The organism is Ohtaekwangia sp., assembly GCF_036786105.1.
Classification (GTDB): domain Bacteria; phylum Bacteroidota; class Bacteroidia; order Cytophagales; family Cyclobacteriaceae; genus Ohtaekwangia.
Genome location: NZ_DAIQRQ010000007.1, coordinates 56,075 through 113,745, shown reverse-complemented (window position 1 = coordinate 113,745; position 57,671 = coordinate 56,075). Strand labels below are relative to the sequence as shown.

48 protein-coding genes (1 of these 48 cut by a window edge) are annotated in these 57,671 nt (G+C 44.9%); 15 read left to right on the top strand and 33 right to left on the bottom strand.

The features are described from left to right. The 5 genes from V7Q33_RS05720 to V7Q33_RS05700 form a co-directional block, all read right to left on the bottom strand. Positions 1–407, bottom strand: the 5' portion of a protein-coding gene (locus V7Q33_RS05720; RefSeq protein ID WP_331980683.1) for a bifunctional 4-hydroxy-2-oxoglutarate aldolase/2-dehydro-3-deoxy-phosphogluconate aldolase. 265 nt of this gene lie to the left of the window's left edge; the window shows 407 of its 672 coding nt (coding positions 1–407); it begins with the start codon at positions 405–407; the stop codon falls past the left edge of the window. 69 nt (positions 408–476) lie between these two features. Next, on the bottom strand, positions 477–1,475 hold the full coding sequence (locus V7Q33_RS05715; protein WP_331980681.1) for a sugar kinase: 999 nt from the start codon (positions 1,473–1,475) through the stop codon (positions 477–479). Between the two features lie 192 nt (positions 1,476–1,667). Next, positions 1,668–2,489, bottom strand: coding sequence for an SDR family oxidoreductase (locus tag V7Q33_RS05710; RefSeq protein ID WP_331980679.1), 822 nt, complete (start codon positions 2,487–2,489; stop codon positions 1,668–1,670). 12 nt (positions 2,490–2,501) lie between these two features. Continuing rightward, a complete protein-coding gene (locus tag V7Q33_RS05705; RefSeq protein WP_333819180.1) occupies positions 2,502–3,551 on the bottom strand; it encodes a Gfo/Idh/MocA family oxidoreductase in 1,050 nt (349 codons plus the stop codon). A 1-nt stretch (position 3,552) separates the two neighbouring features. Then, positions 3,553–4,254, bottom strand: coding sequence for a hypothetical protein (locus V7Q33_RS05700; protein ID WP_333819179.1), 702 nt, complete (start codon positions 4,252–4,254; stop codon positions 3,553–3,555). A gap of 89 nt (positions 4,255–4,343) precedes the next feature. On the opposite strand from V7Q33_RS05700, the gene V7Q33_RS05695 reads away from it, so the two are divergent. From V7Q33_RS05695 to V7Q33_RS05685, 3 genes are all read left to right on the top strand, one after another. Then, positions 4,344–5,993 carry a UxaA family hydrolase gene (locus V7Q33_RS05695; protein ID WP_333819178.1) on the top strand — a complete coding sequence of 550 codons (1,650 nt, stop codon included), beginning with the start codon at positions 4,344–4,346 and terminating at the stop codon, positions 5,991–5,993. A 114-nt stretch (positions 5,994–6,107) separates the two neighbouring features. Continuing rightward, the gene (locus V7Q33_RS05690) at positions 6,108–8,486 is read left to right on the top strand and encodes a TonB-dependent receptor (RefSeq protein ID WP_331980671.1); all 2,379 of its coding nucleotides are present in this window, start codon (positions 6,108–6,110) and stop codon (positions 8,484–8,486) included. Positions 8,487–8,610: 124 nt separating this feature from the next. Next, entirely contained in the window at positions 8,611–9,834 is a 1,224-nt protein-coding gene (locus V7Q33_RS05685) for a PepSY-associated TM helix domain-containing protein (RefSeq protein ID WP_333819177.1), read from the top strand. A gap of 308 nt (positions 9,835–10,142) precedes the next feature. On the opposite strand, the gene V7Q33_RS05680 is transcribed toward V7Q33_RS05685, so the two are convergent. Both V7Q33_RS05680 and V7Q33_RS05675 read right to left on the bottom strand, forming a co-directional pair. Further along, positions 10,143–11,546 (bottom strand): pectate lyase family protein, encoded by a 1,404-nt coding sequence (locus V7Q33_RS05680; RefSeq protein WP_333819176.1) that lies wholly within the window; start codon positions 11,544–11,546, stop codon positions 10,143–10,145. 37 nt (positions 11,547–11,583) lie between these two features. Next, on the bottom strand, positions 11,584–11,823 hold the full coding sequence (locus V7Q33_RS05675) for a hypothetical protein (protein WP_333819175.1): 240 nt from the start codon (positions 11,821–11,823) through the stop codon (positions 11,584–11,586). 72 nt (positions 11,824–11,895) lie between these two features. Here V7Q33_RS05675 and V7Q33_RS05670 point away from each other — a divergent pair, with 72 nt between their 5' ends. The 4 genes from V7Q33_RS05670 (at position 11,896) to V7Q33_RS05655 (ending at position 16,247) form a co-directional block, all read left to right on the top strand. Next, positions 11,896–12,105, top strand: coding sequence for a hypothetical protein (locus V7Q33_RS05670; RefSeq protein WP_333819174.1), 210 nt, complete (start codon positions 11,896–11,898; stop codon positions 12,103–12,105). 32 nt (positions 12,106–12,137) lie between these two features. Beyond that, positions 12,138–13,169, top strand: a complete 1,032-nt coding sequence (locus V7Q33_RS05665) for a LacI family DNA-binding transcriptional regulator (RefSeq protein ID WP_333819173.1) — start codon at positions 12,138–12,140, stop codon at positions 13,167–13,169. Between the two features lie 189 nt (positions 13,170–13,358). Then, entirely contained in the window at positions 13,359–14,762 is a 1,404-nt protein-coding gene (uxaC, locus tag V7Q33_RS05660) for a glucuronate isomerase (RefSeq protein ID WP_331980661.1), read from the top strand. A 48-nt stretch (positions 14,763–14,810) separates the two neighbouring features. Beyond that, positions 14,811–16,247, top strand: a complete 1,437-nt coding sequence (locus V7Q33_RS05655) for a tagaturonate reductase (RefSeq protein WP_414693463.1) — start codon at positions 14,811–14,813, stop codon at positions 16,245–16,247. Between the two features lie 478 nt (positions 16,248–16,725). Here V7Q33_RS05655 and V7Q33_RS05650 read toward each other — a convergent pair whose 3' ends face one another. Further along, a complete protein-coding gene (locus V7Q33_RS05650) occupies positions 16,726–17,031 on the bottom strand; it encodes a hypothetical protein (RefSeq protein WP_333819172.1) in 306 nt (101 codons plus the stop codon). A gap of 66 nt (positions 17,032–17,097) precedes the next feature. Then, positions 17,098–18,156, bottom strand: coding sequence for an L-rhamnose/proton symporter RhaT (gene rhaT / locus V7Q33_RS05645; protein WP_333819171.1), 1,059 nt, complete (start codon positions 18,154–18,156; stop codon positions 17,098–17,100). A 435-nt stretch (positions 18,157–18,591) separates the two neighbouring features. Here rhaT and V7Q33_RS05640 point away from each other — a divergent pair, with 435 nt between their 5' ends. After that, positions 18,592–19,137: a gluconate 2-dehydrogenase subunit 3 family protein gene (locus V7Q33_RS05640; protein ID WP_333819170.1), complete on the top strand. Its 546-nt coding sequence runs from the start codon at positions 18,592–18,594 to the stop codon at positions 19,135–19,137. A gap of 5 nt (positions 19,138–19,142) precedes the next feature. Further along, complete coding sequence (locus V7Q33_RS05635) at positions 19,143–20,846, top strand: GMC family oxidoreductase (protein WP_333819169.1); 1,704 nt, start codon at positions 19,143–19,145, stop codon at positions 20,844–20,846. 69 nt (positions 20,847–20,915) lie between these two features. Here V7Q33_RS05635 and V7Q33_RS05630 read toward each other — a convergent pair whose 3' ends face one another. From V7Q33_RS05630 to V7Q33_RS05605, 6 genes are all read right to left on the bottom strand, one after another. Next, on the bottom strand, positions 20,916–22,031 hold the full coding sequence (locus tag V7Q33_RS05630) for a Fic family protein (protein ID WP_333819168.1): 1,116 nt from the start codon (positions 22,029–22,031) through the stop codon (positions 20,916–20,918). Between the two features lie 169 nt (positions 22,032–22,200). Continuing rightward, positions 22,201–24,489 (bottom strand): GH92 family glycosyl hydrolase, encoded by a 2,289-nt coding sequence (locus V7Q33_RS05625; protein ID WP_333819167.1) that lies wholly within the window; start codon positions 24,487–24,489, stop codon positions 22,201–22,203. A gap of 101 nt (positions 24,490–24,590) precedes the next feature. After that, a complete protein-coding gene (locus V7Q33_RS05620) occupies positions 24,591–26,888 on the bottom strand; it encodes a GH92 family glycosyl hydrolase (protein ID WP_333819166.1) in 2,298 nt (765 codons plus the stop codon). Positions 26,889–27,005: 117 nt separating this feature from the next. Continuing rightward, positions 27,006–27,632 (bottom strand): phosphoribosyltransferase family protein, encoded by a 627-nt coding sequence (locus V7Q33_RS05615; protein WP_333819201.1) that lies wholly within the window; start codon positions 27,630–27,632, stop codon positions 27,006–27,008. 150 nt (positions 27,633–27,782) lie between these two features. After that, positions 27,783–28,514: a VIT1/CCC1 transporter family protein gene (locus V7Q33_RS05610; RefSeq protein ID WP_333819165.1), complete on the bottom strand. Its 732-nt coding sequence runs from the start codon at positions 28,512–28,514 to the stop codon at positions 27,783–27,785. 74 nt (positions 28,515–28,588) lie between these two features. Beyond that, the gene (locus V7Q33_RS05605; RefSeq protein WP_333819164.1) at positions 28,589–31,375 is read right to left on the bottom strand and encodes a S8 family peptidase; all 2,787 of its coding nucleotides are present in this window, start codon (positions 31,373–31,375) and stop codon (positions 28,589–28,591) included. A gap of 241 nt (positions 31,376–31,616) precedes the next feature. Here V7Q33_RS05605 and V7Q33_RS05600 point away from each other — a divergent pair, with 241 nt between their 5' ends. From V7Q33_RS05600 to V7Q33_RS05585, 4 genes are all read left to right on the top strand, one after another. Further along, positions 31,617–32,309, top strand: coding sequence for a M57 family metalloprotease (locus tag V7Q33_RS05600; protein ID WP_333819163.1), 693 nt, complete (start codon positions 31,617–31,619; stop codon positions 32,307–32,309). Between the two features lie 354 nt (positions 32,310–32,663). Then, positions 32,664–33,260, top strand: a complete 597-nt coding sequence (locus tag V7Q33_RS05595) for a TetR/AcrR family transcriptional regulator (RefSeq protein WP_331980723.1) — start codon at positions 32,664–32,666, stop codon at positions 33,258–33,260. 707 nt (positions 33,261–33,967) lie between these two features. Further along, complete coding sequence (locus V7Q33_RS05590; RefSeq protein ID WP_333819162.1) at positions 33,968–34,948, top strand: lipid A deacylase LpxR family protein; 981 nt, start codon at positions 33,968–33,970, stop codon at positions 34,946–34,948. A 26-nt stretch (positions 34,949–34,974) separates the two neighbouring features. Beyond that, on the top strand, positions 34,975–35,562 hold the full coding sequence (locus V7Q33_RS05585; protein ID WP_333819161.1) for a hypothetical protein: 588 nt from the start codon (positions 34,975–34,977) through the stop codon (positions 35,560–35,562). A 1-nt stretch (position 35,563) separates the two neighbouring features. On the opposite strand, the gene V7Q33_RS05580 is transcribed toward V7Q33_RS05585, so the two are convergent. From V7Q33_RS05580 to V7Q33_RS05500, 17 genes are all read right to left on the bottom strand, one after another. Beyond that, positions 35,564–36,517, bottom strand: coding sequence for a phosphatase PAP2 family protein (locus tag V7Q33_RS05580; RefSeq protein ID WP_333819160.1), 954 nt, complete (start codon positions 36,515–36,517; stop codon positions 35,564–35,566). Next, the gene (locus V7Q33_RS05575; protein ID WP_333819159.1) at positions 36,507–37,124 is read right to left on the bottom strand and encodes a sterol desaturase family protein; all 618 of its coding nucleotides are present in this window, start codon (positions 37,122–37,124) and stop codon (positions 36,507–36,509) included. The genes V7Q33_RS05580 and V7Q33_RS05575 overlap by 11 nt, the downstream gene beginning before the upstream one ends. Positions 37,125–37,132: 8 nt before the next feature. Then, on the bottom strand, positions 37,133–37,687 hold the full coding sequence (locus tag V7Q33_RS05570; RefSeq protein ID WP_331980627.1) for a DUF4833 domain-containing protein: 555 nt from the start codon (positions 37,685–37,687) through the stop codon (positions 37,133–37,135). Positions 37,688–37,696: 9 nt separating this feature from the next. Further along, positions 37,697–38,449, bottom strand: a complete 753-nt coding sequence (locus V7Q33_RS05565) for a CDP-alcohol phosphatidyltransferase family protein (RefSeq protein ID WP_331980625.1) — start codon at positions 38,447–38,449, stop codon at positions 37,697–37,699. Positions 38,450–38,461: 12 nt separating this feature from the next. Then, positions 38,462–41,050 (bottom strand): DUF5686 and carboxypeptidase-like regulatory domain-containing protein, encoded by a 2,589-nt coding sequence (locus tag V7Q33_RS05560; RefSeq protein WP_333819158.1) that lies wholly within the window; start codon positions 41,048–41,050, stop codon positions 38,462–38,464. Next, positions 41,047–41,415, bottom strand: coding sequence for a GtrA family protein (locus tag V7Q33_RS05555; protein ID WP_331980621.1), 369 nt, complete (start codon positions 41,413–41,415; stop codon positions 41,047–41,049). The genes V7Q33_RS05560 and V7Q33_RS05555 overlap by 4 nt, the downstream gene beginning before the upstream one ends. 5 nt (positions 41,416–41,420) lie before the next feature. Continuing rightward, positions 41,421–41,867, bottom strand: a complete 447-nt coding sequence (locus tag V7Q33_RS05550; protein WP_331980619.1) for a phosphatidylglycerophosphatase A family protein — start codon at positions 41,865–41,867, stop codon at positions 41,421–41,423. Then, a complete protein-coding gene (locus V7Q33_RS05545; RefSeq protein WP_331980617.1) occupies positions 41,864–43,189 on the bottom strand; it encodes an inositol-3-phosphate synthase in 1,326 nt (441 codons plus the stop codon). Before V7Q33_RS05545 ends, V7Q33_RS05550 begins: the two co-directional genes overlap by 4 nt. Before the next feature lie 46 nt (positions 43,190–43,235). Beyond that, on the bottom strand, positions 43,236–44,222 hold the full coding sequence (locus V7Q33_RS05540; protein ID WP_331980615.1) for an NAD-dependent epimerase/dehydratase family protein: 987 nt from the start codon (positions 44,220–44,222) through the stop codon (positions 43,236–43,238). Continuing rightward, a complete protein-coding gene (locus tag V7Q33_RS05535) occupies positions 44,219–45,340 on the bottom strand; it encodes a hypothetical protein (RefSeq protein WP_331980613.1) in 1,122 nt (373 codons plus the stop codon). The genes V7Q33_RS05540 and V7Q33_RS05535 overlap by 4 nt, the downstream gene beginning before the upstream one ends. Further along, positions 45,337–46,545, bottom strand: coding sequence for a serine palmitoyltransferase (spt, locus tag V7Q33_RS05530; protein WP_331980611.1), 1,209 nt, complete (start codon positions 46,543–46,545; stop codon positions 45,337–45,339). The genes V7Q33_RS05535 and spt overlap by 4 nt, the downstream gene beginning before the upstream one ends. Before the next feature lie 929 nt (positions 46,546–47,474). After that, a complete protein-coding gene (locus V7Q33_RS05525) occupies positions 47,475–49,823 on the bottom strand; it encodes a GAF domain-containing protein (RefSeq protein ID WP_333819157.1) in 2,349 nt (782 codons plus the stop codon). A gap of 325 nt (positions 49,824–50,148) precedes the next feature. Beyond that, positions 50,149–52,812: an ABC transporter permease gene (locus V7Q33_RS05520; RefSeq protein ID WP_333819156.1), complete on the bottom strand. Its 2,664-nt coding sequence runs from the start codon at positions 52,810–52,812 to the stop codon at positions 50,149–50,151. Next, entirely contained in the window at positions 52,809–53,138 is a 330-nt protein-coding gene (locus V7Q33_RS05515) for a PadR family transcriptional regulator (protein ID WP_333819155.1), read from the bottom strand. Before V7Q33_RS05515 ends, V7Q33_RS05520 begins: the two co-directional genes overlap by 4 nt. 152 nt (positions 53,139–53,290) lie before the next feature. Further along, on the bottom strand, positions 53,291–54,466 hold the full coding sequence (locus tag V7Q33_RS05510) for an acyloxyacyl hydrolase (protein WP_333819154.1): 1,176 nt from the start codon (positions 54,464–54,466) through the stop codon (positions 53,291–53,293). A 196-nt stretch (positions 54,467–54,662) separates the two neighbouring features. Further along, positions 54,663–55,250, bottom strand: coding sequence for a dihydrofolate reductase family protein (locus V7Q33_RS05505; RefSeq protein ID WP_333819153.1), 588 nt, complete (start codon positions 55,248–55,250; stop codon positions 54,663–54,665). A gap of 138 nt (positions 55,251–55,388) precedes the next feature. Continuing rightward, positions 55,389–56,369, bottom strand: a complete 981-nt coding sequence (locus V7Q33_RS05500) for a GlxA family transcriptional regulator (RefSeq protein WP_333819152.1) — start codon at positions 56,367–56,369, stop codon at positions 55,389–55,391. A gap of 126 nt (positions 56,370–56,495) precedes the next feature. Between V7Q33_RS05500 and V7Q33_RS05495 the strand changes: the two genes are divergently transcribed. Next, a complete protein-coding gene (locus tag V7Q33_RS05495) occupies positions 56,496–56,948 on the top strand; it encodes an SRPBCC family protein (RefSeq protein WP_331980597.1) in 453 nt (150 codons plus the stop codon). Positions 56,949–56,986: 38 nt separating this feature from the next. Then, entirely contained in the window at positions 56,987–57,361 is a 375-nt protein-coding gene (locus tag V7Q33_RS05490) for a SnoaL-like domain-containing protein (RefSeq protein ID WP_333819151.1), read from the top strand. 64 nt (positions 57,362–57,425) lie between these two features. Here V7Q33_RS05490 and V7Q33_RS05485 read toward each other — a convergent pair. Beyond that, positions 57,426–57,671, bottom strand: a 246-nt coding sequence (locus V7Q33_RS05485; RefSeq protein WP_442945906.1) for a sugar phosphate isomerase/epimerase family protein, incomplete at its 5' end; no start/stop codon positions are given.

Sequence of the window (57,671 nt, the reverse complement as noted above, 5' to 3'; positions counted from 1 at the left end):
TTAATAACCTGCGCACCATGCTCTTTCGCGGTAACGATTTCCGTAAGTGTTGCACAGCCCGGCATCCAAAGTTTATTATGCGCTTTGCATACCTCGGCCATCTCTGGTTTAAGTATAGGAGATATAATAAAGTCGGCACCTGCCTCTATAAATTTCTTAGTAGTAGCACCATCCATTACGGTTCCTATACCAATCATCAGCTCCGGGTACTGTGCACGGTTCTTTATCAGGTGTGTAAATACGTCAAATGAATTTTTCTTGCGATTGGTAAATTCAAATACACGAACGCCGCCGCGATAGGCGGCTTCAATTACCAGTTGCGCTTCCCCGGCATTATCGTGCGTAAACAACGGCACAACGCCCGTCTGCTTCATGGTATCTACAATCTGCTCATTACTGAATTTCATATACAATGTCTTTAAACCTTAAACCCTAAAACGTTGAACGTTGAACGTTGAACTTTAAACCTTTACCCTCTACCTCAACAACTTCCCAACATTCTCTCCTTTCACCAGTTGCTCTACCTCTTCCGTTGTTGCCAGGTTTACATCGCCTTCTATGGAATGTTTCAATACGCTTGCCGCGATAGCAAACTCCAGGGCTTCAGCATCGGTCATACCGGCCAGTATACCATAGATGAGTCCGGCCATATAGGCATCGCCACCGCCTACGCGGTCTACAATGTGTGTAAGATCGTACGGGCGTGATTGCAACAGCTCTGTGCCATTCCACAATAAGCCTGTAAGGCGGTTGTGCGATGAGCTTACCGAATCGCGCAGCGTGGTAGAAATTTTAGTTGTTGCCGGATAGTCTTTTTTGAATGAAGCACACGCTGCTTCAAATGTATCGCCCGATATACCTACGCAGTTTTCCATATCGGTTATGCCGGCTATAATTACCTGCGTGGAGGCAATAAGCTCCGGCATAACATCGCGCGCGGTCTTTCCATATTGCCATAGATTGCGGCGGTAATTTATATCTCCGGAGATGGTAATGTTCAATTTGCGCGCAACCTGTATTGCTTCCCGGCAAACATCCGCTGCACCTTGCGATATAGCGGGCGTTATACCCGTCCAGTGGAACCAGGAAGCATCTTTCAGTACTTCTTCCCAATTGATCATGCCCGGACGAATGTGTGCAAAGGCAGAATCAAAACGATCGTATACAATGCGCGATGCACGCTGCATGGAACCATTCTCCAGGAAATATATACCCAGGCGCTCCGGGCCATAAACTATATATTGTGTATCCACACCATATCGCTGCAGTGTTTGCGTAGCCGTTTTGCCAAGATCATTCTCGGGGAAACGCGTTACGTGTGCAGCCTGTATACCAAAATGACTGAGTGACGCTGCTACATTTGCTTCCGAGCCGGCGTAAAGGGCCTTGAAACTTTCAGCCTGTGTAAAGCGAGCAAAGCCAGGCGTTGACAGCCGTAACATAATCTCTCCGAAGGTGACTACTTTTTTATTCATTCTTTTATTACGTTTAGTAGAGAGTCAGGAAGTCCGAAAATTCAGGAAGTCCGGAAGTAATAGCTGCTTCACAGCAAAGCACTCTACAATTAATCTATACTATATATCAATGTCAATTATTGCGATAACCACCACTACAGCTCTGGCTCTCCTACTTTTGGTCTTCCGGTCTTTCCGACTTCCGGACTTACTCTACACTCCGGCAAACGCGCTAAACCCACCATCTACCGGTACCACTATACCTGACACAAATCGTGAAGCATTGGAGCATAGCCACAATAATGTTCCATTCAGTTCATCGGCTTCTCCGAAGCGTGCAAACGGTGTGTTGCGAATGATCGACTCGCCACGGGCTGTGAGGCTTCCGTCTGCGTTGGTGAGTAAAGTTCTGTTTTGTTCCGTCAGGAAGAATCCCGGGGCGATAGCATTTACTCTTATTTCTGCACCAAACTTCCGGGCCATTTCTACTGCCAGCCACTGGGTAAAATTACTGATCGCGGCTTTCGCTGCCGAGTAACCCACCACGCGTGTAAGCGGACGGAACGATGTCATGGAAGATATATTTATAATTACACCTCGTTTCTTCTCTACCATTACTTCGCCAAATATCTGCGAAGGTAATATGGTGCCGGTAAGATTCAGGTCTACTACCTTCTGAAAATCATCGATGCGAAGATCGAGAAAACTTTTATCGGGCATAATGGTTGCGCCCGGCATATTGCCCCCGGCACCATTTATAAGTATATCTATGCCACCAAACTGATCAAGTATAATTTTTCGTGCACCTCTCAGGGTTTGTTCCTGCAATACATCGGCGGTTACTCCTAGCGCTATACCGCCGGCATTTTTTATTTCGGTTGCCAACGCATCGGCTGCATCTTTTCTGCGTCCAAGTATCGCTACCTTTGCGCCCGCCCGTGCCAGTGCTTTACTCATGGCGCTTCCTAAAATTCCCGTGCCTCCGGTTACAATAGCTACTTTATTATTCAAGTTGAAAAGTTCTTCTATATACATGGATAGTGATCGTTACAGGTTAATGGCTTGCTTTTTCTCGTTGCTCTCATAGCAGGCTTCTATCAGGCGAATAACATCGCGTGATTCTTCCGGCTTTACGGCAAGCGGTTTATTTTCGCGGATGGCTTCGAATACATTCTGATAAAATGCCAGATAATTACCCGGCAATGTCTCGATCGCTCCCTCGATATGAACACCCTGCAAGGTTGTATTCAACTTACCCCAATGCAGTTTATCTTCCGCACCCCAACCGGGAGCACCGGGTATTTTGCCTTCTTTCAATGCCTGTTCCTGCGGATCGATGCCATACTTCATGAACGATCCTTCCGTGCCATGTATACTATATCGCGGGCCTTGCTCACGCACGAGATAGCTTGATTTCACAATCGCGTGAAAGCCTTCGTACTGCAAGCGTATATCATAATAGTCATCTATCTTTCCGTTCGGTCGCTGCACACCGATGCGTGCATCGGCCTGCCTGGGCATACCCGCTATACACACTACCTGATCGAGCATGTGTGAACCGAGGTTGTAGAGTATACCGGTTCCTTTGCCACGCTCTTCTTTCCACGTGTTTGCTTCAACATAATTGCGGAAGCGATCGTAGTGTACTTCCAGTTCAACGACTTTACCCAGGAGCTTTGCATCCCATACTTTCTTTACCGTCATGAAGTCGCCATCCCAACGCCTGCTTTGAAAAACAGTGAGTACTTTCTTTTTGCTTTTGGCGAGCGCGATCAGTTGATCGGCTTCTGCTGCTGTTACCGTAAAAGGTTTTTCAACAACAACATGCTTGCCTGCTTCGAGGGCACGCGTTACAAAATCGGCATGTGTATCGTTGGGGGTGTTAACTACTACCAGCTCGATGGCCGGATCAGCGAAAACTTTCTCCACAGCATCGGCAATAATCACATGCGGATATCGCGTGGATGCGTGTTTACTTTTTCGCTGTACAATAGTGTGGAGTAAAAATCCGGGATGAGCAGCGGCAATCAGCGGAGCGTGAAATACTTCTCCCGACATTCCATACGAAAGCAGCGCCGTGGCAATGGGTTCCGTCATGCTATAGAGTGATCGCTTTATTTTTTAGGATAGACGTCTTTACGTGCCTGATGCCCTGAAGTGCTTTGGTAATATTGTGCTCTAATTTTACCCAATCTTTTACAGCAACATCTTGTTTTGCAAATAAAGACTCTCCCAACCTAACACATAATGCGCCCGCGTCAAACCAGCGCTTCAGATTATTTTCAGCGCGCGTAACCCCGCCTGACGGAATGAAAAAAAGATCGGGATACGCGATAGTAACTTCCCTGAGAAAATCGGGGCCAAGAATATTTCCAGGTACAACCGAAACCACAACAGCACCCAGCTCGCGGGCACGCGCTACATCATCGCACGAGGTGCATCCGGGCATCCACACTACCTGGTGATCATGACATACCTTGGCGGTGTCTTTATGTAAAAAGGGTGATGCTATAAATTGAGCACCTGCCTGAATAAAGCGACTGGCCTGCGAAGCATCGGGCACGGTTCCTACGCCAAGCAGCATGTTCATGTTGCGTGCGTGTTCGGCCAGCCACGCAAACAAACGCAATCCGCGTGCATCACGCGGATGAGCAATTTCAAACACACGGCAACCACAACGGTCCAGAATTTTCAAAATCTGCAACAGTATATCTGCATCCTGATGATTAAAAAATGGAATGACACCATTTTCTTTCAACAGCATGAGAAGTTCATCTGATGTTGTCAGGGTTTGGTGCATCTTAATTATTAATTTCGTCTCGGGATTTTATAATTATCAAAAGTATATACATTGCGCAATCGATTGCTCAAGATACGTGATTTATCCATATGTCAAACAGATTTCTGAAAATTCATCCGTCTGATAATGTTTATGTAGCATTAACAGACCTCAAAGCTGGAGAAAAGCTCACCTTGAATGGCGGTACATCGCTCACCCTGGCAGATGACGTTCCGGCCAAACACAAGTTCCTTGAAAAAGCACTTCAACCCGAAGAAGAAGTGATCATGTATGGAACGGTAGTAGGCAAAGCGCTCTCTCCCATAAAAGAAGGTGGTGTGATTGGCACACACAATATCAAACACAAAGCTGCACCATATTCAGGCCGCACCAAAAGCTATCAATGGACTCCTCCCGATGTTTCGAAGTTCAGAAACAAGACGTTCATGGGCTATCATCGTGCAGACGGACAAGTAGGAACGGCTAACTACTGGCTCGTTATACCGCTGGTATTTTGCGAGAACCGAAATGTAGAAGTGATCAGCAAAGCCTTTATCGAAGAGCTTGGCTTCAGCAAGCCCGATGCCTATAAAGATTATGTGCATGAGCTGGTGAACCTCTATAAGAATGGTAAAGCCGAGCAGATATCGTCTGTTACCTTTCAACCTGCAGCGACCAATGGACACTCGCGTGTTTTCAAAAATATAGATGGAATAAAATTCCTGACGCACCAGGGCGGTTGTGGCGGCACACGCCAGGACTCGCAGACGCTGTGTGCGTTGCTCGCAGGCTATATTCACAATCCTAACGTGGCCGGTGCAACCGTGCTAAGCCTGGGTTGCCAGAATGCAGAAGTAAAAACACTTCGTGAAAAATTACAGGCACTTGATCCGAAAGGCAGCAAGCCGGTGATCATCCTCGATCAACAACAATCGGGCACAGAAACGGAGCTACTCACGCAAGCGATACAGAAGACCTTCTTCGCCCTGATAGAGGCTGACAAGATTGAACGCAAGCCGGCTCCACTCAGCAAACTTGTTGTAGGATTGAAATGTGGTGGCTCAGACGGTTTCTCGGGTATATCGGCCAACCCGGCCATCGGTCATACATCCGATTTGCTGGTTACACTGGGCGGAAGCACTATACTTTCAGAGTTTCCTGAACTCTGCGGTGTGGAGCAGGAACTGATCAACCGCTGCGAAGATGATCAGGCTGGCGAGCTCTTTATAAAACTGATGCGCACATACTCCAATGCTGCTGAATCGGTAGGCTCAGGTTTCGACATGAACCCCTCGCCCGGGAATATTAAAGATGGTTTGATTACGGATGCTATCAAATCAGCGGGTGCTGCCAAGAAAGGCGGCATGGCACCGGTGGCAGATGTATTACAATATGCCGAATACATCAAGAAGCCGGGGCTTAACTTGTTGTGTACACCGGGTAATGATGTGGAAAGCACCACGGGTACTACCGGATCCGGCGCACAGATCATTCTCTTTACAACCGGCCTCGGTACACCTACCGGAAACCCGGTGTCGCAGGTGGTGAAGATATCGACTAACTCCAAGCTCGCAGAACGCATGCCCGACATCATCGATTATGACACAGGTGGCATTATCTCCGGCAAAAAGACAATTGAGCAGGAAGGTGAAGATATCCTTGATTTCATCATCGAAATAGCCAGTGGCCGCAAAACCGCCAAGGCTGTAGAGCTGAACCAAGACGATTTTATACCGTGGAAACGGGGAGTTTCTTTGTAAGCGAAGTTCATTTCAAACGTTTTAGGTAAGGGGATTAAAATTAATCCCCTTCTTATTTGTACTTATTCTAAATAGACTTTTACCTTTGAGTTGTTTAAAATAAGTCTAAATAACATGACAGCTCCTTTACAGAAAAAGCTCCTTACTTGCTTTCTTGTTCTTTTCAGCCTTGCAGCTTTTGCACAAACCGGTACTATAAAGGGTGTGGTGCGTACCAGTGACGGGCAACCCGCTCCTTTTGTGAACGTGGCCCTTAAAGAAATTAACAAAGGCACTACTACTTCGGAAGATGGATCTTTTACCATTAAAAATGTAAAGGCAGGGAATTATACCGTCATTACAACCTTTGTCGGTTTTCAGCCACAGGAGAAACAAGTTGAAGTAACAGCAGGCGGAATAACGCTGAGCGATTTCACCTTGTCTGAAAACTCTGAGCAACTGGAAGAAATTGTAATAAGCGACTCACGTACGCTGAATGAAAAAGTGATAGACATTGGAAAGTCAGGCATCAAACCGATGGACCTTCCGCAGAGCATTATCGTGATCGATAAAACTGTATTGGAGAATCAACAGGTGGGTCGCCTGAGCGACGTACTGGCCAACACCAGCGGTATATACCTGATGGGAACAACCGGTGGTGTGCAAGAGGAGATTGCAGGACGTGGCTTTGCTTATGGCAGCAGCAACACCTTCAAGAATGGTGTTCGCTATAACAACGCAGTGATGCCAGAAGTAACAGGGCTGGAGCGCGTAGAAATACTCAAAGGAAGTGCAGCCATTCTTTATGGTAACGTAACGGCCGGTGGTGTATTGAATCTTGTGACCAAGAAACCAAAATTTCAGAATGGCGGAGAACTGTCGTTTCGTACCGGCAGCTACGATTTTTACAAGCCATCGTTCGATGTATACGGTGCGCTGAACAACAGCAACAAAGTAGCGTATCGCCTGAACAGCAGCTATGAAAATTCAAGAAGTTTCCGCGATAACGTAAAGGCTGAGCGCATTTACTTCAACCCCTCATTCCTGATCAAGGCCGGTAAAAAAACAGAAATACTGGTAGAAGGTGATTACCTGAACGACAAGCGCACACTTGATTACGGTACGGGTTCTGTAAACTATGTAGTAGCCGATATACCACGCAGCCGTTTTCTTGGCGCGAACTGGTCGTACTATAACACCGTACAGAAAAGCGCTACCATTACGGTGAGCCACACTTTGAACGACAACTGGGCATTGAACGGCATCGTATCGTACCAAGGCTATAACAACGATCTGTTTGGAACCACACGCCCGAATGCATCTGGTAACATGGTGGCCACCGATGGAACCTGGGTAAGAGGTTTGCAACGCAGCGGCACTGATCAGGATTACTACATCGGCCAGATAAACCTTACCGGTAAACTTACTACAGGATCAATAAAGCACCAGGTATTGATTGGCGCTGATCAGGATAAATATGATAACAAAGCGTTGGCCTACGCATACACTAATCCGCTGGCATCAAACAAAAATGTATACGATACAATCAATATATATGATCTCTCGAAGTATAGGCAGCGTACCGATATTCCCACGATGACGCTGACCAGCACTACTAAAAACCCGTTGAACCGCACCGGTGTATATGTTCAGGACCTGGTAAGCATTCTGGATAATCTGAAGTTTCTGGCAGGTGTGCGCTATAGCTATATGGAATCTGAAACGGCTAATGTTAAAAGCTACGATGATGCTTTCAGTCCGCGGCTTGGAGTAGTGTATCAGCCAATGAAAGACATGTCGGTATTCGCGAGCTATGCAAACTCGTTTACCCTGAACACGGGTCTTGATATAAACAACAACCGACTGGCACCGTCATTCATTGATCAATATGAAGTAGGTGTTAAAAACGATTTATTCAAAGGTCTTCTTTCTGCGAACGTAACAGCCTATAAGATTGTGAACAGCAACCTGGCGCAATCTGTATTGGTGCAAGATATACCGGCAGATGCTATCAACAAAAGCAATCCACAGGAACTGGCAGGAGAAGTAACCAGCAAGGGTATTGAACTGGACGTTATGAGCAAACCTGTCAATGGTATATCATTTATTGCCGGTTATAGCTATAATGATACGCGCTATACCAAAAGCTCACAATATATAGACAACAGTCGCCTGCGTTACAATCCGCAGCATACAGCAAATGCCAGTGTATACTATACTTTCTCCAATCCGCTGTTGAAAAATTTCAGCGTTGGTTTTACCAGCTTCTACGTAGGCAATCGCGTAGCCGGAAGGTCAACACGCACCACGGTAGCAAACGACACGTACAAACTGATGACACTGCCAGACTATTTCCTGTTCGACCTTTCTGCAGGGTATACCTGGAACAGCCTTTCATTGCGCGCCAAAGTTTCAAACCTGTTCAACCAGTTGAGCTATAACGTACACGATGATAACAGTGTGAACCCGATTGCACCGCGCATGTTTACTGCAACACTCTCGTATAAATGGTAATTGATTCTTTCCATATTGCACTGAATAAAGCCACCGGACGCACCGGTGGCTTCTGTGCTTTAAGAGAATGCATCACTACACACCTGTATTATCGCAAGCTATATTTGACCGACTCTATATTTTCATGAAAAACTTCTGGAGAAATATTCACCTGTACCTGGCACTTGCTGCGGGCATTGTCATTATGATCTCCTGCTTTACCGGGGCTACGCTGGTCTTCGAAAAAGAATGGCAACAACTTATATACCCGGAGCGCTATACCGTTACACCGGGAGAGAAACGTGTTTCCCTTGATGAAGCCGTGGTAGCATTTCAACGCAGCCATAAAGGCACAGCTGTAACCGGCATTAAAGTATATACCGATCCTGCCCGCTCGCTGGAGCTGAATTACAGTGAAGAAAAGAAACACGATAAAAAGGAAGAAAAGAAACATGAGAATAAACACCGTGAAGGCGGCAAGAAGGAAGAAGGCAGGAAAGGCGAAGCAGGCAAAGGCGCTGGTGGCGGAAGCCAGGCTTTTGTCAATCCGTATACCGGTGAGCTGATCAGCCTTTATACCTATCGCAATACATTTTTCTTTACTATGTTTTCGCTACACCGCTGGCTGCTCGCCGGTGATGCAGGCAAGTTAATCGTGGGAATAAGCACCAGTATATTTCTCTTTATCATCATAACCGGAATTATACTCTGGTGGCCAAAAACAAGAGCAAAACTCAGGCAGCATCTTACGTTGAAGTGGGCAGGCTGGAAACGTATCAACCACGACCTTCATATTGTAATCGGTTTCTATACTTCTATCTTCCTGTTCTCATTTGCCTTTACGGGACTTGCCTGGTCGTTCGAGTGGTTTAACAATGGTATATATTGGATCACGGGCACCGAGAACAAACGGCCTGAACCGCCACTCTCTGTAGCTGCACCCGGCACACCGGCAACGTACGACCAGATATTAGCTGCCGCAAAGCTCCAAGCCCCTGCAGCGGCTTATTATACCATCAACAAACCCAAAGACTCCGCCGCTGTATATACAGTAACCGTTTTATCACTCAACCCCGTTCATGAAAAGGCATCCGATCAATATTTCTTCGATCAATATAGCGCACTTCCGCTGGGTTCAGCTTTGTACAACGACCGCAACCTCGGACAACGTGTACGTGGTATATTTTATCCTATACACGTTGGTTCCATCGGAGGGTTACCCGGCAGAATCATCGCATTCGTCTCCTGCATAGCAGGTGTAACATTTCCTATTACTGGCGTTATTCTCTGGATCAACCGGCTCAACAAGAAAAAGAAGAAAGCGAAGAAGAAAGCTGGTGCCGTGGCGAAAGAAGTGCTTGCTGTATAAATAGCTGCAAGCCTCTGGCTACTGGATGCAGGGCCGTTAATCGTTACAGGTTAATCGTTACACGTTAATTGTTACAGGTATTATTCGGATCCAAGCATCCAATGGAACGCTTTGTAATGGATAACTTATTTTTCTGTGCTTTTCTGTTCCCGATAGCCATCGGGATGTGGGAACAAAATGCATTTATTTCCCACAGAATAACACAGATCATTTAGGGTAACCGTTAATATACTCTTCCTGATAACGATTAACCTGTAACTAATAACGATTTAATCATTAACGGCTAACTTGAATCACCAAATACGGCGTCAGGGTTTATTTTGTTCGATGGTGATGGTGTTCACCAGGTCGTTGATATATACCTCTACATTATCGTAGGCCGTGCTCAGATCGTGGCCATTGGCTTGTGCTTTGGCTGGATCAAGTTTGTGTGCCTTTTTCCAATCGTCTGGTATACCATCCCCAGCGGTGTTGACAGGCGGTGCAGTGGCATTCAGTTGCGGCCAGCCGCCTACATCCCGCTGCGAATCGATGATGCCGTTGACACTCCCTTTCGATCCGGCTGCCGTATAATTTTTATTCTTCACGTTATCGATGATGCGCGCATCCACAGCATCGCGTTTCAGGGAAGCGCCACCGTATACCAGGATGCGCTCATAAGCAACCTGCGCACTCTGTGTAGTTACATTGTTGTTGATGGGAAAGGGGTCTGCCCGTTTCATGGCAGCCTTGTCAGCATCAGTAACCGTACCATCGCTGCCGTGAAACTGGTTGTAAACACCGTACGTCCAGTTGTCATCCGTAGCACGCTGGCTGCCTTCTACATAATTTCCGTGCACATAGAACTTACCCCAGATATTATATACATCTGTACCCTCTACCTTACTCTTGTCGATAGAGATAATGCGCTCCTTCTTTTTTGTAGCCGGTCCGGGGCGATAATAGCAATTGACAATGTTTACGTTCATCGCTTCACCCCCGTAGCAACTGTTGGTAGGACCCCAGTTGTAAATTACATTGTTGCGCATATCCACCAGATCAGTCAATGCAAACGCGTTGCCAGCTTCTCCTAATCTTGGATTGCGGCTATCATGATGTGCCAACAGGTTATGATGGAACGATGCATTCCTGCCGCCCCATATACCTCCATAACCATGAGCGCCTTTAACGTGCACAGAATTACGAAGGCTCTCGGCAATGATGCACCACTGCACCGTTGTATTCTCATTGGCATAAAACGAAACACACTCATCGGTTGACCAGCTCATCGAGCAGTGGTCGATCATGATGTTCTTATGAAATCTTCCACCGAGGGCATCGCCTTCCTGCTTCGCCTCATCGCCCATGCGAAAACGCATATAGCGAATAATAACATTATCGGCTTCAATGATAACGGGATAATCCTTTAAACATATACCATCGCCCGGAGCGGTTTGCCCTGCAATCGTTACATCACCATTGGTAATTTTCAGCGCAGACTTGAGCGTAATAGTACCCGATGTTTTGAACAATATATACCGTGAACCCTGCGTTTGAAGAGCGGCCCGTAAACTTCCTGCTCCCGAATCATTCAGATTGGTTACGAACAGCACTTTGCCTCCACGCCCGCCGGTAGCATAGCGCCCGAATCCTTCTGCACCCGGAAATGCATACGCATCCTCTGCTACCAATACCGGTTTATCAGACATTAGGTTGTCCGTATCAGCACGCATACAATCCGTTGGCAAAATGTAGAGCATTAACAATAAGCTATTCAACACCGTATACATATATAGTTTCACAGATCAGATGTTTAATATTAATAAGAGGTGCAACCTTGCGCGAGGTCACACCTGCCTGAAAATAATAGTCAACCAGGTGAGCCCGTGCTGCGCATCGCTTTGCTGATAAAAAGACGCGCTCTTTATATTTTACTATACCGGTGCAGACATTAGCCGGAATGTTGCTAATTGTGAACATCTCGTGACATCCGATTCTGTCAAAGCGCATGAAAAATTGTTACGGGTAATCAATCGCTTTCTAAAACTATTTTCCTTTATATTGTGCAACCGATTACACATTATGTTGCACACTTCACTACGCGCAGTACATCCTTCTCAATATGGAACCTTTACCACCGTACAGCTTCGCGAACACTTCACGGCCCCTGACGACCTGATGGGTATGGCTATATTTCCGGCATCGGCTACGAGTAATTTCGTCAACGTACAAATTATTTATGTAGATGGCGGTATATTAGCAATCCTACAGAAACCAGCCAACGAAGCCTGATGTTTGAAAGACAGAACCTAACGGGAGGCGATATGAAAAAAGAGAAAGCCACCATACACGATATAGCGCGTAAACTGAATATAACAGCCTCTACAGTATCGCGCGCGTTGAACGATCATCCGCGCATTAGCGCAGAAACAAAGAAAGCGGTTCAGAAAGCAGCACAGAAATTAAATTACCAGCCTAACAATATTGCCGCGGCATTACGCAATGGCAGGAGCAACATCATCGGTATTATTGTACCTACGGCCGATCGTACATTCTTCTCATCGGTAGTGCGTGGTATTGAAGAAATCGCCAACGCTGCGAAGTACAATGTAATGATCTGCCAGACGTACGATAACTATGAGAAGGAAGTCTCTACCGTTGAAGCATTGCTCAACGCTCGTGTAGACGGTATCATTGTATCGCATGGTAAGGAGACGCAAAACTTTGATCATTTTCTGAAAGTAAAAGAGCGCGGCATACCCATCATTCTCTTCGACCGTTTCAACGATGAACTCGAAGTGAGTAATGTTGTCATCGATGATTTTCTCGGAGCCTATAACGCAACAGAACACCTCATTCAGCAAGGATGCAAGCGCATTGCACATTTTACCAATGCGCGCAAGATCAGCATTTTTAAAGAGCGCCTTCATGGATACCGGGAGGCGTTGCTTAATAATGACTTGAAGTTTGATGAGTCGCTGGTGATTGACAGCAACCTGCAGCTTGAAGACGGACGCAGCAGTATGGAACAACTGTTAAAGCTCAGGGAAATACCCGATGGTATATTTTCGTCTAGTGCCTACGGCATACTGGGGGCCATGCAGGTATTGAAAGAAAAGGGATACCGGATTCCTGAAGATGTAGCGTTGGTAGGTTTTAGTAATGAGCCATTCACATCGTTTACAGAGCCTTCCCTTTCTACAGTAGATCAGCACAGCATGCGCATGGGCAATGCCGCTGCCGAGATCTTCCTGGAAGAAGTTGCCGCCAGGGATAAAAAATTTATTCCCCAAAAAATTGTTCTGAAGCCAGAATTGATCATCCGCCAGTCATCGCTTCGTAAAAAGCCAAATTAAATTCGAATCTTACTGTTTTCTTCTTCAGGGAAATATGAACAAAAAACGTCTTTACAGCAAGCCAGGTCCTGGTATGATATGCCGCCTGTATTGTTGTCCCTCGCAACTCAAGGCATATACGCAACCGGGAAGGCCGTTACCGCCAATTAATCACAACATAAGATTTGAGTAGCCCTAAAAGAATTTCAGATGAAAAATTTTATCACGGAAGACTTCCTCCTCACCAATGATTTTGCCAAGACCCTGTATCACAACTATGCCAAGGATCTTCCCATCATCGATTATCACTGTCACCTTTCACCACAAGATATAGCTGCTAACCGACCGTTCGAAAACATTACCAAAGTATGGCTGGAAGGCGATCACTATAAATGGCGTGCCATGCGTACACTGGGTATATCCGAAAAGTATATCACGGGCAATGGATCAGATCAGGAAAAATTTGAGCAGTGGGCGTATGCCGTACCCTATACCTTGCGCAATCCTCTTTACCACTGGACGCACCTGGAATTGAAACGCTACTTTGGCGTGGATAAATTACTAACGCCCGATACGGCAACCGAAATATATAAAGCAGCAAACGAACAATTAGCGAATTCGTCATACCACACACGCGGCTTGCTTACCAGCATGAAGGTAGAAGTGGTATGCACAACCGATGATCCTGCAGATTCGCTTGCGTATCATCAAAAAATAAAGAACGATAAATTTAAAACGACTATACTTCCGACTTTCCGTCCGGATAAATCTTTTGCTGTAGAGAACACAACTGCATATATAGCCTATCTTGAAAAATTATCAGTAGCATCCGGAGTAACGATCAACAGTTTTGATTCTCTGTTGGCAGCGCTGAAAAACAGAGTTGATTTCTTTCATGCACAAGGCTGTAAATTATCCGATCACGGTCTGGAGCAACTATACTATCCGGAGAATAAACATGCTTATAACGCAGAGGGCTTGTTCGCCCGCATACTGAAAAAAGAAACGCTCGATAAACATGAAGTACATTTCTTCAAATATAGTGTGTTGATAGAGCTTGGCAGAATGTATCACGCCAAAGGATGGACGCAGCAATATCACCTCGGTGCATTGCGCAATACCAACGAACGCATGCTACGTGAGCTTGGACCTGACACAGGCTTTGACTCGATAGGAGATTTTTCACAAAGTGTAGCGCTCTCTAAATTTCTTAATGAACTTGATAGTACAAATCAACTTGCTAAAACGATACTTTATAATTTAAATCCTGCCGACAATGAGGTGATGGGCACCATGATCGGAAACTTTAACGATGGCTCTACCAAAGGAAAGATACAGTTTGGTTCAGCGTGGTGGTTTCTCGATCAGAAGGATGGTATGGAAAAACAAATCAATACGCTTTCTAATTTGGGATTACTGAGCTGCTTCATTGGTATGCTTACCGATTCGCGAAGCTTCCTCTCCTACCCGCGTCATGAATATTTCCGCCGGATACTCTGCAACCTTATCGGTAAAGATGTGACGGCCGGTGAATTGCCCCACGATGAAAAGTGGCTCGGCAAGATCGTTTCCGATATCTGCTACCATAACGCAAAAGCCTATTTCAATTTTTGAAGATATATACCGTAAAGCATATACCTGCTAAAAAAACACTAAAGCATGATACACAAACTCAATCGCCAGACAGCATCAGTTTCACAGAACAGACCCGTAAAAGTATTGCAATTCGGCAAAGGCAATTTTCTGCGGGGATTCGCAGACTGGGTTATAGATATTCTTAATGAAAAAACTGACTTCAATGGCGCGGTTGAGATTGTACAATCGATCAGTCAGGGAAGGGATTCTGTGCTAAATGACCAGGATGGTCTCTACCATGTTATATTGAATGGTATACAACACGGTCAGGCGTTCACTGAAACAAGATTAATCACCAGTGTAATCGGCACCTTTAGTCCCTCGGAAGATTTCAAACGGTTCCTGGAAACCGCGGAAAATCCACATTTGCAGTTTATTATTTCCAACACCACTGAGGCTGGTATTGCTTTCGACTCCAATGATACTACTATAGAATCTCTTGCCCACAGCTTCCCCGGAAAAGTTACGCAATTGCTATACCATCGATTCAGGCATTTTAAAGGTGCCACTGATAAGGGACTTATCATTATACCTTGTGAGTTAATTGAAAAGAACGGCGATGTACTAAAACAAACAATACTGCAATATATAGACCTCTGGAATTTACCCGAAGCATTCAAACAATGGCTGCTTACCGCGAATACATTTTGTAATACATTGGTAGATCGTATTGTGCCGGGCTTTCCGAAAGACACTATTCGTTCTGTACAAGAACAGATTGGCTTTGAAGACAATCAGGTAGTGACAGCAGAACCTTTTCACTTGTGGGTGATCGAAGCAACGGATGCGGTGCGGGCAGCCTTCCCTGTAGAGAAAACCAACCTGCAGGTGAAGTTTGTGAAAGACCTCACACCGTATCGCACACGTAAAGTAAGAATCCTGAATGGTGCACACACTGCATTAGTACCTGTAGCATACCTCCGCGGCCTTCGCACAGTGCGCGAATCAGTAGAAGACACCTATGCCGGTGACTTCATTCGCAAAACTATATCTGAAGAAATTATCCCAACACTCGATCTCCCAAAAGAAGAGCTGCAGCAATTTGCCAACGATGTGATCGAGCGTTTTCAAAATCCCTTCATTCGTCATGAGCTGATCAGCATCGCGTTGAACTCCATTTCGAAATATAAAGTGCGCGTGCTTCCGTCAGTATTGGAGTATAACAAACGCACCGGCAAACTTCCGGAGCGCCTTCTCTTCTCGCTTGCAGCGCTTATCTGTTTCTATAAAGGCGAAGTAAACAGAGAAATTATACCGCTCAACGACACTCCCGAGATATTGGCGTTCTTCAAAAGAGCATGGGCAACCAACAACCCGGTGCAGGTTGTAAAAGCAACACTCTGCAACACTGCGCTTTGGGGGCAGGACCTGACAGTCATTCCAGGCCTGGAAGATAAAGTTCTTCACTACGTTCTGAAATACCAGGAAGAATTGAGTAAGGATATGCCAGTGAATATTCTGTAGAATCCTGACATTTCGTGATGCCTTGACTGTAGTTTAGGCTTCTTTCAATAATCTTGTAACGTCTGTAAAAGCTTTAGATATTTCATTGTATTTTAACGCTATAATATGACGATGCCATCCGTTTTTATATCGTACAATCGAGCTTCTGAAGTGGAGCAACGTTAGCCGTGAGAATCTTTACGATTGGCGCTGTGCACGGTTTTACTATGCTGTTGCCCGATCAGTCTCCTTATCCAGAGGTGTTTCAACTGAAACCCGTTGCAGGATTTTTCAGGCAGATTACTTCATACTTTTTTCAACCAGTATTCTCAGCAAAGAAGTTATTCAGGAAATCGAATTAGCATTCAGCAAACTAAATGATAAATCCAAAATACTGGTTGTCTACGATAAGCGCGTTGGCAAAAACGTAAAGGTCTCGATTATTGCACAGAAGTATATATAGATCTAACTGCTGATGTTCAAAGCGTTCTGCTGGAAATTATAGGTAAGGTAAAACAAGTTCAAAAGGGAAAGCAAAGTTCTTCCGATTGGGGCTGGATATTCTAACAGGATTGAGTCTGTTTGCGTTAGCAAATATCATTGAACCAGGTAAGGGTAAACCATCGAAAAAGAGAACCTCTCCCTCTAAAAAGACCGTTGCTAAAAGAAGTGTTGTCAAAAAAGTAAAAGTCAAAAGTAAGTGCAAAGCAGCATGATCTTCTCGAAGTTCTGTAATTCTTTCACCGGGCGGTAACACTTCCTGCCATATCACAAATATAGAGTTGAACAACTTCTTCACCTTCATATTTACCAGTGTTGGTAACCTTACAGGTAACTTTCACTTCGTCTTGGAACAACATCCAGGCTTTGTCTATAGTTCAAGGGAATTACCGTAACCCACAATCATAACGGAAATAATAATGGTTAAAATGCCGAACACAATGGTTGAAAATGTTTTACGGCTCACACCTCTCCATTCCTGTAACAGCAAGCCCCACATACTCGATACAAGGATAATAAAGGCCATGTGCAATATCCATGAGCTGGCACCATTGCCTAGTTTACTCTCGCCCATGCCGTAGAAGAAAAATTGCAGGAACCACGTTGTGCCTGCTATAGCCGCAAAGATATAGTTACCAGCCAGCGGCACTTCTGCATTAGTATAATCGCCAAACGTTTTATTGCGGGCATTCAATACAATGCACCAGGTAAAGTTTGTTGTGAGTCCGCCCCAGAGCAACACTACAAAGATTACATTATTTTGAAATAGCGGATTGCTTCCGTGCGCTACAGCAGCCTCGGCCATTGGCTTGCCGGCTTCAATTCCAAAATTGAAACATGCACTCAACACACCGGAAATAATTGCCACCAACAAGCCTTTTGAAAAATTAAATTCCTGAATGCTGTTCTTCTTCTGTTCATCGGTAAGTTCTTTCTCTTTCATTATACCGGCACGACCGCAGATAATAATTCCGAGTAAACAAACGACTACACCCAGCAATACAACTTGTCCTGCTGTGCTGTTAATCATGGCAGAAAAAGTATGACGCGTATCGTGTGTAAACAGATCGCGGTAAACCGGTGGCACCAGCGAACCGAATGCAGACGTGAGCCCGAGTATAACAGACATTCCCAGCGATAGTCCCAGATAGCGCATGCCCAATCCGAACGTAAGCCCGCCAATACCCCAGAGTAATCCCATAACGAAAGTCCAGAAGATTACTGAAGCATTCGTGTTGTGAATGATGTTCATAAAACCCGGCACGGTGAGGTATGCAGCAAGCAGGGGTATAAATAGCCATGAGAATAATCCACCTACAATCCAGTAACTCTCCCACGCCCAGCCTTTTACTTTCTTATAAGGAATGTAAAAACTGCCGGAAGCAAAACCTCCCATGAAGTGATAAACAATACCTGCTATTACGTGCATACGCTGATTTATATTTTAGCGAATATTCATTTCTGTATGGAGAAACTATCCTGAACAATGCTGGAAATAGCTGCTGGTTTCTGGCTGCTAGCCGCTAGCCTTAGGGGAGTAAGAGTGGAGCATGAAATCTCTTGGTGATTTCTATGTGTCTTCTTTGAAAATTTTCCTTTTGTGCAATTACATTAAAAATATTTCCACATCGGGACAGCTATATTCTCTCGCAAAAAAATCTCCGCAACGAAATGTGGTGACTTGAAAAAACTCATGGAGCACAAATGCCGCTTACAAGAATTTTGTGGAAGAAAAATGATCGTTTGTAGCGGGGCACTCGCTAATCGTGAACCGCTGGCACGGATCATAGAAATATGCTCGGAGGTTTTGATTTAATCCATTAGATTTATCAGTTCAAAATTGCATAAACCTACTACGACTTGTATGAATAGACGTCTGGTATTAAAACAACTGGCGATGGCAACAGCAGGAGCCATGCTCTTGCCTGCATGTGGGGTAGATCAGAAGAAAGTCTCTATTGCACTTAATCACCTGAAGGTCACCGGCGATGAAGAAGATCTGCTCGCGGATATTGCTGACACGATGATTCCGGCCACCAATACACCCGGAGCAAAAACAGTGGGCGCACATTTGTTCACGCTGGTGATGGTGGACGATTGCCTCAGTAAAGAAGAACAGGAAAAATATCTGAGCGGCCTTCGATCGTTCAATGATAAAACCAAAGAGCTCTATGGTAAATCATTTACCAAAGCTTCACCTGAAGAGCGCCTGCAACTGTTAAGCTCGCTGGAGAAGGATGGCGAGAAATTACCGGAAGACCTCAAGACTTTCTACTCGCGTTCGCGCCAGTTCATTGTGCAAGGCTATACGTCTTCACAACATTTTCTCACGGATATCAAACCGTATCAATTAATTCCGGGTCCTGACTTCAAAGGATGCACACCGGTTACTGAACAAAAACCTGCATAAACACTATGGCAAATCTTAATATAGATTCTGTTAAAGAACGCACGTACGATGCGATCGTGATTGGCTCCGGTATAAGCGGTGGCTGGTCGGCCAAAGAACTTACCGAACGCGGGTTGAAGACGCTGGTGCTGGAACGCGGTCGCGATGTAAAGCACAACGTTGATTACCCAACCACCAATATGATGCCGTGGGAATTCAAACACCGCGGACAAATTCCGCAAGAGATACAAGACGCTAACCCGGTAGTAAGTCGTTGCTATGCATTTCGCGAAGATGCCATGCACTTCTTTGTAAAAGACAACGATCATCCTTACGTACAAGAGAAACCATTCGATTGGATTCGCGGATACCAGGTGGGCGGTAAATCGTTGCTGTGGGCAAGACAAACACAACGCTGGAGTGACTTTGATTTTGAAGGCCCCAAGCGCGACAACTTTGCCGTAGACTGGCCAATCCGTTATAAAGATCTTGCTCCGTGGTATAGTCACGTTGAAAAATTTGCAGGTATATCGGGTAACAAAGATGGTATACCTGAATTACCCGATGGCGAGTTTCTTCCTCCGATAGAGCTTACCTGTGTTGAAAAACATTTCAAAGAACAGGTTAGCAAATATTATCAGAACCGCCACGTGATCATTGCGCGTTGTGCGCACATTACAGAACCACAGGAAATTCATAAGCAGCAAGGACGCGCGCAATGCCAGCACAGAACATTATGTCAGCGCGGTTGTCCGTTCGGGGGATACTTCAGCAGTAACTCATCAACATTACCGTGGGCAGCACGCACAGGTAAAATGACGTTGCGTCCAAACTCGGTGGTGCATTCTATCATTTATGATGAAACGAAAGGAAAAGCTACAGGCGTTCAGGTAATCGATGCACTCACGAAAGAATCCGTAGAGTATTATGCACCAATCATCTTTGTAAACGCGGCTGCACTGAACACCAATCTTATTCTTCTTAATTCAAAATCAAATCGTTTTCAGAACGGGCTTGGTAACGATAATGGTTTGCTGGGTAAATATGTAGCCTTCCATAATTATCGTGCACGCATCTCCGGTGAGTACGATGGCTTCCGGGATTCAACTACGAAGGGGCGCAGACCTACAAGCGGATATATACCACGTTTCAGAAATGTATACAAGCAGGAAACTGACTTCCTTCGTGGATATGCAGCAGGCTTTGATGCCGGGCGCTATAATGAAATGGGTCAGGATGGACTCGGCGCTACGCTGAAAGATAAGCTGGCACAAACCAAACTGGGCCCGTGGCGGGTAGGCTCTCACATGATGGGTGAAACTATACCAAAAGAGACAAACTATGTAGCACTTGACTCTGCCTTGAAAGATGAGTGGGGTATGCCACGTCTCAAGATCTCGATCGATTATGACGACAACGATGAAAAGATGATCAAAGATTTCCACGAGCAACTCACGGAAATGTATACCAAAGCAGGCTTCACCAACATTCAGACCTTCGACTCCAAGCAAGCTCCAGGTCTGGATATACACGAGATGGGTGGTGTACGCATGGGGCGCGATCCGAAAACATCCTTGCTCAACGAGTGGAATCAGCTTCACGCCTGCAAAAATGTATTTGTAACTGATGGTGCCTGTATGACTTCCACTTCCACGCAAAATCCTTCACTTACCTACATGGCGCTTTCTGCCCGCGCGGTTGATTATGCAGTAAAGAATGTGAAGGCTTAGCAACCTATAGCACTATAAATAAAAAATCCACCGGAAGTATTCGGTGGATTTTTTTATTCTCATTAGCGATCATCCTTCCAGTATCCGGATCAAATCTTCGTTGATATAGTAGAGTTGCGTGCCTTCTTTTTTGGGCGTTAGTATCCTGGCCTGAATAAGCTCATCCATATATTTAGTGATGGTGGTGCGCGAGCTCTTGCCAACAATATCACTCACGGTTTTTGTGCGTATATAGGGCTGACTAAAAAGCGCTTCATTCATTTCTTTATTATACCATTTAATTTGCTTACGTCCCTGCTCCAGTGTAGCCTCCATTTGTGTGATAATCTCGTGAATCAATCGATTCGTGAGCCGCGCGGTTTGTTCTACGGCATCCAGCATGTACAGCACCCAGTTCTTCCACGAGCCACGCTGCGTTACACCGCTCAGCGTGAAGTAATACTCATCTTTATGCAGAAGAATATATTTGGAAAGATATAGCACAGGCTGCGACAACAGGTCTTTGTTTACCAGATATAGTAAATTAAGAATTCGTCCGGTTCTCCCATTGCCATCCTGGAAAGGATGTATCGCTTCAAATTGATAATGCGCGATACACATCTTCAGCAACGGATCGGTGGGATACAGGCCATCATTGTTCAGGTACTCGATCAGGTTACTCATCAGGCGCTCTACAATACCTTCTCCGCGAGGCGGAGTATAGATGATATCTCCGGTTCTGAATTCACTCTGCCCCTGCCGGATCACGATCTGTGCCTGCGGAGAGCGAAGCCCGGCCGATGTATCCTTGATTTGCTGAAATATCTTGACCACCAGGTTCAGGTTCACATTCCTGTCGCTTTGCATCTGGCTGAATCCTTCCCACAGCGCCTCTCTATATTTCAACACTTCTTTGGTGGAAGGATTTGCGCGTTCTTCCTGGGCTGTATCCGAAATGGCTTTGTATAGCTCGTCTTCCGTAGTAAAGATGTTTTCAATTTCCGTAGAGGTTTTGGCTTCCTGCAGGGCAATGGTGTTGATCAACATCATGGGGTTGGGTAATCGCAGCACGTTGCTGTTTACCATGGCCAGCGCACGTGAAGCCAACACCAGCTTTTTTAAAATTTCCGGATCGTTCTCAATAGCTTCCGGTGGAGGAAGCATGGGAAGATCATTAAAGGGTTTCGTTCTGTCGTATGGAGGCATGGGAAAATGTCCAGTTTTTTACCAAAAACTGGACAGATGACAAATTTAATATCAAAAACTGGACAAGTTTCTATCAAATGTCCAGTTTTTTGCCAAAAACTGGACAGATGCCATTTTCTGTTCATTTTTTTATAATCAATTGATTATCAATAGGAAATACTAAAATTAGTTATCTTCTGGGTTTAGACCCCATATAGAATACCACTCTGCCGCCCTTTGCAATGTCATCATGAGTCAGATATCGCCTGGTTAAAAGCTGATCGTTGAGCACCACTTTCTGAACATATACATTCTTGTCGCTCTGATTTACAGCTACAATCTCGAAGGTTTTACCATTCTCCAGAGAAAGCATGGCCGATTGCACCATCGGGCTACCCAACGAATATTGATCCGACCCAGGCGCTACCGGGTAGAAACCGAGCGAAGTAAAAATATACCACGCGCTCATCTGGCCACAGTCGTCATTACCACCAAGTCCGTCAGGAGCAGGATGATACTGTCTCTTTAAAATCATGCGAACCCGCTCCTGCGTCTTCCAGGGTTGATCAGTCCAGTTATATAAATACGCCACATGGTGTGCCGGTTCATTGCCGTGCACATAGTTACCGATAATGCCATCGCGCGTTATATCTTCTGTATGTGCGAAAAATTCATCCGGTAAATTCATAGTGAAGAGTGAATCAAGATGCTGCACAAAGCGCTTCTTCCCTCCCATCACCACGATCATCTGCTCGGGGTCTTGCGGAACATACAAGCTATAATTCCAGGCATTACCTTCTATAAATCCCTGGCCATGTGTGCTCAATACATCAAACTCTTTTCTGAAAGAACCATCGCTCAGCCTGGGGCGCATATAGCCGATAGAAGCATCGTATACATTCTTCCAGTTCTGCGCACGCTTCATATACTGGGTATATATATCTTCACGATTCAGCTTTTTCGCCATCTGGGCAATCGCCCAATCATCATAGGCATATTCAAGTGTTTTTGATACCGATGAGCCGCTCTTGTCTTCCGGAACAAAACCGGATTTCATATAGTATTCCAGCCCATCATACGAACCGTGACGCGAAGTTGCTATACAGGCCTCCAGTGCGTGCATGGCATCGCCCCTGAATGTTCCTTTCACTACAGCATCAGCCACGACAGAAGCGCTGTGATAGCCGATCATACACCAGTTCTCATTGGCATGATGCGACCACACCGGCAACATCTTATGAACACTCTGATCATAATGAGCCAGCATCGACTGTATCATATCGGAGTTACGCCCGGGCTGAATAATGTTGAAGAGCGGATGCAGTGCACGATACGTATCCCACAGTGAGAATGTGGTATAGTTCGTGAAATTTGTTGCCATGTGATTGTTCTGATCGAGCCCCCGATACTGGCCGTTCGAATCCATATACGTGGTAGGGCCGAGGAATGTGTGATAGAGTGCCGTATAGAAATTCATCATCTCATCGGGGCTGGTAGTCTTGATCCTTACACGTTGCAGTTCTTTTTCCCACAAATCCTGTCCGGCCTGCTTTGCTCTTGCAAAATCCCAATGCGGTATTTCCGCCTGCATATTCTGCAACGCTCCCACTGTACTCACGGGCGACAACGCTACTTTTACTTTGATCTTCTCTCCGGCTGTTGTATTGAAATCAAAGTACATCCGGATTTGTTCTCCTGCGGCTTCCGGAAAATTTTTCGATTGATCAAATTTCCGCCAAAAGCCTTTATATACGTGGGGGTTGGAGAAGTCTTTCATCCCATATTGCTGTATAGGCTTTGAAAATGTCATGGCAAAATATACGGTGCGCGTGCGAGCCCAGCCGTTCGTCTGGCGATACCCTGTGATCAATGTATCATTTTCTACACGAACAAACGTCCATACATTCTTGTCAGTATAATTATAGATGCCATACATCAGGTCGAAGATGATGTGCGCCTGACCGCCTTCGGGAAAAGTATACTGATGAAATCCTACGCGATTGCTGGTGGTCAGCTCAGCTACTATATTTCCTTCATCCAGTTTTACCCGATAGTAGTTGGGCGATGCTGTTTCGTTGCTATGTGAGAACGATGAACGAAAGCCACTCCGGGGATTTTGCTCCGTGCCGGGATTCAGTTGCAATTTGCCAACAGTAGGCATGATCAGAAAATCTCCGAGATCAGAATGCCCGGTACCACTAAAATGTGTATGGCTGAATCCTACAATCGTTGGGTCGTCATATTGATACCCTGCACAATATTTATATACCAGTGGATTGTAATGGTTGTCTATTTCATACGGAATTGTGTCGGTCTCCGGGCTTAGCTGCACCATACCAAACGGCACGGTCGCTCCGGGATAGGTGTGCCCCATTTTGTGTGTACCGATGAGCGGATTTACATATTGAATGAGATTATCCTGCGCATTAGCAAGGGTGCAGGTGATGAGGGTGGCGGTGACGAGGAGTATATATTTCATGGTATAGGTTCTTGTTATTGGCTGCAGCTGCTGGCTACGAGCTGCTAGAGGTGTGAGTGGAGGGAGTTGGGGTGTGCTGAGCCTTTAGATTGGGTTTGAGCTTAAAGCTTTTCATCCTTGGAGAAAGAATACGGCATGTCTTCTTCTTTTGTGCCGCGTTGTTTCTCGGGAGTAGCAGACATTTTGAAGTCGATTGTGGCACCTTGAGAAAGTGTAGTGTGCGAGAGCCAGTTCCTGGTATATATTTCGCCATTCACTTTGGCTTCCGATATATATACATGGCTGTCGCTGTTTTCAGGGGCGTTGATAACGATCTGTTTTCCATTCTCCAGCGTCAACGTAACTTTTCGGAACAGCGGTGTTCCTACAATATACTGATCGGTGGCGGGGCATACAGGATAAAAACCTAATGCCGAGAACACATACCAGGCAGAGGTTTGTCCGTTGTCTTCATCGCCGCAATAACCGTCAGGTGTTGGCCGGTATAATTTCTTCATGGTTTCACGAACCCAATACTGCGCTTTCCACGGCTGACCAGCGTAGTTATAGAGGTATATCATGTGCTGGATCGGCTGGTTGCCATGTGCATACTGCCCCATGTCGGCAATTTGCATTTCGCGTATCTCGTGAATCACTCCCCCGTAGTAACTGTCATCAAATACAGGAGGCAGCGTAAATACAGAATCCAGTTTCGCAACAAACCTGTCTTTACCACCCATCAGGTTTATCAAGCCCTGCACATCGTGAAACACAGACCAGGTATAGTGCCAGCTGTTACCTTCCGTAAATGCATCGCCCCACTTATACGGATTGAACGGCTTCTGGAAACTTCCATCTTTATTCTTGCCGCGCATCAGTCCTGTCTTCGTATCAAACAAGTTTCTGTAGTTCTGGCATCGCCTGGCAAACAAACTGAGCTCTTTCCTGGGGCGGCCCAAAGCTTTAGCCAGTTGATATATAGCGAAGTCGTCATACGCATATTCGAGCGTGCGCGCTGCATTCTCGTTGATGTCTACATCGTAAGGTACATATCCTAGTGTATTATAGTATTGCACACCGGCACGTCCTACTGCCGTAAGCGGACCGGCCTGTTCTGAATTTTTCAATACGGCTTCATATAGTGCATTCACATCATAACCGCGCATGCCTTTGATATATGCATCAGATACGATGGAAGCAGAGTTCGATCCGATCATTATATTTCTATACCCCGGACTCGCCCACTCGGGCAACCATCCACCTTCTTTATAGGCATTCACTAATCCTTCCTGCATATTGGCACTCAATGACGGATACATGAGGTTCAGGAAAGGAAACAGCGAACGGAATGTATCCCAGAACCCTGTGTCGGTAAACATATAGCCCGGCAACACTTTGCCATTGTACGGGCTATAATGCATTACTTTACCTGAAGCATCCAACTCATAGAATTTTCGGGGGAAGAGTAATGCACGGTATAAACATGAATAGAACGTGCGAAGCTGATCGGCTGTGCCGCCCTCTACAGCCACGCGGCTCAGTTCTTTATTCCAGGCGTCTTTACCTTTCTGCTTTACGGTTTCAAAATCATCGCGACCTATTTCTTTCAGATTCAATTCAGCTTGTTCAAAACTGATGAACGATGACGCCACGCGCACATGTACCTGTTCGCCATGAGATGTTTTGAATCCCACAACAGCACCGGCATGCTCTGCAGTGATCTCATATCGGTCATGTATACGATGGTTGCTCCACGTCTTCGACAATGTAAAGGGTTTGTCGAAATACATCACAAAGTAATTCCTGAAATTCTGCGGAACGCCACCGCTGTTACGCGTGGTATAGCCAATGATTTTTTTCTCAGCCGGTATAATTTTTACATACGAGCCATGGTTAAAAGCATCTACTACAATGGTGGCAGAGTCAGTCTTTGAAAATGTGAAGCGAAATATAGCGGCACGTTCCGTAGGAGCAATCTCGGTAGTGATATGGTGGTCAGCCAGATAAACACTATAGTAATAGGGTTTGGCAATTTCAGATTTATGAGAGAACCAGCTTGCCCTCTCCTCTTCACTTAGTTTTATTTTGCCGTTTACCGGCATAATGGAGAATTGACCATAGTCGTTCATCCACGGAGAAGGCTGGTGTGTTTGTTTAAAACCTTTGATCCGGTTGCCGTCATACGTATAGGCCCAGCCACTTCCCATCTTTCCGGTCTGCGGCATCCAGAAGTTCATACCCCAGGGCAACGCTATGGCCGGATAGGTATTGCCATTCGAAAGCTCCGGTGAAGATGCAGTACCAATAATAGGGTCTACATATTCTGTCAGATCAGTAAAAGGTTTTGTTACTTCCTGTGCAAGTACCTGAACAGAAAGTGCGGCAGCGAGTAAGCAGCCGGCGAGTATTCGGCAAATCATGTCCGAAAATATTAAACCGGAATGTAAATCCCATCCATTATAGGATGGGTATATAAAAGAATATGTATAGCTGGCTATATAGCGTGTTGTATGTCTCCGTGTGTTTCCCGTGCGCTGTCAGTTGTCAGATATAGGTTGAACAGCCTTCGCCCTAACCAACAAGGCTCGTACTTCATCCTCTTTTATGGCGGGTACATCTCTATAAAGCGAGCGTAACGACTCGGCACTTGCATCCGAGCGGAGAAATACGGTGTCATCAGCTTCTTCCGCTACTTGTTTCAGTGCTTCCGATTTTACCATAGGCACAGCTACAATCAGTTTGGCCGGCTCCAGCTTACGAATGCCGCGAAGGCATGCCAGTACAGAAACACTTTCTTCCAACACATCATCAACCACAATCACTGTTTTCCCTGCAAAGGAAGGACGTGGCAGATTGGCGTAGTAAAAATTAAATTCACGCTCAATGCCGATGCGCGACAGCATAATCTGGTGATATATATAGTCTTGTGGAATGTTATGAATGTCTTCACGGATCAGCACCTCATGCACACTTACGGAACCAACTACCTGTGCGCTGTTACCCGGATGTTTGATCTTGCGATATGGCAATACATCAAACGAAAGTCCTAACGATTTTGCGATCTCGAAGCCTACAACGACACCACCATGCGCAAGTGCCACAATCATAGCCTGCGACTGTTGATACAGCCTTAGTTTTCCGGCAAGCAGATGGCCGGCATACACCCTGTCGTATAAGATAATGTTTTCCTGTACCACGTTGGATGGATCTTATAGGAAAGTTAGCCCTTTCCCAGAAGCGCAACATTATCCTCTCTCCTTTTTATTTACATGCTTCAACATGCATCATATCCAGGGAAAGTATAGATAAAATAGTTATGTAAGTATCTTTTCAAGATAATCACCGAGGAAGTAAGCAGCCATCGCAGCGGCTGTTCCAAGTACCAATGTTTCGGCTATGCTTCGCCCGAGACTCGCCTGCGTTACGTATGTTTTTATGTAGCCGATAAATATAAAGGTGAGCAACGTTACAATGGAAGAAACCGCAAATGGATCCATACCCATCTTCCCGACATAAGCAATAAAATACGCAATCAGGGGGACGGCACCAGCCACCACAAATGCCAGGAGTGTAGAAACACCTGCTTTCACAGGCGACTTCTTATGCTCCGATAACCCGAGCTCATCTTTCATCATTGTATCGAGCCACACCTGTTTGTTTGCGGTAATGCGGTTCACAACCATCTCCAGTTCTTTTCCTTCAAAACCTTTGTTCTTATAAATCAGCTCAATCTCCTGTCGCTCCACATCCGGCATATTTTCAATCTCCCACATTTCCATGCGAAGATGCTTCTGGTAATTGTCATGCTCTGATTTATGAGAAAGATAACTTCCGATTGACATCGAAAGGCCATCGGCTATAAGGTTGGCCATGCCCAGAATGATTATAATATTGATATGAAGATTCGCGCCGGCAGCACCCGCCACCACGGCAAACGTCGTGACGATGCCATCGATTGAGCCGTATACTAATTCCGGAAGATATGTTTCAAACCGCCTGATCCAGGCACTCCGGGTGCGCTCCGGATCATTCAATTCTATTTCCATACGCTGCTGTTATCGTAGTCAAATATAAAGATGATACAGCAGCTAAAATTTATACCCGCAAATTTAACCACTGGTTATTTCACCACCAGTCTGCCAGATGCTACCGGCTTCGCATGGCGATAAATGCGATAAAAATACAATCCTTGTGCAAGGCCCGATACCGAAAACCGGAAGAATGATCCATATACGGGTTCCTGCTGAGCCATCTTTCCATTGGTATCATAAAGTTCAATAGTAAGATCATCGCCATCGGTAACGAGTACCATTTCCTCTTTCATGGCCTGCACCGGGTTAGGATATAGCGTAAAGGTCTGAGCATCGCTATAGTATATTTCAGCGACATCGGTATACACAACATTTCCGTCTTGCAGGTGTATGGCTACGCGGTAATTATTCGCTCCACGCTGTAGCGATGTATCGGTGTATTCGAACGTGAGACTGGCGCCTGCCGCACGTTCTTCCAAAGGAATGTAGGTACCGTCCTGTTCTTTTTCAAAGGTGATGCTCGTTATATTATAGAGTGTACTTAGTTCCAGCGAAAGTTGCGAAGTATTGGTCTCCGAAAGCCAGGCAGCGAAGGTACTATAATAACAATTAACGCCTTGCTCAGCATAATTGTACGTCAGACCTGCCAATGCCGTTTTCCCTGCAATAACAGGAGCCACTGCATAATAACGCGAAGCAGATTCATCTTTTGAAAAGATATAGGATGTATCGGTCGTAACCAATATGGGCTCCAGGTATCGGTCACCCAACTGAAGCAGTTGATATTGCCCAGCCTGTGGCACCTTGTCCCAGTTTAACATTACTTTATCAGTACAGTTAAATCCGATCTTTAAAGGCATGGAAGGTGCAATGGTGAATGTATCGGTGGTGTAATATATACCGCCAGCCTTTATCCGCGCCATAGCTTTGTGCAATCCGTCCGGTGCCGTCCAGCGGTAAAATCGTTCTTCCAGGGAGATGGTATCCGTGATGATTTCAAATCCACTATTATCCAGGTTAACTTCAAGAGCCGTCTTGCCTGTGAAAGAAGTGTTCCAGCGGAAGTATAAATCGCTTGTCGCTTCAGCTGCATCCTCGCCGGTCGGATAAGTCCACCGGAATACGTTGGCACTGTCCAGCCAGTATGCAATCTGCACAGTTTGCTCCGTTGTTCGCAAAGCCGATGCCGTAATATTCAGCGCATATATACCGGCATCCGGATTATCGATGGTAATATATTCGGTGGTATTCAAATGGTCTTCCCTGCGCCTGGCAGGCAACGCAAGCGAATCTATGTGCGGATAATGGCTTAGCCCCCACGGCAACCATTGTTTGCCTCCGAAGGTGATTTTACTATCCAGATCATTTATCAGTGCGGTGGCATCGCCTGCTTCGGCTGCGGGGTCATTCCACACAACAGCCACATGCAGCGTTTTAACCCCGGCCGGCACCTGTATCGAAAACTGTTTTGTTGTATTGGGAGAGATCGTATCGCTACCTAGTGCATGCGCCTTCACCAGACGGATGGCTTTATCGGCATTGACAGATCCGTAGCCCGATTTAAAATCAATGCCTTCGCTTCCGGCATCATCCGCGGAAGCGATCAGAATAGCCTTTACCATTGCCGCGTCCGGCGATGATTTATATGCTTCGCGGTAAGCCTGCTGCACCAATGCGGAGATGCCCGATACCATCGCAGCAGCGTCTGAAGTTCCCAGGGGGCCGTAGGCCACCAGTTCAGGTTTCAGCCGCCCATCGTATGCCGGGCCGCTTGAGTTACGTGCATCGATGGCAAAATCTTTCCCTGTGGCGCTCACCACCAGTACATTTTTTGCCATCTTCATATTGCCGCTGAGGTTGGCATAACCCGCTATACCGGAGTATATACCCGTAGTGCTCACCTCCGCTCCCGAATTGCCGGCAGAGAAAACGTGAAGTATCGTTGGAGCTGTATTCACGCTTACATCGTATGCACGTGCTTCGGCTCCGTATTGATTGTCAATGGTAACACCATACGAATGGTTCTGGATCGTTACACCCTGCGACTGCAATACCGCATTATCATCCGGTAAAAGATTATCGAAGCTTGATGAGGTTACGTTACTTTTCCAGGCTGCACCTTTGGTTGACGGCATCGTGTTGCCGCCACCAGCGATGATCGTTGCCATCTGGTTTGCGTGGAGCGATACTTCAGCGCTGGCCAGTGTTGACGGCAACACGCGTTCTTTCAGGTCTATATCCGATGCATCTACCGACTTCTCCTTTATAGAGAGCGTCATGTTTTCACCGTTTAGCTCCGGGTATAGAGCATGAACGGCATTTACGGCATTTATACTTATATCCTGAAAACTATTTGAGGCTTCTTCCGTGGCATGCGCCTTATGGTTATCCACAAAGGTTACTTCGCGGCAGGCCAGCAACGCATTCAAATATGTATGGGGTATACTAATTATATATATACCAGCAGCGGAATGTGTACCGATGAATGAACATGGAATATTATTCTGCTTTAAATGATGTTTAAACTCATTTAAATCCTGTATACGAACGGAAAGCATATTTATACCACTATTGGGATATAAAAAACCGGCCGCCAGTTTCCAGCGATTGTCGGGTGTAAAATTTGACTGCGATCGTTTGTTGTCATCATTTAACGCAGACAAACAAACATAATTCCCCGGTGAAACCTCTTTTGCGAACGCTATGGTGCCCTTACGCAAATACGTATTTACGTCCGCACGCGTGGCTTCCATAGTAAAATATTCATTCTCGTGCAATACCGTATTTATAGTGTCATACCTGATTAATCCGGGTATACTCTGACTATATATAGATGTATAAAACACTGTAAATAAAGCTGCAGCAATGATTCTCATAAGGTATATATTTATCAAAAGTATATATCAAAAAGTATAAATTTCAATTTATAGCTATAAAAACTTGGTTGGTAAAAACTAAATCACTTACTTGATCGCATTATTATTAATCATTACCTAAATTTTTTATTCTATGAGAAAGATGTATGCAACTTGCAGCATGGCAGTTTTATGTGCTATGTTTTCTTGTCAGGAACAAGAAGCTGCAAAAAATCAAGTCCCAAATGATGTTGTGGTTCAATTGTCAAAAGCTGGTTTTGATACCAGTGAAGGATTGTCCGTTCGCGCTGACGGCAAATACCTTGTTGAATACGACATTCTGTTATCCAAAGAACAGATCGCAGAGCTTGCTGAGCCTGTATCTATCAGCGGATCATCGGCCGGCGAAGAGCATTATCGCACTACCAACCTGGTTACCGGCACACCACGCACTATATATGTATATATGGATCCCAGTTTCGGAAGCTATATGCAGAATGCGTTCACAACTGCGTTGAGCCGCTACAATGCACTAGGCCTCACGTTGAATTTCCAACGCACTACTTCTGCATCTGCAGCCAACATTCAGATACTCTCTTTTTATGAACAGAGTAACACATTAGGCTTCAGCGCCGGCTTCCCAAGCGGTGGCAATCCTGCAAGCCCGATCCAGCTCAACACTTATTGGTATAACAATTCTTCTCAACTTGCTGATGCCGCTACGGTAATTGCACACGAGATCGGTCATGCTATTGGCCTGCGTCATACAGACTATATGAACCGCCGCTATAGCTGTGGATCTGGTGGAAACGAAGGCTCTGCCGGTGTTGGTGCAATATGGATTCCGGGTACTCCTACGAAGCCATCTGCCAATTCATACATGCTGGCTTGCTCTTCCGGAAGTGATCGTCCGTTCACATCCGCAGATAAAACTGCTTTGACTACTGTATACTAGGTTATAATTGATTCCGGACCGCCACGCTCTGAAAGGAGTGTGGCGGTCTCGTTTCTACACCCGTGTAAGCCAAAATATTGCATACTATAGCTGTCTCAACGGATAAAATGGATTTGACTGGCCGATGGGCAGTTCTACTCGAATCAATACCGAGAATCCATACCGAATTCCTCCCTTCCACTTTCGCTGCACATTTCCCTTATCATGTGCTCCCTGCACAACGGTGACGGTATAATCTTTTAACCGAAGAAAATTAAAGGCATTTAACCATAATTAGAAGTTTTCGTTTTACTTTTGGACTGAAAAACGGATACAGTCTAAAATTTCAAGAATCGAAAATCAGCAGTTGTGACCATGATAACCATGACGAAAGATGAAGCGATACGGGCGGAGGTTCTGAAGGCCGCGCGCACTCTTTTTCAACGCTTTGGCTTTCTGAAAACTACCATGGAAGACATTGCCAAGGCGGCCGGCAAAGGAAAGAGCACTCTTTATTACTACTACGCCAGCAAAGACGAAATTTTTGATGCTGTGATGAAGGAAGACATTGAAGAGGTGCTGGAACTGACGGATGATGCCATTGAAAAAGCTCCTACGGCAGAAGAGAAACTTAAAACATTTACGGTAAATCGCGTAAAGTTGCTGATGCAGAAAGCTACGCTTTATAGCGTTGTATTCGGCGAGATCTCCGATAATCCCAACCTCATTAAAAAGATTAAAAAAAACTTTGAAGCGCGCGAACAGGAAGTGCTCAAGAATATCTTACTGCTGGGAATCGAGACAAAAGAATTCAAGCCAATCGATGATCGTGATATTGACGACCTGGCCTATGTAATGCTGTATGCTTTCCGTGGTATTGAAATGGGATTAATTGAAGACAATCGTATCAAAAAAATTGGCGATCGGTTGGAGATCATTCTTGGTCTTCTTGCGAATGGTTTTAAAAAATAATTTTTTTTGAAACTTTTTCGACCAAAATACGATTAAAGTCTAACGATCCAAATATAGTATGTGTCCCCTGCACGTACCGTTTGAGATGATGCTGCAACCCCAAACATGCAGCCGTAATTACTTTCAGTTCCAGTAGCTATACTGGAAAGACAGAGCCTAAAGCTTGCTACCAACACCCCAGGCAGGTTTCAGACAATGAATATTGATGTATTGATGAAAAAGTTATCGTTCAGGATGACTTAAAAATATATTTGACGTGTGACACTTTTTTTTACCCATGGTGGTTAGGTTACGGCACTGGTACATGCGGTCTTGGGGTAAGCCGGTATCAGTTGCCGTTCCTTTTAAACAATAAAATAAATACATATATAGTATAAGATAGTTTATGTGAAGTTGGAAAGAGATATACCGGTTGCAGCTGAGATGTTCAGAGGGGTTATTTCGCTGCAGCCGGTGATGTCTATGCATAAACGTGTTGCTTGTTTGAGGGAGGATGGTTTATCATGATGAGAAAGAATATACTTCGCTTTTAAATATATCAAAGGGCCGAAACGACTGTATCGCTGCACTACGCGATAAGTCCTTCGGCCAACTGGACCCTCTATATACAGTATATAGATTGATCCAAAGTTGAATACGTTTCGATCTGTCACCCCATGTACCATTTTATTTATACCACTTGATTACACTTTTTACCGTCTATCCACATGCGTGCTGCATTATTACTGGTGATGATGACTTGTATGGTCACCATCGCGCAAACGCAATCTCCTAAATTACTCCGCATATACGAAGAGAACGATTTGTTCACCCTGCATAATTCCGACCGGGGCTATACCAATGGAACCCGTGTTGATCTGTTTTATCAGCGAAACAAAAAGCCACAAACTATACTGAACAACCTGTTCCTGAAAGCTGGCGACAGCAGTGTAAATACCTATAGCTGGGGAATGATGCAGGTGATGATGACGCCTTCCAATCTCTCCGATACTGAACTCAATCCAAAAGATTATCGCTATTCGGGTTCACTTTTTTTATCGCATGCCCTGCATTCATCCGATCCTGTAAAAAAATACAGTGTACAAACCGAGTGGATTGTAGGCATCATGGGCCGTTATTCATTTGCCCAACAAACGCAAACATACGTGCATAAAATTACCAATAGCCCGAAGCCTATGGGCTGGGATCATCAATTATCGCAGGCATTGTTGGTTAACCTGAATTTAAAATATGAGAAAATGCTCGTGGATATCCGGCATTTCGAGATTATTTATGGTGGTGATATGCTTATTGGTACCATGATGAATGGTATCGCTGCACATGCCACCCTGCGTGTTGGCAAAATGCCCTCTTACTTCGCGGGCTATATGGAGCAGTTTACAACACAGCCCGATAAACAACAGCTCAAGGCCTATATATTTCTGCAACCATCCATTAGTGCCGTGGCACACAATACGATGGTGGAAGGAAATATATTTCATGGGGGCATATTTAATGGTGACAAAAATCCCGAAAAGAAAACAGAGCCTGCGCTAGAATCGCATCACCACATGACGTGTCTCGACATGGGTGGCGTAGTAGCTTACCGGGGCATTGGAGCATCCTTCACATATAAATTATTATCCTCATTTGCCAGAACACTACCGGGCCAAGCCGTAGGAAACATATCTGTATATGTACGCCTGTAGTTACGCATAAAAAAGTGACAACCGGAATGGAAAATATTCTTGTATTGATAACTCATGATCCATCCTTACGCGAACGCGTCACAAACGCTATACAACAAGCAAATAGCTGGAAGCTGGCAGAAGTATATACCACCGTTACGGATGCCGCTCACACCTTGGGGCGCAACAGGCCTACAATTATCCTGGCAGATGTTCAACTGCACACACCACAGGCATTCGAAGCGATGGAATTGATTTGTGACAGGAGTCCTTTCAGCAATGTATTGATCCTCCACGATGCTAATCATCCCGGCGATATACTGATGGGATTACGGCTCGCTGCGCAAGGATATATTTCTCGTGATGCCTTTGCTGAAAACTGTCTTGCTTACCTTGAACATGTGCTTCGTTGTGCTCCTATAATCGCTCCTGAAGTTATGGCTGAACTCCGGCAAGTATACCTGGCATACGCACATCTTTTCAGCAAACAGGAGGAGGATGTATTGTCAATGCTCATAAAAGGAACCAGTTACACAGCCATTTCAAAGACATTGAGTATTCCGACAGAATCAACAAAAAAAATTATAGAAGCTATATTTACTTTTCTGGAAGCTGAATCAGCAATCCGTATCTGAATCAGGATTGCGCTATGGTATTACGGTAGCGGTTCATCAGTTTACTGAATCGCTCTGTTCTCTGCAACCATTGAAATCCTGCTATACCTACCGATGCTGTGAATATACCGGCAAGTACATCCAGTACATAGTGGTGGCTGGTGTATACCGCGGCAAACCATATCCCCAGGGTAATGATCACAAACACAACATTGATCCAACCCACTTTATGTTTTATTCCCACATAGGTAACGATCAGCGGATAAGCCGAATGCAAGGAAGGCATCGCAGCAAATACGTTTGATCCCTTGGCATATAACGATGAGAACAGATGTATACCAAAGAATTGATCGAATCGCACCAGGCCAGCGGTGTTACCGGGTGTAGCAGCACGAAACTCAAATCCAAAGTTCTGAACATACCAGGGCGGTGCCGCGGGGTATAGATAGTATACTGCAAAGCCCAGCAGATTTACAAAAAGGAACGTAAGGGAAAATTCCAGGAACTGTGCTTTATCACGATAAAAGAGATAACCGGCAAACAGCAGGGGAACCGGTATCCAGCATAAGTAAAATGCACCCGCCAGCACATCGGCTATAACAAAACTATGTTGCCGCCAAAATTCATTGGGTGTAAGCGTCACGCTTCCCTGAGCAATACCAAATATACCTTTCTCTGTTTCATACAAGTCTTCAATATGAACTGGGTTGAAAGCATAGTTCGGAAATGCTTTCATATAATCGTAAATGATCCAGTATACAATGAATATGGAAAAGCCGAGAATAAATCGTCTGGTGGTTGGGGTAGCGAGGTATAATGCACTGAATAGCGCAGCGAGAAATAACTGATCTGTTTTAAAACCGATCAATACCCACGATAGCAACAGGTAAGCAAGAGAAACAGCGCATACGACAAACACATGCCGAAGTGTAGTGTTCAAGGCCGACAGATTCAGATATTTCGTATTATTTCTCAAAGTCAGACCGGAATATCTTATCCCATAAAGCTGAGCTCACACCATAGCCTCTGTCAGGCTCCGCATAATGATGCTGCATGTGGTGTTGCTTAATCTTCTTCATGATCGGATTTTTGAATGTAAAGTGATGCATGGCATAATGCGATATATCATATATCAGGTACCCGGTAATGAAGGCCGCAAAGAAGCCATATACATATTCCGCAGGGATGAGCCATACAAACAACAAGTAAAAAGCCGTAGCCAGTGGTATACTTACAGAAGGAGGCATCACCAGGCGCAACCGGTCATTGGGATAATCGTGGTGCACACCGTGAAAGATAAAGTGCAAACGTTGTCCCCATTGTGATTTTGGCACGAAGTGAAAAACAAAGCGGTGCAGTACATACTCTGTTAAGGTCCAGAAGAAAATACCGGCTATAAAACTGGCCAGGAATATAAGTATGGTATTATTGGCTACCGCAAAAGCACGCCAGGTAAAGTATACTATAACTGGTATGAATATATACAGCGGTACTGTAAAATGTACTTTCGAAAAGGCTTCGAGAAAATCACTCTTGAACATCCGTGACGACTCCTGGGAATTGGAAACAAAAGTTTTCTTCATAGCACTACTCATGGTTTAAATCGTTCAATTATTTCGTTTCCGGTGTCAGGGTCTACACCCTTTACTTCGGCACACACTACATTCGGAAGCCAGAATGTACCGCCCTCTATCTGCAGGAATACGCGCGATACTTCTATGTTCTTTTTATTAATCGTGGCGTGAATATGATACTTGTTATCGCGTGAAGACTTTGTGAGGTAGAAGGGCAACTTTTTATAAGAGACAAAACGCAGCTCATATTTACCATTGCCCAGATCCTTGGTCTTTAATCCATACGCATAATTGCGCTGGATATAGGAGAGATCTTCATGTTGGCCCTGCTCCTGGTAGCGTATCCAATAGGGATGCACCGGTTCATCCGTGTTTAGTTTACCATTGCTCTCCACATTCAGTGCATACATAATCGTATTCGTATTCGGAGTGCGCTGAATGTAAAATAACGTCCTCGTGTCAGCGGGAGGTATCGGGAATGTATCCTGATTCCTGCAAACACAAGATTCTTCCGGCACTACCGGGTTAGATGTTAATGCTGTAAAGAACAGACTGATCAGAAAACTTATCATCCTTTCTTCTTATTTCATTTCTTTTTCTTCCAGTGATTTCTTCGCATCACGCAATCTGTTGATGGCAGTGATGTTTGTAAGCACAGCCATTACAGTCAATGGAAAGGTGAAAATGGATATCGTTTCAAACACATGAAACGGGATACCCGGTATAAATAATTTATAATCACCACCAATGAAGCTGGCTGTTATACCGCAGGCGATTGCTGTTACGCCTACTGTTACTACACGTTCGGGGCGTTGCATCAATCCACCTTTACATTCAATCCCCAGCCCCTCGGCACGGGCGCGCACATAGCTCACCATCATAGAACCAATCAAGGCAATGAAAGCAAACAGTGAACTGAGGAAATAATGATGCCCGATCAGGTAATAGCATATACCGAGGAACATAATCAATTCGCTGTAGCGATCCAGTACCGAATCGTAAAGCGCTCCAAACGTAGAACTCATGTTGCCGAGGCGTGCCACTTGCCCATCGAGCATATCAAAAAGACCTGCAAACAAAATAAGGCCTCCTGCCCAGCCAACATACGAAAGATCGCCCCGGTTCCCCTCTTCGGCACCCAACACAAAAATAGCCGCTACACCTATGTTCAGCAAAAGGCCGGTAGTTGTTACGGCATTGGGAGTAAAACCAATACGTATCAAAAATTTTACGAATGGATTGATAACCTTATAAATAAGCTGTTGAAGAACAATTCTGAGCGGTTGTCTTTCCATACTGCTGTTATTTATAGACTTGTGTACTACTTCACTCATGCGTACGGTGTGTTAAAAGTCAAATTTAAATCTTCCACGGATCCCCCACTTGGCTACCTCCGGATGGTCGTAATACGACAAGCGCTTTACGAGATCAAATCGCAGCAACTTGAAGATATTTGCTATACCAATGCTGGCCTCCATATAGGGCTCTTTCTGCAACGAGTATGTAGTAGTTACCCCATCAGCATTTGTAGGGAACAGGAACTGCGCCGTATTATACTGCGGGTTGTTCTCGTTGCGTATACTCCCATAAAGTATCTTGAAAGTCATCACTTCGCGCCATTTCAGTTTTTTGAACAACGGAATTTTGTTAAAAATAAATCCATTGAAATAATGGTCGAAGTTCACGCTTACATATTTATCGCTGACAAACTCGAGGAAGTTCATCAGGTTGTATGATTGCAACTGATACGAATAGGTCTGGTTCGCGCGGTGTATGGCGAGCAACGGAAACGGCACTTTTCCAAATATATAGCCGCCTTCCGCTACAATGTCGGTATAGCCGAACTGCGAGAGGTATACACGCTTGTATATATTCAGCGCCACGTTCTGGTAATTATACTGGCTGCCGAATAATCCTTTTACACCACCAATAGCACGCAACGTAAATATAGGATAGCGGTTGGGAATTGGTATGCGGTATAATTTGCCCTGGTAAAACTGTTCGTTCGGAGCCCAACGAAGCTCCAAAGAAAGCTCTGTAGTGGTTACATCGGGTATAACGCGTGTTGTTTCATTATCCTGTACATTGTAGTGCAGACCACCAGCCGGTGTTTGCTTCCAGTTCTTGAATCCCAATTTATAGGAAAAATGGCTGTCAAATTCATTCAGGTACTCAACATTCCAGATATCATTATACAACCACTTGTCATTTATACCGCGCTTGAACGACAGCAAGAAGTTATCCTCCTGTATAAACTGCAGTTCCTGGCCGGGAATCTTCATGTCGTGCTGATAGCTCACACGTAGTGATTTCACCGGGAACTGCCAAATCGATCTTCCGGTAAAGGAGTACGTAGCGCCCAGGTAATACTTCCATCGCTTGTCTTTAAAACCGTAGGCTCCATAGGTCTCGAAATATAGTTTCTCACTCAGCTTGGTGGTAGTTCGCCCACCTACACGTAACCTGAATCCTTCCACCGGGTTAAAGCTATAAAAGGTGTTAACAGGACCCAGTTCCCACCAGCGGAAGCTCTTGTATCCGGCCAGCAAAAGCGTAGCTATATCCATGGTACGCCTGAACGATGGCATTTTCTGGAGGCTGTCTATATTCTGGTATACTTTGGATTCGGCGTGCGACAATGAATCGTGCCGGTGGTGCGACCAATACTCTTCATTGGCATTCTGATCGGGCGACAATACAGTTGCCGCGCCCTCTTCAGCCTCATAAAAACTATCGGAGCGCGGTTGATTGATGGTAAAGTTCTTATACGATACCGTTCGCTCGCCATATATACCGCCCCGGTCTTTCGATATACCAAAATCGGCGCGCATGCGGCTTTTTACAACATGGTATTTGTTATCGTCACCTTTCTCAAAGTCTTGCTGAATGTAGAGTTCACGTACCCAGTTAAGGTTAATGTTTTTATTCACCGTCATGTCTACTTTCTGAACGGCGTAGTTACTATCCAGTGTAACGTATATTTTTCCCTGGAACATAAAGCCACCGGCATCACGGGGCACAAATACCAGCTCTGCCAGCTTGGGCGTTACATCTTTAATAGTGTCGGTAATGTAGAACTTGTAGAAAGTTGGCGCCAGGTCTGCAATAGGGCTCAGAAACTGGTTGGTAAGAATGGTAATGTTGTTGTTATAAATGTCGATGTCGTTATACAGGTAATTCAGATACGTGCTCAATCCCTGGTTATCGACATAGTCATCAAAGCTTACCTTTTGATGTGCTTTTCGAATGGTGCGCTTTTTCTCCGGTGACTTTCTGTAATATTCATCCGAGAGTGTTTCCTGCAAATAAATAGGTAGCAGCACTTTTCCCTCTATAGAAGTAGAATCAACATTCTCGAACAACCATTTATACTTTTTGAAAAGCTTACGTTGCTTAAACTTATCGGATACGTTGCTGAGCGACATTTGCAGCTTTTCATATTGTTCATATTCCAGGTAATCGTAGCTGCTCATGCGGTTCTGTCGCTTGTGGTCGATCATCTCGCGCACCAGATCGACAGCGGGGTTATTTTTATTGCGATAGCGTTCCTTTTTGTTATCGCCTGTTACTTCTATTTCTTTGAGCACTGTGGCTTCCGGCTCGAGGCGCACGTTCAGTACATTCTCTTCTCCTGCTTTTATATTTCGGGTAATTGTTTTATAGCCAATAAAGGAGAACTGCACCTGCGTGTAGGCTTCGGTGGTGTGTATCTTGTAAGTTCCGTTCACATCGGATACAGTACCCACTGTAGTACCGGCAAAGATCACGTTCACGAACGGAATGGGATCTTTCGTTTCCTTATCGGTTACGGTACCCGTTACAGTGGTTTGTGTCTGCGCATATAGACCTATCGTTGCGCATGGTAAAAGCAAGCACAGGATCAACCATCTCCTTCTTTCTACCAACAATTTTATCGTGTCCTGAACTAAGCTCATTTGAATACAAAATATTTCTGCATAGGATATGTGTATGCAATGCTGGTCATTACGGAAGCCGTCACTTTTGATACGAGGTAATTCACGTGCAGGTAATCTGTAAAGACAAAAACCAAAAAGGTAATCAGAAACACATATCCGATCCATACCAGAGCATACCGGATGATCTGGAACAGGATTGCTTTCTCTGAATTAAATACCCATCCCCGTCCGACTGAAAAATGCGTTACTGCTCCCACTACATTGCCGCTTACACTGGATACAGTATACGGCAGGGCCACAACCTCTACACAGAAGATCATGACTACGGTATCTGCCAGCCAGGCAAAGAATGATGCGCCTTGCGCTTTTATAAAAGTTTGCATACGTGCTATAGCATGTATCGTACGAAGATCTGCATAACGATGTTTGCGTAGATGCCGGCCGCCAAATCATCCAGCATAACCCCCCATCCTCCGGGTACTGCCTCCAGCCTCCGGATATACAACGGTTTGAGGATATCGAATGCACGAAAAAGTATAAATGCAACTGCTATTGTTACCCAGGTAAGAGGTATAAAGAGCACGCTAATGCACATCCCCGCTACCTCATCGATCACAACGCGGCTGCTGTCTTTTCCCCACTCACCCTCTACACCGCTGGCTGACCACACACCTATATCTGTGATGATCAAGGATAATAACAGCATCACGCCATTATCAATTCCCGCAGGCATCAGTAATAAGGCACCGCAGCAAGCAGCGGCTGCTACGGTGCCTCCACCTTTCAGGTGGCCGATGCCAAAACAGGAAGCGATAATTTTGTGAACTCTGCTCACAAAGCCTCTACCAGTTCCTGATAATAGTCAAGCCCCAGGTGCGTGATCAAGTCTTCACCCATCATGTGGCGTAACGTATTCTGCAGTTTGATCAATTGTTTAAAGATGTCGTGCTCCGGACGCAGCTCTGGTGCGGTTTGTGGCGACTTGAAGTAGAATGACAGCCATTCCTGTATACCACTCATATCGGCACGCTTCGCAAGGTCCATGAACAATGCCAGGTCAAGTACAATCGGTGCAGCCAGAATTGAATCGCGGCACAGGAAGTTGATCTTGATCTGCATCGGGTACCCCAGCCATCCAAAGATGTCGATGTTATCCCAGCTCTCCTTGTTATCGCCGTGCGGAGGATAGTAGTTGATTCTGATCTTATGGTATATATCTCCATACAGTTCGGGGCTCTGCTCAGGGCGCAGGATATCTTCGAGAACGCCGAGTTTGGAAACTTCTTTTGTCTTGAAGTTATCCGGATCATCCAATACAAGTCCGTCACGGTTACCAAGGATATTGGTAGAGAACCATCCGCGAATACCAAGTGAACGTGCATGCAGACCTGGAGCCAGTATAGTCTTCATCAGGGTTTGTCCTGTTTTGAAATCTTTACCTCCTACCGGCACGTTGTTCTCTTTTGCAAGCTCAACCAGTGCAGGTATATCGCAGGTAAGGTTGGGTGCACCGTTTGCATATGGAACGCCTTTCTTAATGGCAGCATACGCATAGATCATACTGGGTGAAATCAGCGGATCGTTGTTACGCAATCCATCTTCAAATGCATAGATTGACTGGTGTACAGATGCTTCCTCTATATATTTTTCTGTCGATCCGCACCATACCATCACGAGACGGTCGCAGTCATTCTTAGCTTGGAAATCTTCGATGTCTTTCATCACTGCCAATGCGAGGTCGTATTTGGTAGCAGCTTCCTTGATGTTCTTTCCATCGAGATTTTTGATGTATGATTTATCGAAGACAGCTTTCATCGGCTTGATGCGCTCCAGCTCAGGTTTGATCGCCTGCAACAAACCAGGCTCCAATACTTTTGCGTTTACGGCAGCTTCGTATACGTTGTCTTCATATACATCCCATCCTCCGAAAACAATGTCATGAAGATCGGCCAGCGGCACGAAATCCTTTATCTTGGGATAACGATTTTCAGTTCTCTTTCCCAGGCGTATATTACCGGTTTGGGTAAGCGAGCCTACAGGCTGTGCAAGACCTTTTTTAACGGCTTCAACACCTGCTATCATGGTAGTGGCTACGGCTCCAAGACCTGGAATGAGCACACCTAGTTTGCCATTGGCATCTGCAATTTGCTTTTTCATAATCGTCTTTATAAAATTTTAGTATCGCTTAAGTAAATGACTGTTATTACAGCCATTTGTTTTCTTTATACCACTGTAAAGTTTCCGCCATACCATTTTCCAATGTATAGCGGGGACTAAATCCAATGTCGTTTTTGAGCTGGTCAATATTGCATGACCAGTCAGTTGCTGTCAATTCACTTAGCTTTTCGCGATTTAAAATCGGTGAGTTGCCACTAATGGCTCCTATGCCTTCCTGGAATAGGGCAATGGCTTTAACCACAGTCAGGGGTAGGTGAATGCGGAATGTATTCTTATTCAGTATCTTCTTCACAATAGCTGCCAGTGCATAACGATCATATCCGTGGCCATCGGCAACAAAATACGATCGGTTGTTTACCGGGCTCGTCAAAGCCTGCACGGTAACGGCAGCCAGATCTTTCACATAGATAAAGCTCAACGTCTGGGGTATACGCCCAATGTATGGTTCAAATCCCTTGTTAATGGAATTGATCATGATAAATATGTCCTTCTCACGCGGACCATATACAGCCGTTGGGCGCAATGTAATGAGCGGAAGCTCTGTTAACGCCGCGAGGTATGATTCTGCCACCAGCTTGCTTTTACCATAGCTTGTAAGCGGTGTTGCTTCATCTTTTTCGTTAACAGGCAAGCCTGTGCGGGATGGCCCCCATGCAGCAAGGCTGCTTATAAACACAAACTTTTTGAGCGGTATATTGGCTTCGCCTGCTGCTAATGCCAGGTTACGTGTATAGTCTGCATTTACCTTTACATATTCAGCAAAGTTGGACGCTTTAATCGTTCCCGCTGCATGAATGATATAGTCGTACTGCTTCTCCTGTAATTCCGCTTTTAACAATGGTATACTGGAGAAGTCGAGTGTAGTAAATTGAATGGGCAGATTTTTGAGATGGTCGATCTTGCTGGACGAACGCACCGCGGCAAATACTTCAAGGCCTTGTTGCAGGGCTGCTTCTATAAGATGGTAGCCTACAAAACCACTGGCTCCTGTTATCAGTACACGTCCGCTCATATAGCCTTTTCAAAAATCCGATAGCGTTTATAAGGCACGCCATTGATCTGCTGAATGGCTTTATTCATCAGGTCGTTATGTTCCAGTATCCACGATGCTTCCGCATATTCGAAATTCTTCTTTCGATATGCATTGATAATGGAAGCATAAAAACAGGCTTCAATACCTGCCTTGCGATACTCTTCTATAACGCCTAATGTAATGATGCGTATACCATTTACTTTCTTGAGACCAAATAACAGTTTAAATAATCCAAGTGGTAACAGTCTTCCGCGTTTGATCTTGATCAACACCTGGTTGATGTCGGGAATAGCCAACGCAAAGCCGATGAACTTTCCATCCTTCTCTGCTACCAGGCAGAAATCGGTATCGAGGATCATCTTCATATCTTTGGCCAGGTAATCAAATTCGCTTTTGGTCATCGGCACAAAGCCCAGGTTTCTATCCCATGCAGAATTATATACCTCGCGAATTTTCGCAGCCTCTTCGTTGAAGTTCTTTTTATTAACCGGCCTGATGGTAATGCCTCTGTTCCTGAGGCGCTCCGTTAATGCGTGCTGTAGATTTACCACCCGATCGTTATATCCTGACTTTCCAAAATGATACGCCAGTATATCTACTTTCTTCTGAAAATTAAGATTATCGAGCAGTGTGCTATAGTACGCCTTGTTATAGGGCATCATCGCCACCGGCGGAGAATCATGACCGGTTATCAATACGCCGCAGGTTTCATTAGTCGAGAAGTTGGTAGGACCAACTATACTAACAGCACCTTTTTGCTTTAACCAGGCAGTTGCTTCCTTAAATAACATGGATGCTACTTCGGCATCGTTGATACAATCAAAGAAGCCAAAAAAGCCATCGTTAACGTTATTGAAAGTGTTGTGATTTTTATTGAGTATTGCTGCAATGCGCCCTACTATTTTATCGCCATCGTAAGCGAGAAATAGCTGAACATCTGAATGTTCGTGAAAAGGATGTTTACCTGGTGTGAGCAGGTCGCGCTGAGCAATGAATAATTCCGGAACATAGTTCGGATCGTCCGCATAAAGGTCGTGCTGAAAATCAATAAAAGCCCCTATGTCCTTTTTGCTGCTGGCAGGAACAACACGTCTCATTTAATCGGCTCTTTAATATTGACAATACCCACGCGCTTGAAGACTTTCGAGATCTTCTCTATAGCTTCTTCAATCTGACTGAAGGTGTGAGTTGCCATAAGCGAAAAACGCAGCAGCGATGAATCCGGAGGAACGGCCGGTGAAACCACCGGGTTCACAAATACACCTTCCTGCTGAAGCATGCTTGTTACCAGGAATGTTTTATTGTTATCCCGAACATAGATCGGAATGATAGGACTTTCTGTTGGACCGATGTCAAGACCTTCTTCGCGAAGCAGGTGCATGGCGTAATCGGTGTTCTTCCACAGGTTATCGATGTGGTGCGGCTCTGTCTCGATCAGGTCGAGTGCTGCCAGTACACTGGCTGCCGAAGAAGGCGTCATGCTGGCGCTGAAGATAAGTGAGCGTGCATGATGTTTCAGATATTCAATGGTATCGGCATCGCCAGCCACAAAGCCGCCGAGAGACGCCAGTGATTTGCTGAAGGTACCCGTGATAATATCTACTTTTTCTGTAAGGTCGAAGTGCGAAGCGGTACCGGCACCTTTGTGACCTATTACGCCCAGGCTATGCGCGTCATCCACTACAACGCTGGCTCCAAATTGATCGGCAAGGGCCACGATATCAGCCAATCTGGCGATGTCGCCTTCCATACTGAAGATACCGTCCACTACAATAATCTTGATCGATTCTTCCGGAAGAATGCTAAGCTTCTTCTGAAGATCGGCCATATCGTTGTGTGCATACTTTACTACGCGGGAGAACGACAGGCGTGTACCATCGATAATGGAAGCATGATCGTATTCATCCAGGATCAGATAATCGTTGCGTCCGGTAAGAGACGACATAACTCCCAGGTTTACCTGGAAGCCGGTGCTGAATATGAGTGCGTCTTCTTTGCCGGTAAAGGCCGCGATTCTGCGCTCTAATTCAATATGTATATCTAATGTACCGTTGAGAAAGCGTGAGCCTGCACAACCGGTTCCGTATTCCTGAATTGCTTTTTGAGCAGCTTCTTTAATATAAGGATGGTTCGTCAGACCAAGATACGAGTTTGAACCAAACATCAGCACGCGTTTTCCTTCAATGATTACCTCCGTACTTTGTGCAGATTCGATTGGTCTGAAGTAAGGATATATACCATTTGCCCTTGCTTCATGCGCTGTGGTGTAGTTAGCGACTTTTTTCTGTAGTGGTTTACTCATGGTTTGACGATGTTATACGAATCTGTTTCGAAGCTTCCGTTGATAGTCGTGCCTCCGTGAAATTTATTGTAGATAATTTTCGAACGATTTCGTTTTTGGGTCTAAAAGTAGCAGAAGTTTATTTACGTTGGTTTAATGCAAGGGTAAAAATTTTTTAACATGCCTAAGCAAACGCGTGGAATGGGCTCGAAGTTCCACATTCTTTTAACAAAAACCCTTAATACTGGCTTAAAAGAGTAAAAATTCAAGCCCTTAACTTTCCGTTTATACCCAACAAATACCTTGAATGGGTGTATTTCCAACGTATGCATAATGATCGTGACTGTATTTAGCCTGGGCTTCAAAAAAGTGAACCAATATTTTAAACGTTCAAACATAAATTTCAAACTTGCTTGTTGGCGTGCTTAAGACATGCAAAGTATGCTTTACCCCTATGCCTTATTTTTCCGGTATTACCATAATACTTGCCTTTACACACTGATGTAAAATCCGTGGCCTTTACAGGCTCATGCTACAGGTAGCAGCAAAAATACTCTGCCGCCAGGTTATTACTTCATTACATTTAGCCATAAGCGATGCACCGCAAGGCCTCGTGTGTTTCGTAAAATCAAAGTCCTGCAAAACGCACTCCAACCCTTGAAGCAGCGTATGGAAGCGCATATGGGGGATAACTACAGGTCTTGTTTGTTTTTAATATACCCTATTGTTGCGAGTTATGCAAATAACACGAATAAACCATCTAATCTGACCGCTATATCCGTAAACGGCTATCGGCGATATATCAATAAACGAACACCGGCACATGTTGTTATCTGCCAGTATACTATATATTTCCGGTATCTATAGCAAAGCATCATAATGGACAATCTTTGGAAAGATTCTCCGCCATGCAGTAAATATTCTCCGGCAAATTGACCAGCGGGTTGTTTTCAGATATATTTCACACCTACGCGCAGTGCCTTTAGTCTGCTCACGCCTTGCACCTCTTCCAGTTCCAGAAACTCCAGGCTATCGTCAAGCAAACCTTGTTGCTGAAGTTCACCGATGTATTCGATGTATTCCTGCGCTTCGAGAGTGTTTAAATATACCAACGCAATTTTGCCTGGTTGTGTGAGGCGCTCGCCCGTATCGCGGATCAATACTTTGTCGATGCGTTTTTTGATCATTTCATAGCGGATGTTATAAGCACCCTCTACATCGAACCTTCGCTCATCATTACGGAATGTAATGTCAATCCGGTGTGCATGTGCAAAGATGAGTTGCGTTGTTTGCAAAGGTCGCGGCATGGCGGGCGTCAACTGTTGGGTAAGACGTGCCACTTCTGCCATGGATTGCAGCTGCCACTTGCGCAGACGCTTCAGGTATGCTATATCAAATACTTTATCGTGCCCGATAGACTGCCCGATGTATATATCATACTCAATGCCATCGGTGCGAAATTTTTCAAAGTAAAACGGGTATACAGCCTGCAATTCTTTTTGCGCATTATCGAAATAATGATTGAGCTTTTTATTGATATACTGTAGTGATGTTTCCAGCTCACGCCTGTTTTTAAAGGCATCACCTTCCTGCTCATTCAATGCATCAAAATAAGCATCGATCAGCGGACGGGCCGAAGGCACTTCACGATGTGCATGACGGAGGTATGGATTCACTTCCTGCTCCAGAAAATGATTCAATGTGATTTCGTCCTTCGTAGTCATATAACTTTCGATTTGTGCAAACCACTGCTCACATTCAAACGCCAATGCCTGGGTAGCGGGCAGGTTGCCGCTGTTTTTTAGTTTACGCAGCGTTTCGGTGAGTAATGTTAGCTGAAACCTGATATCTTCCTGGATAGCACGATTACGCTCGATCGTAGAGTTACGAATATCGACCGCACCATATAAAGGATATATATTATCGAAGCGAATCGTCTCGATCTCTGCACTCTTCACATCATTGCCATGTTCCTGCAAATGTTTCCAGGCTGCTTCGTTAAACTTCCACTGCACGGCAGGTTGAAGTGGTGTGAACTTATCGCGAATAATATTGTTAATCGTGGACTGAAATGCCTCGCGACTATATTTGAGCAGCTGTGCAATGAGCGGAACAGCATCCTGCACTTTTGAAAATAATCGCTCATCGAACAAAACATCTTTACGCGAGAATATCTCTAACACACCTGTAAGTTCGTGGTGATAATATACAGGCAACAGCGCGAATGAAGTTAGCCCCGCAACCTTCAACATGGGAACAATACGTTCTGTTGATGATGCCTCTGATTGAATCTTGTTGAGCACGATCACGCGCGGATTTTTCTGATAGGCACTCACCAGGGCATTGAATACTTCTCCTTCTATACCTGATTTCTGCGCCGCCAGTATTAACACACTTTGAATGCTCTCTTCCTTATTAACAAACACAGCTTTACCATTCACGCCTACCATTGGTACCAGCCGGAACTCAATGTGCTCATGCCCGGCCATGGTCTTTAAAGCCTGCCCGATGATGCGATACTTTTCATTACTGTATAGATGATTGGCTATAACCTCGCGAATCTTGTCGAGTGCATAAGGCTGTGTAATGTCGCGCAGGGTGACAATTGAGAAGCCTTCTACTTCGAAATTTTCCAACGGGAGCATTTGCTGCAGCATGCAAACCATCGCTTCGGTACCATCACCATCGTGAAGGTATGGCGACAGGGTATCAAACTTTAATTCCGGCAATGTGCTCTTTACACGTATATCTATAAATTGTGTATCCACCTGCACCTGGTAAAACTTCAACAGGTTTGTAGTAGTATCTTTATGTTCAAAGATCAATTCTTTGCGTGCACTCGTAGCGATGCCATAGAAACGTTCGAGTATAAGGCGGTAAATAAACTGCACTTCCTGCCGACCGCAAGATTTGTTACCATTTATAGGCTGTTGGTGTATCATGGTATTTTTATCGGCTAAAAACTGTGAAAGCCGGCTGGTACTGAAAATGAGCGATCCGGGTATTGGTGTACTCAGGCCCCAGAAAAATTCTTTTTCATCAGTAGCCAGGGGTGTCAATACAAAGTATACTATCTCCAACAACTCGCGGTAGCGTGCTATATCATCGGGCGATATAGGTAAATTCCAGGCTTGCTCTTTCTCAAAGCGTTCAATAACAAAGCGATAGTACTCCGACTTTACGGTGCGTTCAGTCTTCAGGCGCTCTTTCAAATAACGAAGAAATGGCTTGAAAGATAACGGAGCATCTATAGAGGCTGGTACAGAATCTTCATGGATCTTTTGTAAAGTAGCTTGCATAGTAAACATCATCTCATCCATCCATAACCATTACCGGGTGATGTTTAATTCCATTCAACTAAAATAAATTGTAATGCAAGGCGATGGAGTGAGTTGGGTGAGTTTCCGAGCGAGATTCAAACGTATGTGGAAACCCAGGAAAATTCAAAAAAGCTCCACAGAAATCACAGAAGAATTAACCATGTATTTATCTGTGTATTTCTGTGGGAAAATTTCTTAGGATTTCAAATCCAACAAGGAACATCGATCAACGAATGTTGAACTTAGATGCACGCTGCCGGCCTATGTATACTCCACCCGTAGCTAGCAGCCCGAAGACTGCGGCCTATTCATACTTCAGTTTCTCCATCGGATTGGCCTGTACTACTTTTAATGATTTCAATATTACTACCAACACAGCAATGATGAGCACGAGCAAGCCAGGCAGCACGAACATCCACCACGACAGCGCCACATGGTTTCTGAAATTATTCAGCCAGTTGTTCACAGTATAGTAGGCAGCGGGCACAGCCAGTATAAAAGAGAGTGCTATCAGCTGTACATATTCTTTCGAGAACATTACCAGTATATTCCGAATCGTTGCTCCCAGTACTTTGCGTATGGCTACTTCTTTACTTTTCCGGTTTACAACAAAGGCAATGAGACCATACAAGCCGAGGCAGCCGATGAGTAAAAAGACCATTGCAAACAACTGGAAGAGCCGGGCATACTTTTCTTCCTGCTCATAGTATGCCTTTACATTCTCGTCAAAGAATCTATACTCATAGATGTGCTCGGGGAAAGATTCTTTCCATATCCGCTCCAGTTTTGCCATCGCCTGCTTCAGTGATTCAGTATTCTGACTGGCCTGAAGCTTTACACTATAATTTCCGTATGACTTTGGATTGGGTGTTATCACTATATCGCCTTTATCAGCTTTCAATGACTGATTGTAATAGTCATTTACTACACCTACAATGGATACTTTCTCCCCCACCATCATTACCTCTTCACCCACGGCTTCTTCCGGTGTTGCAAAACCAAGGTGCTCGGCAAGTTGTTTGGTAACCAGTATACCCCGGTGCGCATCCTGTTCATTCAGATTTCTTCCGGCCAGCAGTTTGATACCAAATACATTCAGATAAGAAGAATCAGCCGCCTGGTATTCGAAGATAACGTTCTTCTCTTTTACATTGCCACCGCGCCATATATCGCGTGCCGAGTTTCTGCGGTTTACTCCTGAAGGCAATGTATAGCTGAAGGAAACATTCGATACGAAGGATTCTGCACGAAGACGATCTTCTATAGTCTGCCGGATAAGTGAATCGCGCTCGGGCAGCGGAAATACCACGATAGCTTCCTGGTTGAAACCCATATCGCGGTTTTGAAAGAACTTCATCTGGCTAACGATGATAAATGCACTTACTACCAGCACTTGTGTAGCGGTAAATTGCACCACTACCAACACCTTGCGGAAACTGAAGCCTCCTACCGTCTCCGTTGCAAATTTACTTTTGAGTGCATTTACGGTGTTGATTCTTGAAACCACCAGCGAAGGATACAGCCCTGCAAAAAATGTTACTGTAACAATGATCAGTCCCAATGCCCCGAGTATAAATGGATCGGTAAAATTATACTGCTGCAAATGCAGGTTTAGTAATGACTGCAAATTCCAAAGCAAGATCTCCGATAATGCGAGGGCTACAACACCGGCTGCCAATACAACTACAAATGTTTCCGTAAGAAGCTGCGATATTAGGCCTCCCCGATGGCTGCCCAGTACCTTGCGCAAACCTATCTCTTTTGAACGCATGGCTGATTGCGCGGTGGCCAGGTTTATATAGTTGATACATGAAGTAAGCAACAGGAACAACGCCACGAGCGACATGGCCAATATCATTTGCTTGCTGATGGTTCGGCCTTTGTAGTTGCCGAACTGTGCCTGAAAGTGTACATCCGCCAGCCGCTGCAACAGATAGTGTCGCGACCGATGCAGCTCTCCCGGTGTATGCCGCTCGTGTACACGCGCTATCTGCGCTTCAGCTTCCTCCTGGGTCATGTTGTCGGGCAGCTCAACAAACGTGTAGTGATCATCGCTCACACTGTTCCAGTCATCCATGGCACGCTTGTTTATCACTTTTACGGTTGAATAGGAGAGCAACACTGTAAACGGGAAATCAGTGTTGTCAGGAAAATCCGAAATCACACCGGTAACTTTGCAATCCGCATCTTTCTCAAAGCGCAACGTGCGTCCGACTATATTTTCATCATCACCAAAGTATTTCTTCGCTATCGATTCAGTCAGCACAACCGAGAATGGTTCTACCAATGCTTTCTCGGGGTTTCCCTGCAACCACCGCAACGGCTTATCACCAAAGTCGAACATTTTAAAGAATGAAGGTTCTACCATTGCCAAACCGTTCATTTCTTTGTAACGCGTTACTATATTTCCATTGGCATCGGGCACTTCCATCAACGCACCACCGAAATATTCCATGGCCGATATATTGCGGAAGGATGTTATCTCATCTTTCATCGCCCACGGCACCGGATATGATATACCTGTACGAAACTCCGACATATCTTTACCGCCTACCCGCACCATACGGTATATATTATCATGGTTGGTGTGAAAACTGTCAAAGCTTAGTTCATACCGTATAAATGTGAGTATAGTAAGAGCCGAAGCGATGCCTATAGTAAGGCCAATAATGTTGATGAATGTATTGCTTTTGTAAGCAAGCAGGCTGCGGTGTGCCATCGTGAAGTAACTACGAAGCATGATGATATTGTTTTGGGTGACAGAATTTCGTTTCCAGAAAAAACGCCTGAGCAGAAAACCCAGAGCATTCCATATATACTTTCTCCTGGCTGCGGCTATATCTTTCGCAGCAAGATCGCTAAGGTATAATTCATACAAATCGCCCTGTATCTCTTCCGCCAAATGCAGCGGAGCGAGGCGCTCGATCAACGAGTCGATCCATGCCGGGGGTTTGGGGATAGGCGTCATGCAGGGGAAGCTTTTGTGATCAAATCCCAGATTGTGTTTCGGGTATCGCGGAGTTCTTCGAGCGAATGGCGCCCATACGCAGTGATCGTAAACAATCGCTTCTTTCTCCCTCCACGCTCTTCAGATGCACCGCCCAACCGCGACTTTACAAATCCCTTCTCTTCCAGGCGATGCAACACAGCATGTACTGCGCTGATGCTGATCTCACGGTTTGCCTGCTTCTTTAATTCTTCTGCGATTGATACACCATAAGCCTCCTTGTTTAACAAGGCTACCAGTAGCAAAACAAGTTCCTCAAGCTCTCCCAGGTAAATGCGTGATGCCATTCATTTTTTCAATTTCAACTTTTGTAGAACAAATGGCTTGCCAACATACAAATACGTGAATTGAAAAGAATTTCGCAGCTATACTGTACACTTGTTGTACAGATGTGACCGATTCCGCACGATCGCGACCGTCTTGCCGCACTGCAGCACAGTTATTCTCTATGCGTATAGATTGAATAGCCAATACCACACTCAATAAAATCAGAAATGAAAGAATCATATATACGGAGGCCTGCACGCAGAAATATACTCTTGCTAACATCATAACGCAGTGCTATTCTGCCGTACCATATACCTTTATCACCGGTCTTCTTCAGGTTTATACCGGCTTGTGTAATAAACGTCCAGCGATGTACGAGGTATTCGTGCGAGATGTGTACACCAGGCCAGAATAAAAGCCGCGCGGGGACATCGCCCTTGTAGCGTTCTTCAAATTGTTCCTTTAGCGAACCATCGTAAAACCAGTCAAAGCCAATACCATATTTACCCGTGTATCCATAATGCCGGGCAGCGTCCAGGCTCATCGATGCGGCCCAGAAATATATATCGGGATGATCCATATCGCGGAAGGTGGTTACAATGCCACCGCTACCCACAACATAAAATTCATACATCGGTTTATAGGGATCGATCGTATAGGTAATTTGCTCAAATATTCGCGGCAAATCTTTCCGCTTGCGTGGGCCTATCTTATACCGGGCAGATGCCTGCAAACCGTATAGATTCAAACCGCGGTTAGGAGATCGTGTTCGCCCATTCGAGAAGTGGTCGATCGATGGGCCGGCAATAAGATCAAAGCGATCTGTGATGCGTAATTCATATTGCAGCGAAAAACCGATCATAACATTGATGGATGAGCCGATAGCTTTTTGTTCCGGATTGGCATACGTGTTATATGCCTTCCAGTTATAGGACAGACCAATTGAGAAATCGTAATGCAATGACGACCGCTTTGTCTGAAGGAACGGTTCATTGAAGAATAGATACGTTGTAAACGGATTGCCTACTATATTTTTAACAGGGCAGAACCAGAATTTACTGATGCCCACTCCATACATTGGGTAATGATGAAGCTGTTGCCACTTCTTGCGGCCATATCCAAAAAAGCCATAGCGAAGGTCGACAGATTGTATGGGATTCTCTTCGATATACCGCAGGCCAGGTGTCTTTGTATCGGTAAGTCTGGATAGCTGGTAACGAAGTTGCACAAAGCTATAGCGAGGCAACGAATCTCCCGAGTGCCGGTCGGCAGCATTGAAGAACCAGTTCTGTGCTGCTGCTACAGAAACCTGCAGGAACAAAAGTATACCGAAAACAATACCACGCATTTCCGCACAAATATAGGTTTGAAAAGTAGTTATACCAGTAAAATACTATCTGTATTGCTTATTCTAAACCTATTTCTTAGAATGTAGAAAAGATTACTCCTGCTTTAATGTATCAACCGGATGGAAGGGAGTAACGCGTATCATTTGTGAGGCCACGACTACCCACACGATGAGCATGACGACTTCCGGGAATTGATCATCGTTTAGCGGCATACGTTGTTACAACAACTCCGCAGGGATAAGCCTTCGAATCGATCAGGGAGAGCATGTGTATAGTCGGAATTGTATTGAATACAGACAATCCCTGTCCGACCAAAGCCGGATTAATAACCAGGTGAAACTCATCTACCAGGTTGGCCTGTACCAGAGCTGAAGCAAACGATGCTCCACCGTATGCAATAATATTACGTCCCGTCTGCGCTTTCAGATTATTGATCTCATAAGTAAGATCACCTTTTGCAAGAACGGTATTCTCCCACACCGATTGCTTTAATGTATTTGTAAAAACAACTTTGTGCGCTGCAGTTATACTTGCCGCAAAACGGGCCTGGTCATTATTTGCTTCTGCTACTGACTTCCAATGACGAATAAAACCTTCTTCAGCCATTTTACGGCTTAGCACTACACAATCGACCGATGCTGACAAGTCGATGTGATACTGCTGTAAAGCTTTATCCCAGCCCCACACTTCGCCCCAGTTCCACAACATCCATCCTGATCGCCCGTTGTTGTCAGCTATAAATCCGTCTACTGACATCTGTATCTGTAAAACAAGTTTTCTCATATCACTATCTTTAGTTTAAAGTATATACTAAAGGTAGGGACATTATCGATTTGCCCGGAAGGGTGACTCTGACATTTTACGATGCTGATTGCGACATAAAAGGTATTCTCCAACAGCCGGAACAGAATTGCCCGACGTCTATACTTGTGCTTCCTTATTATACCGGTTCCTGTATTCCAGCGGTGACATGCCGGTTATTTTCCGGAATACTTCACGAAAGGCTTTTACGTCCGAATAGCCAACATCATACATCACTTCATGAATAGTTCTGCGGCTGTTTTCAAATGATTTCTTGGCGGATTCGATCTTTACTCGCTGCAAATATTCAACCGGTGTGTTGCCCGTGGCCTTGATGAATCGCCTGTCAAAATTACGTCTGCCTACGGCAAACCTCGACGAAAGATGTTCCACTGATATTTTTTCTTGCAGATTACTTTCAATATAGGCTTGTGCCTTCTTTACCATTTCATCGCCATGCGACTTCTGTCCTGTAAAGATGGCAAAGGAAGACTGGCTGTTTCTATCCATCTCGATCTGAAATACTTTAGAACAGAAAATGGCTGTTTGCCGGTCATAATGTTTTTCTACGAGATAAATCATCAGATTCAGAAACGAGTATGCGCCTCCATTGGTATATATACCTTTTTCATCGGTAATCAATCGATCGGCCTGAAGATCTACTTGCGGAAACATCGTTCGGAACGTATTCACTGCAGACCAGTGGGTTGAGCAGCATCTGCCATCGAGCAAACCTGATGAGGCGAGCATAAATGCACCGGTACATATACTGGCCACTTCAGCACCATTTTTATACTGCTTTTCGATCCAGTGTATAAGTGGTTTATTCTTCTTTACAGCCTGTTGATAATTGTGATTAAGGGAAGGGATAATAATAAGGTTGGTTTTTGCTATAGCAGCAATGTTTGTATGAGGCTTTACAGTGAACAAGCCATCATAGAAATCTACCTTCTTTGAAATACCGGCTAGTTCGATCCTGAACAACTCTTTTCTACCGGTATCCTTCCAGTACGCATTGGCCCTGGAAAATATTTTATACGCCCCCACAATACTGCTGAGATTATTCTCACCCTTCGGAACAAGTATGGTAAGATGTTTCATGATCTTTTTTGAAACAAAGATCGAAATTCATGATGTCCAAATCAACCCGTCATAAAGTCCATTTTACACCCCGGCAAAATGCAATACTGGCCATACATTTGAATCCGGAACAACAACAATCAATATATGAATACACAAAATTTCACTGCAACGCTGCTGGTAGATCAAACACCGCAAGAAGTATTCAGGGCCATTAACAATGTTAGCGCATGGTGGGCAAGCGAGCTGCAAGGCAACTCACAAACACTACACGATGAATTTGAAACACGCTTCGGAGATATACATTACTCCAGGCAAAAGCTGGTTGAGATCGTACCCGATAAAAAGGTTGTCTGGCTTGTTACAGATAGTGCATTAAATTTCCTCAAAGACAAAAGCGAGTGGACAGGAACAAAAATAAGCTTCGATATATCACGGCAGGGCAATAAAACACAACTTCGTTTTACACACGAAGGCTTAATACCGGAAGTAGAATGTTTCGAGGCATGCTCATCTGCATGGGGGCAATATTTACAGTATAGCTTATTTCGACTGATCACTGATGGAAAAGGTAAACCCGGATTTCCTCCGGAAAACTGAACATTTATTCCTGGTATACAATACACAACAACCTATATATGACAACGAATACAGTATTAACAACACAGGAAGTTGCTGAACGATTCCATGTATTAGCTCAGCAGGAAAAATGGTTTGAGATTCAGGATGAGCTCTTCGCTGATAATGTGCGGAGTATTGAACCGACAGGCTCTCCTTATTTCAGCTATGCAGAAGGTAAAGCACTCGTTCGTAAAAAGGGCGAAGATTGGGTAAAGCGTATTGAGGCCGCGCACAGCCGCCATACCACCGCACCCCTTGTAACCAATAATCATTTTGCAGTAGGAAGAGAAGTCGATATCACCGTACAAGGATTTGGAAGAATCCAGATCAGCGAATTAATGCTCTACGAAGTGAAGGACGGAATGATTGTATCGGAGCAATTCTTTTATTAATAGAATTCAATACCGCAAGCTTCTATATATTCCGTTATATATAGGCTTGCGGTATAGATGCGCGTTAACCAATGATTTTCTTCAGATTGTTAAAGCTCGTGGTGATGCTTTGCACTGCATCGGCAGGCATGTCGTGCTCGACGAAGTAATGTTGAAGCCCGGCTGTCTTGGCATTTTCGAAAATGCGTTTAAAGTCTACAATGCCTGTGCCTACCGGTTGTGGGCCTGTAAAATCCTTATCGATATCTTTTACGTGCCACAGCGGATAGCGGCCGGGATGCTTCTTGAATAATGCTACCGGATCAACACC

Coding starts and splice junctions, on each gene's coding strand:
- rhaT (WP_333819171.1), bottom strand. CDS start 18,156: ATGCACGTAATAGCAGGTATTGTTTATCACTTCATGGGAGGTTTTGCT.
- V7Q33_RS05700 (WP_333819179.1), bottom strand. CDS start 4,254: ATGCACCAAACCCTGACAACATCAGATGAACTTCTCATGCTGTTGAAA.
- V7Q33_RS05515 (WP_333819155.1), bottom strand. CDS start 53,138: ATGGCATCACGCATTTACCTGGGAGAGCTTGAGGAACTTGTTTTGCTA.
- V7Q33_RS05625 (WP_333819167.1), bottom strand. CDS start 24,489: ATGAAATATATACTCCTCGTCACCGCCACCCTCATCACCTGCACCCTT.
- V7Q33_RS05595 (WP_331980723.1), top strand. CDS start 32,664: ATGATAACCATGACGAAAGATGAAGCGATACGGGCGGAGGTTCTGAAG.
- V7Q33_RS05585 (WP_333819161.1), top strand. CDS start 34,975: ATGGAAAATATTCTTGTATTGATAACTCATGATCCATCCTTACGCGAA.
- V7Q33_RS05570 (WP_331980627.1), bottom strand. CDS start 37,687: ATGATAAGTTTTCTGATCAGTCTGTTCTTTACAGCATTAACATCTAAC.
- V7Q33_RS05575 (WP_333819159.1), bottom strand. CDS start 37,124: ATGAAGAAAACTTTTGTTTCCAATTCCCAGGAGTCGTCACGGATGTTC.
- V7Q33_RS05635 (WP_333819169.1), top strand. CDS start 19,143: ATGGCAAATCTTAATATAGATTCTGTTAAAGAACGCACGTACGATGCG.
- V7Q33_RS05500 (WP_333819152.1), bottom strand. CDS start 56,369: ATGAAACATCTTACCATACTTGTTCCGAAGGGTGAGAATAATCTCAGC.
- V7Q33_RS05510 (WP_333819154.1), bottom strand. CDS start 54,466: ATGCGTGGTATTGTTTTCGGTATACTTTTGTTCCTGCAGGTTTCTGTA.
- V7Q33_RS05640 (WP_333819170.1), top strand. CDS start 18,592: ATGAATAGACGTCTGGTATTAAAACAACTGGCGATGGCAACAGCAGGA.
- V7Q33_RS05650 (WP_333819172.1), bottom strand. CDS start 17,031: ATGAAGGTGAAGAAGTTGTTCAACTCTATATTTGTGATATGGCAGGAA.
- V7Q33_RS05630 (WP_333819168.1), bottom strand. CDS start 22,031: ATGCCTCCATACGACAGAACGAAACCCTTTAATGATCTTCCCATGCTT.
- V7Q33_RS05565 (WP_331980625.1), bottom strand. CDS start 38,449: ATGAGTGAAGTAGTACACAAGTCTATAAATAACAGCAGTATGGAAAGA.
- V7Q33_RS05680 (WP_333819176.1), bottom strand. CDS start 11,546: ATGCGTGCTGATACGGACAACCTAATGTCTGATAAACCGGTATTGGTA.
- V7Q33_RS05710 (WP_331980679.1), bottom strand. CDS start 2,489: ATGTATATAGAAGAACTTTTCAACTTGAATAATAAAGTAGCTATTGTA.
- spt (WP_331980611.1), bottom strand. CDS start 46,545: ATGAGTAAACCACTACAGAAAAAAGTCGCTAACTACACCACAGCGCAT.
- V7Q33_RS05690 (WP_331980671.1), top strand. CDS start 6,108: ATGACAGCTCCTTTACAGAAAAAGCTCCTTACTTGCTTTCTTGTTCTT.
- V7Q33_RS05705 (WP_333819180.1), bottom strand. CDS start 3,551: ATGACGGAACCCATTGCCACGGCGCTGCTTTCGTATGGAATGTCGGGA.
- V7Q33_RS05505 (WP_333819153.1), bottom strand. CDS start 55,250: ATGAGAAAACTTGTTTTACAGATACAGATGTCAGTAGACGGATTTATA.
- V7Q33_RS05560 (WP_333819158.1), bottom strand. CDS start 41,050: ATGAGCTTAGTTCAGGACACGATAAAATTGTTGGTAGAAAGAAGGAGA.
- V7Q33_RS05605 (WP_333819164.1), bottom strand. CDS start 31,375: ATGAGAATCATTGCTGCAGCTTTATTTACAGTGTTTTATACATCTATA.
- V7Q33_RS05590 (WP_333819162.1), top strand. CDS start 33,968: ATGCGTGCTGCATTATTACTGGTGATGATGACTTGTATGGTCACCATC.
- V7Q33_RS05540 (WP_331980615.1), bottom strand. CDS start 44,222: ATGAGCGGACGTGTACTGATAACAGGAGCCAGTGGTTTTGTAGGCTAC.
- V7Q33_RS05495 (WP_331980597.1), top strand. CDS start 56,496: ATGAATACACAAAATTTCACTGCAACGCTGCTGGTAGATCAAACACCG.
- V7Q33_RS05665 (WP_333819173.1), top strand. CDS start 12,138: ATGAAAAAAGAGAAAGCCACCATACACGATATAGCGCGTAAACTGAAT.
- V7Q33_RS05545 (WP_331980617.1), bottom strand. CDS start 43,189: ATGAAAAAGCAAATTGCAGATGCCAATGGCAAACTAGGTGTGCTCATT.
- V7Q33_RS05670 (WP_333819174.1), top strand. CDS start 11,896: ATGTTGCACACTTCACTACGCGCAGTACATCCTTCTCAATATGGAACC.
- V7Q33_RS05715 (WP_331980681.1), bottom strand. CDS start 1,475: ATGAATAAAAAAGTAGTCACCTTCGGAGAGATTATGTTACGGCTGTCA.
- V7Q33_RS05675 (WP_333819175.1), bottom strand. CDS start 11,823: ATGCGCTTTGACAGAATCGGATGTCACGAGATGTTCACAATTAGCAAC.
- uxaC (WP_331980661.1), top strand. CDS start 13,359: ATGAAAAATTTTATCACGGAAGACTTCCTCCTCACCAATGATTTTGCC.
- V7Q33_RS05685 (WP_333819177.1), top strand. CDS start 8,611: ATGAAAAACTTCTGGAGAAATATTCACCTGTACCTGGCACTTGCTGCG.
- V7Q33_RS05525 (WP_333819157.1), bottom strand. CDS start 49,823: ATGCAAGCTACTTTACAAAAGATCCATGAAGATTCTGTACCAGCCTCT.
- V7Q33_RS05490 (WP_333819151.1), top strand. CDS start 56,987: ATGACAACGAATACAGTATTAACAACACAGGAAGTTGCTGAACGATTC.
- V7Q33_RS05555 (WP_331980621.1), bottom strand. CDS start 41,415: ATGCAAACTTTTATAAAAGCGCAAGGCGCATCATTCTTTGCCTGGCTG.
- V7Q33_RS05610 (WP_333819165.1), bottom strand. CDS start 28,514: ATGGAAATAGAATTGAATGATCCGGAGCGCACCCGGAGTGCCTGGATC.
- V7Q33_RS05695 (WP_333819178.1), top strand. CDS start 4,344: ATGTCAAACAGATTTCTGAAAATTCATCCGTCTGATAATGTTTATGTA.
- V7Q33_RS05620 (WP_333819166.1), bottom strand. CDS start 26,888: ATGATTTGCCGAATACTCGCCGGCTGCTTACTCGCTGCCGCACTTTCT.
- V7Q33_RS05535 (WP_331980613.1), bottom strand. CDS start 45,340: ATGAGACGTGTTGTTCCTGCCAGCAGCAAAAAGGACATAGGGGCTTTT.
- V7Q33_RS05520 (WP_333819156.1), bottom strand. CDS start 52,812: ATGACGCCTATCCCCAAACCCCCGGCATGGATCGACTCGTTGATCGAG.